Source organism: Pseudomonas sp. PLMAX (assembly GCF_046042685.1).
GTDB lineage: Bacteria > Pseudomonadota > Gammaproteobacteria > Pseudomonadales > Pseudomonadaceae > Aquipseudomonas > Aquipseudomonas putida_AE.
On the sequence record NZ_CP064949.1, the window covers coordinates 3,345,009 to 3,401,895 of the forward strand.

A 56,887-nucleotide genomic window follows, 5' to 3' on the forward strand; every position below is an offset into this window, starting at 1 on the left:
TCGCCGGTGTGCAGCTTGACCGGGATGCCCAGCTCGGCGCACTTCTCGAAGGCCGGACGCACCCAGTCCAGGGCGCGGTCGGGACGGTAGGCATGCATGTTGGCCTGCATCTGCACCATCTTGAAACCGTGTTCCTTGACGTAGCGCTCGATTGCCTCGACGCCGTTTTCCACGCCGCAGCGCGGGTTGTAGACGAAGCAGCCGATGAAGCGGTCCGGGTAGGTCTGGACCATCTTCAGGGTGTAGGCCATGTAGGCGTCGATGGACTCGCGGCCGCTAAGATCGCCGTCGGTCCAGGTGTAGATGGTGTTGCCCTGGGGCGGCTGGATGAAGGCTTTGTCGATGCGGCGAGGTTTGCCGTTGACCATGTACGGGCCATCCATCATCTGCAGCAGACGCTCGCCGGTGAACGGGTCACCGTCATGCCTCCAGGCGAGGTCCACGAGATCCGTGGGATAGCAACTGATATCGATGATCATTGAAGTCGATCTCCTGATAGCGGGAAGGGAACCTTGCGGTTCACAAGCAGCCACGTCCGGGCAATCGGCCATTTCTATGCGTGAAGACTCACGCATTCCCTCGCCTGGTCGCATCCGGCTCGGGACGCTGGCTGCTTGGGGGGAAGTATTGGAAGGGGGTGTGGGGTTCGTACAATATTAATTGGGCGGGGGTTTGATATGCGTTCGATATGGTTTTGTATTGGCTGGGCCGGCCTCATCGCCAGCAGGCTGGCGATGGCGACAGGATTGTGTACGCATAGCCGGCCCCTTCGCGAGCAAGCCCGCTCCCACATTCGAATGCATTCCACCTGTAGAAAAGCGGTCAACTGTGGGAGCGGGCTTGCTCGCGAAGGCGTCAGTAATGTGTACGCAAAGCCAACTGCCTGACCGCCTCAACCACCGGCGCCACCCGCTCGCCATGCCCCGGTGGCCATACGGCGTAGAGGTTGTAATGCGCCGCAATCTGCGCCTCGTTCAACACCACCAACCGCCCGCTGCGCAAGGCATCGGCGGCCAGCAAACCGCGCACCAGCCCGGCACCGACACCCGCTTCAGCTGCAGCAATCAAGTTGGCCGCATTGTCGAACACCACCCGTGCCGAAGGCTCGACCGCAGGCAAACCCGCCGCATCCAGCCACGGAATCCACGACCGTCGCGTATAGCCCAACAGCGGCAGTTCAAGGATCTGCTGCGCACTCAACGGCAGTTGCACACCCTGGCGTTCCAGCAGTGCCGGCGCAGCCACCGCCATCACCCGATCCCCGCAAATCTGCGTCATCTCGCAGTCTTCCCAGTCGCCATAACCGTAGCGCAAGGCCAGGTCCACGCGTTCGAACGCACTGCGATCCGAGCGTGGCATCGATAACAGCACCACCTCATGCTCGGGCAGCAGATCCAGCAACTGCGGCAGGCGCGGATTGAGCCAGCTCTGGGCCAACTCACTGTCGACATCCAGGGTCAGCCGCTGCGCCACGCTGCGGTTTTTCACCGAAGACAGCGCCCGGTCGATCTGCGCCAGGCCGTCGGACAGCACACTGGCGAACAGTTGCCCGGCGTCGGTCAGGTTGCTGCCGCCGCCTTCGCGCACGAACAGTGGCTGGCCGATGAAGTCTTCCAGGGCGCGGATCTGCTGGCTGATGGCGCTGTGGGTGAGGTCGAGCTTGCGCGCAGCGCTGGAGAAGCTGCCGCTGCGGGCTGCCTGGATGAAAGCACTCATGGACTGCACCGACGGGTATCGCTTGTACATGCTGTTAGTCCTACTTACACAGGATGGCAGAAATCGTCGCTGGCCCGATTTTCCCAAGGCTCCCAATAATCGAGCACCAGGCCTGCACAAAGACGGGCCGCTCTCTTGGAGCCTGAAAATGATCGAATTCACGGTAAACGGCGAACGACGCGAGCTGGTAGAGACTTCGCCCTCCACGCCCTTGTTATGGGTGTTGCGTGACCACTTGAAACTCACCGGCACCAAGTTCGGTTGCGGCATGGGCCTGTGCGGTGCCTGCACCGTGCACCTGGACGGTGTCGCGGTGCGTTCCTGCCAGTTGCCGGTCGCTGCCGTGGCGGGGCACAGCATCACCACCATCGAAGGCTTGTCGCCCACCGCACAGCATCCGCTGCAACTGGCCTGGGTTGCCGAAGATGTGCCGCAATGCGGCTACTGTCAATCCGGTCAGATCATGTCCGCCGCCGCGTTGCTCAACACCGGGGCGGCGGTCACCGATGATTCGATCCGCAATGCCATGTCCGGCAACCTGTGCCGCTGCGGGACCTACGGGCGGATCAACAAGGCGATCAAGCGAGCGGCGTCTGCGCCGAAGGAGGCGTGATGACGATCTCTCAAGTGAATCTCGCGCGTCGTGTGTTTCTCAAGCAATCGGCGACCGTTGCGTCTGGACTGGCCGTCGCGTTCTACCTGCCTTCGAGCATGGCTGCGACGGACCCTGAAGCCCCGGCGCCCGCCGGTGAGTTCGAACCCAACGCCTGGGTGCGCATCCTGCCTGACGGCACGGTGAAACTGGTGGTGCACAAGCACGACTCCGGTACCGGCACGCATACCGCGCTGGCCGCTTGCGTGGCCGAGGAACTGGACGTCAACCCGATGACCGTGCAGGTGATCTCGCCGGAGGATCCGTTTTTCGACACCTACATTCACCCGATCTGGAAAGTCTTTTCCACGGGCGGCAGCACCAGCGTATCGCTGGAGTACGACCGCCTGCGCATGGCCGGCGCGACGGCGCGTTCGCTGTTGATCACGGCGGCGGCCAGACAGTGGAAGGTCAGCCCCGACAGCTGCAGTACCGAAGAAGGCCGCGTCGTTCATGCGCCGAGCAAACGCAGCCTCGGCTACGGCGAACTGGTGGGCGTCGCCGCGTATTTGCCGGCGCCGGCCAAGGTCACGCTCAAGGACCCGGCGCAGTTCAAGTACATCGGCAAGCTGCGGCACAAGCGCGATGCCCAGGCCAAGGTCTGCGGGCGCTTCAAGTACAGCATCGACGTGGTGCTGCCGGGGATGTTGGTGGCGGTGATTCAACGGGCTCCCGTGGTGGGCGCGAATGTGGTGTCGGTGGACAGCGCGGCGGCGCTGCAAGTACCGGGTGTGCGCAAGGTGATCAAGGTGCCGGGACGACCCGATGTCCTGGGCGGTAACGTCGCGGGTGTGGCGGTGTTGGCGGACAACTACTGGGCCGCGCAACAGGGGCGCGAATTGCTCAAGGTGCAGTGGAGCGACTCGCCGCTGACCGGGTTCGACAGCGATGAACTGGTCAAGGCCCAGGCTGCGGCGTTGACTGACAAAGGCGCGCAACGGGTGTCCGCCATGGCCACCGGGGATGTGAGCGGCCAGTGGCCGAACGCCGCGAAGCTGCTCGAAGCCGATTACCGCATGCCCTACAAGGTGCAGAATCCACTGGAGCCGATCTGCATCACCGCACAGGTCAAGGACGGCGCCATCACTTACTGGGGTGGGGTGCAGGTGCCGTCGTCGGCGCTGGAAGCGGCGCAAGCGGTGTGCAGGATCGCCAAGGACAAGGTCACCATCAACGAGATGGTGTCCGGCGGCAGTTTCGGTGCGCGGGAGGCCAAATACTGGCTGTTCGAAGTGGCTTACCTGGCGCAGCAGTCCAGGGTGCCGGTGAAACTGATGAACAGCCGCGAAGACGAAATGCGTTCATTGTTCATGCACCCGGCCACGCTGCACCGGGCCAAAGGAGCGCTGAATGCTCAGGGCCGTCTGACCGCGTTGCAGCTGGAGGCGGTCTCGCCAGCCTCGCCGGAACAGTGGGAGCCAGGCTATTTCGAGCGTCCGGACAAGATGGACTACAGCACCACGGAAGCCATCACCGCCTGGGATTTCGCCTATCGCCCGGCCAACCTCGACCTGACCTGGGTCAGGCACGAGAGCCAGGTGCCCAGCGGCTGGTATCGCTCGGTGAGCTTCATCCCCAACGTGTTCGCCGTGGAAAGCTTCATGGATGAGCTGGCCCATGGCGCAGGGCAAGACCCTTTGGCCTTTCGCCTGGCCAACATGCAGGACCGGCCAAGGCATGTCGCCGTGTTGAAAAGCGCCGCCGAGCGTGCCGGTTGGGGGCAGCCGCTGCCCGATGGCACGGCGCTGGGGATCGCCACCAATCAGGGTTACACCAGTTTCATCGCCATCGTGGCGCGCGTGTCGAAACAGGACGGCGCCATCAAGGTCGAGAAGCTCACCTGCGTGGTCGATTGCGGTCTGGCGGTGTCGCCCGGCGGTGTCGAAGAACAGATCTACGGTGGCCTGATGTGGGGCCTCGGTCATGCCCTGTTCGATCGACTGGACATCAAGCAGGGCAGGGTGGTGCAGAGCAATTTCCATGACTATCGGGTGACGCGCATGTCGGACATGCCAGAGGTCGACATCCTGTTGGTCGAGGGCGATCCGGCCAAGCCCGGGGGTGTCGGTGAACTGGGCAGCCCATCGGTGGCGCCGGCCATCGCCAATGCCCTGTTCAGCCTGACCGGCGTACGTCAGCGCTCTACACCGCTGAACCTGGGATAACCGGCATGGACTTGCGACTGCTGCGTTACTTCATGGCGCTGGCCGAAGAGCTGCATTTCGGCCGGGCCGCCACCCGCCTGCACATCTGCCAGCCGCCACTGAGCCAGCAGATTCGGTTGCTGGAAGAGGAACTGGGCACGCCGCTGTTCGAGCGCAGCCACCACCGGGTCGAGCTGACCGCCGCCGGGCAGATGCTCAAGGAGCAGGCGCCGCTGGTGTTCGAGCAGCTCAACCGTGCCCTCGACCTGACGCGGCAAACCGGCCGCGGTCAGTTGGGCGAGCTGGAAATCGGCATGATCAGTTCGGTGATGGTCGGGGTGCTGCCACGGGCCCTGCACCTGTTTCGCGAACGCTACCCGCAGGTGAACTGGCGCCTGCATGAAATGACCCCCGCCGCACAGGTCAAGGCGCTCAAGGAAAAACGCATCGACGCCTGTGTGTTCCGCGTCGGCTATGACGATCCGCAACTGCGCAACGAGCTGCTGATCTACGAGCCGATCCGGGTGGTCATGCCGCTCGATCACCCCTTGGCCCGCCGCGACAGCCTGGCACCGGCGGACCTTGCCCAGGAGCCGTTCGTGGCGCTGGAACTGAAGCAGTCGCGGTTTGCCGACTTTCTTTACCAGTGCTGTATCCAGGCCGGCTTCACACCGCAGATCCGCCAACAGGTGATCGAAGTGCAAACCTTGCTCAGCCTGGTCAGGGCCGGCTTTGGCGTGGCACTGCTGCCGGCGTCCATCGAGCAGTTGGCACCCGTCGGGCTGGTGTTCCGGCGCCTGACCCCGGCGTTGCCGGAGGTGCCGTTATACGCCACCTACCGTGCGGATGATGATTCGCCGGTGCTCAAGCTGTTTCTCGATACGTTGCGTGAACTGGTCCTGCAAGACCGCGACAACCCGCCCCTGTAGGAGCTGCCGCAGGCTGCGATCTTTTGATCTTGATCTTAAAAAGAAAGATCAAAAGACCCTTTAAACGGCGGCCCCAGCCTTCGGACGATCTTTGCTTTCAGCGACGTTTCACTAGCAGTTCTGATAGTAGGCAAAAGCTGAAAAATATCCGACGCTGAATGTCCTGCCTTATAGACCTCGCACGGAGCTCCGTTGATGCCAACTTCCTACCGCGAAACCGTACTGTGTCGCTACCATTACGATGCCCTTGATCGACAGGTCACCTGCACGCCATACGGGCAGGCCAACATCCAGCGCTTTTACTGCAAAAGCCGCCTGGCCACCGAAATTCAGGACGCCGTGAAGCATTGTATTTTCCAGTACGAGGAACACCCGTTGGCGCAACAGCAATGTCAGGGCTCCAATTTCAACACCACCTTGGTGGCAACCGACCATCAAGGTTCGATATTGAACGCGCTCGACAGGACTCGCCCTAATCCCATCGCCTATACACCCTACGGCCATCGCCCGTTGGAAAATGGCTTGCTGAGCCTTCTCGGCTTCAATGGCGAGCGACCGGATCCGGTGACGGGCCACTATCATTTGGGCGAAGGCTACCGGCAGTTCAATACGGTGTTGAAGCGGTTCAACAGTCCGGACAGTTGGAGTCCGTTTGGGGAGGGAGGATTAAACGCATACGCGTATTGTGAGGGTGATCCTAGGAATCGGGTGGATCCTACGGGGCATGGTCCTGTACCCAAGATTGCTGCGATTGGCAACAAGGCGTTAGCGGGGGTCAGCAAGAAAGCCAAAACAATCTTACGGCCAGTAACAGTTGGCCATGGACTAACGGAAGGTGCCAGTTCGTCATCCCCAGTAATGACAAAACAGGAGTTGAAGAGACTGAGAAAAAATCAAACTCGCAGAGAAAAATACGCCGAAATGAAGAAACTTTCAGAGCTAATTACTGCCAATGAAGCCTCGCAGGCACCCCAGTTTCATTACAATGTTAGTTACGATCTTCGCGATTTAAAATCAAGTACAGAAGCGTATGAACTCGCAAAAAAAATGTATGTTTTTGATCCAGTCCCTGACCCGAACCAACGACATGATTGGATAGTCCCCCAAGGTAAGCCCCTGCTGGACGTCGCTCATTTCGACGCAACAATATCTCACTATAGAAATAAGGTGGATGCAAATGGTGGTAACACTAAAACGTTATTTCGGCTAAAAATACTGCGCGCGGAGTACATTAAAAATTTTACACCCATCGATTTGATGGCTATTCGAAGGTAAAACGTTTTCTTTGTAAGCAGGCCAACATCAGGACGCGGCCTGCACTATCCCAACCCCCTGCTGTCGACATCTTCACAGGCAGGCGCTTGTACGCGCCGTCGCACCTTTGGAGATCCAATGAGCCAGGACGTCCTGACCCGTGAAACCAACCGCCGCCAGTTGCAGCAGATCGTCGCCAACGGTTTTCTAGCAGTTCTGATAGTAGGCAAAAGCTGAAAAATATCCGACGCTGAATGTCCTGCCTTATAGACCTCGCACGGAGCTCCGTTGATGCCAACTTCCTACCGCGAAACCGTACTGTGTCGCTACCATTACGATGCCCTTGATCGACAGGTCACCTGCACGCCATACGGGCAGGCCAACATCCAGCGCTTTTACTGCAAAAGCCGCCTGGCCACCGAAATTCAGGACGCCGTGAAGCATTGTGTTTTCCAGTACGAGGAACACCCGTTGGCGCAACAGCAATATCAGGGCGCCAATTTCAACACCACCTTGCTGGCAATCGACCATCAAGGTTCGATATTGAACGCGCTCGACAGGACTCGCCCTAATCCCATCGCATATACACCCTACGGCCATCGCCCGTTGGAAAATGGCTTGCTGAGCCTTCTCGGCTTCAATGGCGAGCGACCGGATCCGGTGACGGGCCACTATCATTTGGGCGAAGGCTACCGGCAGTTCAATACGGTGTTGAAGCGGTTCAACAGTCCGGACAGTTGGAGTCCGTTTGGGGAGGGAGGATTAAACGCATACGCGTATTGCGAGGGTGATCCTCGGAATCGGGTGGATCCTACGGGGCATGGTCCTGTACCTAAGATTGCTGCGATTGCGAAAAAGGCGTTAGCGGGAGCGAGCAAGAAAGCCAAAACAATCTCACGGCCAGTAGCAGCCGGCAATAGACTAAAGAAAGGTGCAAGTTCGTCATCTCAGGCAATGGAAGCGTGGGATTTAAAAAAAATAAAAAGAAACCAATTAAATGCAAAGTATAGGGAGCGAACTAAGGGGTTGTCGGACACAATCCTAGCCAATGAAGCCTCGCAGCCCTCTCAAGGTCATTACAATGTTAGTGATCATCTAAATGATATTGGCGATAGTACGAAGGCATATGAATACGCGAAAAAAGATTATGATTTTGAGCAATTCCCTAACCCGAGTATAAAATATGAGTGGACTGACCCCAGTGGCAATCCTATTTTGGACGTTGCTCATTTCGACGCAACAATATCTCATGTTAAAAATATGGCGAAAAAAAGAGTTGGTGGTTGGACTTATAATCAAATTTGGCGGTTGACTATTGATCGCGCGCAGTACATTAAAAATTTTACACCCATCGATTTGATGGCTATTCGAAGGTAAAACGTTTTCTTTGTAAGCAGGCCAACATCAGGACGCGGCCTGCACTATCCCAACCCCCTGCTGTCGACATCTTCACAGGCAGGCGCTTGTACGCGCCGTCGCACCTTTGGAGATCCAATGAGCCAGGACGTCCTGACCCGTGAAACCAACCGCCGCCAGTTGCAGCAGATCATCGCCGGTCTGTCCGACGGGGTGATTCTGCTCGACCCCGACCAGAGCATCCTGTGGGCCAATGACGCGGCGCTGGCCATGCACGGAGTCGCGCAGGTCAGCGAACTCGGCGCCGATGCCAAGGCGTACGCCAAGCGTTTTGCCTTGCGCTATCGCAACCATCACCCGGTGCCGGCCGACAGCTACCCGATCAACCGGGTGGCGCGGGGCGAGACGTTCAGCGATGTACTGGTAGAAGTGAGGTCGGTTGCGGACGAAGAGCGCACCTGGGTCCATAGCGTACGCAGCATGGTGTTGGCCGACAGTGAGGACGAGCCGGAGTCGCTGGTGTTGATCATGGACGACGTCACGGACTGGGCCAGTGCCGAGCAACGCTTCGAGAAAACCTTCGCCGCCAACCCGGCACCGGCGGTGATCTGCCGCCTCAGTGATTTGCGCTATATCAAGGTCAACCCCGGTTTCCTCGAAATGACCGGTTACTCCCGCGACCAGGTGATCGGTACTTCGACCTATGAGCTGGATGTGCTGGAGCAGGCCGAAAACAAGGAATTGGCCAAGCAGCGCCTTCTGGAAGGCGCGACCATTCCGCAGATGCAGGCCGAGTTGCGCCTGCGCGACGGTGGCAGCAAGCAAGTGGTAGTGGCCGGCCAGCCGCTGGAGCTCAATGACGAAGCCTGCATGCTGCTTTCTTTTGTCGACATGGAGCCCCGGCACAAGGCCGAGGTCGCCCTGCGCCAGAGTGAGGAACGCTTTGCCAAGGCGTTTCGCCTGAGCCCGGTACCGATTCTGGTGTGCGGCGCCAGCGATCAGGTGGTGATGGATGTGAATGAGGCGTTCCTCGTTACCCTCGGCTACGCCAACGAGGAAGTGCTCGGCAAAACCATCGTCGAGATTGACTTCTTCCATGATAAAGGCACGCGGACACGGCTCTTTACCGCCCTGGAGAAAGCCGCAAGCCTGGACCGCGTTGACATACGCGTGCGCAGGAAAGACGAGGAACTGATCGATTGTGTCGTTTGTGCCGATACCGTGAACATCCAGGACAGCCCTTGCTACCTGCTGGTGCTGATGGACATAACCGAGCGCAAACGCACCGAGCTTGAGTTGCTGTCGGCCATTGAAGAGGTAATGAAAGACGCCTCGTGGTTCAGCCGTACGCTGATCGAGAAACTCGCTAACGTGAAGCACGTGAAATCGCCGCAGTTGCCCAGTGTGTCCTTTACCGACCTGACGGCCAGGGAGCGCGATGTGCTGGAATTGATCTGTGAAGGACTGGCGGACAAGGAGATCGCCGCGCGCCTGAAACTGGCGCCCAATACCGTGCGCAATCACGTCGCGACGGTGTATTCCAAGCTCGATGTGCACAGTCGCAGCGAGGCGATAGTCTGGGCGCGCGAGCGTGGGTTGTTTTCAAGTGCATGGGGGCCGAAGGGCCAGCGTTAAGGTGCAAATGCACTAGTGCGCGGGGTGCAAATTCAAGTTCTGGCAGGGCATGGGCAGGCCTTAGGCTAAAAGTGGGTGAATAACATTTCTCCCGCCCCTGAGCAGCTAAAGGAACAGCCATGCACGACCCCTGTGTTACCCACGTCGTTGATTGCCGCACCGGGCTACTGCCATGAATCACGTGTCCCAGTTGCGCACGCAAATCGAGCGGACCTTTTCGCCCCTGGCCTGTGAGTGCAACGTCAGCGGCGATCATTCGCTAACCATCAAGCTCTACCACCCGGTGTCCGGACAAGTCGACCTGGTGGTCAGCGGATTGAACGTGGCGAGGTTGCAGTCCCCCGAATCAGTGGCCGCGCTCCTCGAAGAACTGCGCTACGAGTTGCAAAGCAACAGCCTGCAACGACCAGACCCGGTAGTGTAGGAATTGTCAGGTTTGCCCTGCCCGGACGACTGATTACGCGATAAAAATGGACAGAAGTGATATTTCTGCGACCACCCGTGAACTTTACGGCGGTGTTCTGTTGTCACAGAAATGTGTCCATCCTATTCGCGGGTCATCCTATGAAAAGTCTTGGGAAACGCATTTTTGCACCACTGTCGCTCTGTGCAATCATTCTCGGCGGCTGCAGCAGTCCTCCACCGCCACCACCTGCCGCGCCACCGCCACCGCCTGAAAAGACCTGCCAGACCTCCGATAGCACCCAGGTAATGGGCGATGTGCGGGGCGGAAGGGGCAAGTGACGCGCGAAACCACCGTGACGCGATGTGTCACCCAATAACGAACGACGATGCCCCTTAGGAGCTGCCGCAGGCCTGCGATCTTTGATTTTGCTTTAAAAACAAGATCAAAAGATCGCAGCCTGCGGCAGCTCCTACAGTGTGGGTGATTCGGGAAGTCAGCGATCAGGACAGGAAGCCGCCATCCACGTTCAGCGAAACGCCAGTGGTGTAGCTCGATGCATCGCTCGCCAGGTACAGCACTGCGCCGGCCATCTCGCTCGGATCAGCCACGCGCTTGAGCGGGATCTGCTGCAGCGCGGTGTTGAGGATCGCCTCGTTCTTCACCAGCGCCGAAGCGAACTTGGTGTCGGTCAGGCCCGGCAGCAGGGCGTTGCAGCGGATGCCGAACTGCGCGCATTCCTTGGCGAAGACCTTGGTCATGTTGATCACCGCCGCCTTGGTCACCGAGTAGATGCCCTGGAAAATACCCGGCGACACGCCGTTGATCGAGGCCACGTTGATGATGCTGCCGCCGCCGTTTTCGCGCATCAGCTTGCCGGCTTCCACCGACATGAAGAAATAACCGCGGATATTGACCTCGACGGTTTTCTGGAAGGCGCTGAGGTCGGTGTCCAGCACGTTGCAGAACTGCGGGTTGGTCGCGGCGTTGTTGACCAGGATGTCCAGGCGCCCGAACTGTTCCTTGATGCCGGCGAAGACCTGGCTGATCTGTTCCATCTCGCCGATATGGCAGGCGATGGCAGTGGCCTTGCCACCGGCGGCGATGATCGCGTCGGCCACATGCTGGCAGCCTTCGAGCTTGCGGCTCGAGACGATCACGTGGGCGCCTTGCTGGGCCAGCAGTTTGGCGATGGCTTCACCGATGCCGCGGCTGGCGCCGGAGACGAAAGCGATCTTGCCGTCGAGGTCGAACAACTGAGTCTTGGACATGGTTTTTCCTTGTTATGGAGCCGAAATCGCTGTTCGTAGGAGCCCGGCTTGCCGGCGAAGGCGTACTTGAGGCCGCCTTCGCAGGCAAGCCTGGCCCCTACAAGTGCTGTGTTGTATCAGAGGCTGGATTTGTCGATGACCTGCAGGCTCATCTGCTCCAGCAGTTTGTTCATGTGAATGAACTGCGCGAAGCGTTTGTCCTGGGTCTGGCCATGGTAGAAGCGGTAGTAGATCTGCTGCACGATGCCGGCCAGGCGGAACAGGCCGTAGGTGTAGTAGAAGTCGAAATTGTCGATCTTGATGCCTGAACGCTCGGCGTAGTAATCGACGAATTCACGGCGGGTCAGCATGCCCGGTGCGTGGCTGGGCTGGCGGCGCATCAGCTGTACCGGCGCCGGGTCATCGGCTTCGATCCAGTAGGCGAGGGTGTTGCCCAGGTCCATCAGCGGGTCGCCCAGGGTGGTCAGTTCCCAGTCGAGCACGCCGATGATCTGCATCGGATTGTTCGGGTCGAGGATGACGTTGTCGAAGCGGTAGTCGTTGTGCACGATGCTGGAGGTCGGGTGATCGGCCGGCATCTTGTCGTTGAGCCAGGCTTTCACCGCTTCCCAGTGCGGCGCGTCGGGGGTCAGGGCTTTCTCGTAGCGCTCGCTCCAGCCTTTGATCTGCCGTGCCACGTAGCCTTGCGGCTTGCCCAGGTCGCCCAGGCCGTAGGCGTTGTAATCGACCCGGTGCAGCTCGACGAACTTGTCGATGAAGCTTTTGCACAGGGCTTGGGTTTTCGCCGAGTCCAGCCCCAGTTCCGGCGGTAGTTCGGAGCGCAGGATGATGCCGTTGACCCGCTCCATCACATAGAACTCGGCGCCGATCACCGCTTCGTCGGTGCAGTGCACGTAGGCCTTCGGGCAGTACGGAAAACCGTCGCGCAATTGATTGAGGATGCGGAATTCGCGGCCCATGTCATGGGCGGACTTGGCCTTGTGACCGAAGGGCGGCCGACGCAGGACGAATTCCTGTTCCGGGTATTCGAGCAAGTAGGTGAGGTTGGACGCACCGCCCGGGAACTGGCTGATCCGTGGCAGGCCGCTCAGCCCCGGAATGTGGGCCTTGAGGTAGGGGTCGATCAGGCTGGCATCGAGTTCTTCGCCGGTGCGGGTGCGGGTGGATTGGTCAGTAAGCGCCATGCTTATCCCTTCTGCTTATTCTGGTGGCCTGAAACTATTGGCTAATCTAATGCGCGCACCCGGCACCCACAACCTCCGCCCGCCCTTATAGGTGAGCGTGTTGCCGGGCAATCATTGCTTTTGATACACCTGTTTGAATTGTCCGGCTAGACGGCCTGGGTCACGCCCTTCGGCAGCTCGATGGGGGTCAGCACCGGCTGGCCGGAAAAAAACGCCACGAGGTTACGGCCCACCAGTTCCACGGTGCCCTGGGTGGCCTCGGGGGACAGTCCGGCTACGTGCGGGCTGAGGATGACGTTCGCCAGGGCCTTGAGGGCATCCGGCACCTTGGGCTCGGCATCGAAGACATCCAGGGCGGCGCCGGCGATGCGCCGTTGCTCGAGCGCGCTGATCAGGTCGGCGGTGACCACCACGCTGGCCCGGGCGATGTTGACGAAAAAACCGTTGGGGCCGAGGGCCTCGAGTACCTGCTTGTTGATCAGGTGCTTGGTGCCCAGCCCCCCCGGGGTGGCGACGATCAGGAAATCCGAGGCCCGGGCCAGTTCAGTGGGTGTCGAGCAGAACTTGTAGGGTACATCGCTGCGGTGCTGGCGGTTGTGGTAGCTCACGCTCATGTCGAAGCCCGCGCCGGCACGTTTGGCGATGGCCATGCCGACCGCGCCGAGGCCGAGAATGCCCAGGCGCTTGCCGGCGAGGGAAGGGCGCATGATTTTCGGCCATTCACCCCGGCGTACGGCGGCATCGCAGCGGGGGATGTCACGTACCAGCGCCAGCAGCAGCGACATGGCATGGTCCGCGACCGAGGAGGCGTTGACCCCGGCGCCATTGGTGACGGTGATGCCCCGGTCGGCGGCGGCTTGCAGGTCGACCTGTTCATAGCCCGCGCCAATCACGCAGATGATCTTGAGGTTGGGCAGGGCGGCGATTTCATCGCCGTACAGGCCGAGCGGGCCACGGGTCAGGACCGCATCGATCTGGCCACTGTGGCGGCTGATGGCCTCGGCGCGCTCGGCGGGCGTGGGCGCCAGGATCAGGTGAAAGCCTTGGCGTTCGAGAATGGGCAGGTAATCATTGATGGTTTCAACCAGTACCAGAACGGTTGCAGGCATGCTTTGCTCCTGTGGGCAACGAAACGTCGGGCTCGAAAGTCGGTTGAGAGTGCTGGCTGCGAGGCAGATTGGCAACAGCCATGCTCCTCAGTGTAGGAGCTGGCGCAGCCTGCGATCTTTTTTGATCGCACCGAAATTTCAAACCAGAGCAGGGGGCTCTTTCAGGAAGGTCTGTGCCGCCTCGAGGATTTCCTCCGACAGGGCGTCACCGCGGGTAGCCCGTGCCAGTGTCAGTGCGCCAACCATCAGCGAATATTGTACCAGCGCCTGCTGCCGGTTTTGCGTGGCATCGTCCGAGTCCATCAGGTTGCCGAAGGCCTCGAGCAGCCGGTTCAGGCCGGCCATGAAGGGTTCACGCAAGCTGCTGTCGGTGGGTTCGTGGCACATGTCGCCGGCAAAGGCCACCACCGGGCAGCTTTCACCGGGATTGTCGCGGCTTTCGATCGAAAGGTAAGGTTCGATCAAGGCTCGCCGCGCCTGCGCTTTGTCTTCGCCGGTGATCCGTTCGCGCCATTTCGCCCCCACCTCCTTGAATGCCCGCTCGCTGGCCTCTCTGGCCAGCGCTTCCCTGGATTCGAAGTGGCCATAAAAACCGCCATGGGTCAGGCCCGCCGCCGCCATCACGTCGACGACGCTGATCCCGTGCAGGCCGCGTTCGCGAAACAGCCGGGTGGCGGCCTCGACGATGATTTCGCGGTTGAGGTCGGCTTGTTTGCGGGAAACGCGGGGCATGGGCGGCTCACAGGTCTATGGGTTGGCTGTCAGAGGGCGTACTGGGCGATGCCGTTGCCGAACGACCAGTTCTCTTTCTTCACTTCCACCAGATTAATGAAAACATCTTCCAGGCGCACGGCCAGTTGCGTGTTGAGGTTTTCGACGATGGTTTTATACAGCAGCTTCTTCTGCTCCAGGGTTCGGCCTTCGCTGAGGGTGATCTGGATGACCACCAGGGCGTCGGTGCGCTGGATGCCCAGGTATTGGGGGTCGAAGATGAAATGCTGTTCGTCGTGTTCGGCGAGGATCTGGAAGTTATCGTTTTCCGGCACGCCAATCGCGCTGCGCAGGGCAGCGTAGATCTGTTGGCCGATACGTTTGGCGTAGGTGGGGTCCTGCTGTTTTTTGAGATCGACGCGAACCAGTGGCATGGGAAGACTCCGGGAGGTGGGCAGGTTCATTTAAAATACATGATGGATGACCTTTATCAAACCGATCATACGATCGCGCGATGAAACGCCATTTGTAGGAGCCGGCTTGCTGGCGATTGCGTCGGTGCGATCGACGCATGGCTTGAGGGCCAATCGCTGGCAAGCCAGCTCCTACAGGGGGAGAAAACGCCAATCTGGCACCACCGTTCCTCACCTAAGTCTTTGCTTCTGTTCATTAATCCTCCAGAATCGCGCCCCTGTTTCGGCCAGGGCGCTGCCTGTCGGGTATTCCGACGCGTTCTGGCCGGGTGGCAAGTGACCGGAATGTGGAGATCCCACCGGATGAATGATCAGGCCAATAGCGTTAACGAACGCTTTGTAGCAGCGACACCCGCAACGCTTTCGAGCTGGAATCGCCAGGACACCACCTGGATGCTGGGCCTGTTTGGCACGGCGATTGGTGCGGGCACCCTGTTTTTACCGATCAACGCGGGCCTGGGCGGTTTCTGGCCGCTGCTGGTGCTGGCGCTGCTGGCGTTCCCGATGACCTTCTACGCACACCGCGGCCTGACCCGCTTCGTGCTGTCCGGCCGTGAAGGCGCGGACATCACCGAAGTGGTGGAAGAGCATTTCGGTCTCAAGGCCGGCGCGTTGATCACCTTGCTGTACTTCTTCGCGATCTTCCCGATCCTGTTGATCTACAGCGTGGCCCTGACCAACACCGTGGGCAGCTTCCTCGAACACCAGTTGCACATCATGCCGCCACCGCGTGCGGTCCTGTCGTTGGTGCTGATCCTCGGCCTGCTGGCCGTGGTGCGCTGCGGTGAGCAGGTGATCGTCAAGGCCATGAGCCTGATGGTCTACCCGTTCATCGTCGCGCTGCTGTTCCTGGCGGTGTTCCTGATTCCGCACTGGAACGGCGGCATCCTCAGCACGGCCAGCACGCTGCCTGAGCCGTCGGCGTTGCTGCACACCCTGTGGCTGGCGATTCCGGTGATGGTGTTCTCGTTCAACCATTCGCCGATCATCTCGGCGTTCGCCGTGGACCAGAAGCGTCGTTACGGCGAGCACGCCGAAGAACGCAGCTCGCAGATCCTGTCCCGGGCCCACGCCTTGATGGTGGTGATGGTGCTGTTCTTCGTGTTCAGCTGCGTGCTGACCCTGTCGCCGGCACAACTGGCCGAGGCGAAAGCACAGAACCTGTCGATCCTGTCGTACCTGGCCAACCACTTCAGCAACCCGACCATCGCCTTCGCGGCGCCGTTGATTGCCTTCGTGGCCATCTCCAAGTCGTTCCTGGGCCACTACATAGGCGCCAGTGAAGGTCTCAAGGGCCTGATCGTCAAGAGCGGCAAGCGTCCGGCGGCCAAGACCCTGGACCGCATCGTGGCGGCATTCATGCTGGTGGTGTGCTGGATCGTCGCCACACTGAACCCGAGCATCCTCGGCATGATCGAAACCCTGGGTGGCCCGGTGATCGCGGCGATCCTGTTCCTGATGCCGATGTATGCGATCCGCAAGGTGCCGGCGATGGCGCGTTATCGTGGCCAGGCTTCCAATGTGTTTGTAGTTGCAGTGGGTCTGGTGGCGATTTCGGCGTTGATCTACTCATTGAGCGCGTAATGTAAAGATCAAGAGATCGCAGCCTGCGGCAGCTCCTACAGGGCTCACTTGTCCCTGCAGGAGCTGCCGCAGGCCGCGATCTTTTTGATTCAAGGTATAAAAAAACGCCGCCCCTCTCACGAGGGGCGGCGTTTTTCATTGCGTTGCAGCGTTAGGCTTGAACGACCGGGATGTTGGCGTTCGCAGCAGCTTCACGGAACTCGGCAATCTGGTCGAAGGACAGATAGCGGTAGACATCGGCCGCCATGCTGTCGATCTTGCCAGCGTACTCCATGTACTCCTCGACGGTCGGCAGGCGACCCAGGATGGAAGCCACGGACGCCAGCTCAGCCGAAGCCAGGTAGACGTTCGCGCCGTCACCCAGACGGTTCGGGAAGTTACGGGTCGAAGTCGACACAACAGTCGAGTTCGGCTCTACACGTGCCTGGTTACCCATGCACAGCGAGCAGCCCGGCATTTCCATGCGCGCGCCAGCCTTGCCGTAGATGCCGTAGTAGCCTTCTTCGGTCAGCTGGTGAGCGTCCATCTTGGTCGGCGGCGACAGCCACAGACGGGTTGGCAGCTGACCCTTGACCTGTTCCAGCAACTTGCCGGCAGCGCGGAAGTGGCCGATGTTGGTCATGCAGGAACCGATGAACACTTCGTCGATCTTCTCGCCAGCAACGCTGGAGAGCAGGCGAGCGTCGTCCGGGTCGTTCGGAGCGCAGAGTACTGGCTCCTTGATGTCGGCCAGGTCGATCTCGATGATTTCGGCGTACTCGGCGTCCTTGTCCGCTTCCATCAGTTCAGGGTTGGCCAGCCAGGCTTCCATCGCCTGGGCACGACGCTCCAGGGTACGGGCATCGCCGTAGCCTTCGCCGATCATCCAGCGCAGCAGGGTGATGTTGGACTGCAGGTATTCAGCGATCGACTCTTTCGACAGCTGGATGGTGCAACCGGCAGCCGAACGTTCAGCCGAGGCGTCGGACAGTTCGAACGCTTGCTCGACGGTCAGCTTAGGCAGGCCTTCGATCTCCAGGATGCGACCGGAGAAGGCGTTTTTCTTGCCTTTCTTCTCTACGGTCAACAGGCCAGCCTGGATCGCGTAGTAAGGAATGGCGTGAACCAGGTCACGCAGGGTGACGCCTGGCTGCAGTTCGCCCTTGAAGCGAACCAGCACCGACTCAGGCATGTCCAGCGGCATGACGCCAGTGGCGGCGGCGAACGCCACCAGGCCGGAACCGGCCGGGAACGAGATGCCGATCGGGAAACGGGTGTGGGAGTCACCACCGGTACCGACGGTGTCTGGCAGCAGCATGCGGTTCAGCCACGAGTGGATGATGCCGTCGCCCGGACGCAGGGAAACGCCGCCGCGGGTCATGATGAAGTCAGGCAGGGTGTGGTGGGTGGTCACGTCGATCGGCTTTGGATATGCCGCGGTGTGGCAGAAGGACTGCATCACCAGGTCGGTCGAGAAGCCCAGGCACGCCAGGTCTTTCAGTTCGTCACGGGTCATTGGACCGGTGGTGTCCTGGGAACCCACGGTGGTCATCTTCGGTTCGCAGTAGGTGCCCGGACGAACGCCGGTCACGCCGCAAGCCTTGCCGACCATTTTCTGCGCCAGGGTGAAACCCTTGGTGCTTTCAGCCGGAGCTTCTGGCTTCTTGAACAGGGTCGAAGGTGGCAGGCCCAGCTCGGTACGAGCCTTCTCGGTCAGGCCACGGCCGATGATCAGCGGGATACGGCCGCCAGCACGGACTTCGTCCAACAGCACCGGGGTCTTCATTTCGAAGGTGGTCAGGACTTCGTCGGTGCCGTGCTTGCAGACTTTGCCAGCATGAGGGTACAGGTCGATCACGTCGCCCATGTTCATGTTGGAAACGTCAAATTCGATTGGCAGTGCGCCGGCATCTTCCATGGTGTTGTAGAAGATCGGAGCGATCTTGTTGCCGAAGCAGAAACCGCCGGCACGCTTGTTCGGCACGTAAGGAACGTCGTCGCCGAAGAACCACAGCACCGAGTTGGTCGCCGATTTACGCGAAGAACCGGTACCGACCACGTCGCCCACGTAGGCGATCGGGAAGCCGGCGTTGCGCATTTCTTCGATCTGCTTCATCGGACCGGTGACGCCTTGTGCGTCCGGCACGATGCCGTCGCGCGCCATTTTCAGCATGGCCAGGGCGTGCAACGGGATGTCCGGACGGGACCAGGCATCCGGAGCAGGGGACAGGTCGTCGGTGTTGGTTTCGCCGGAGACCTTGAACACGCGCAGGCTGATCTTGTCGGCCAGCACCGGGCGTTTCACGAACCACTCGCCGTCAGCCCAGGATTGCAGCACGCCTTTGGCGTGTACATTGCCGTTCTTGGCTTTTTCAGCGACGTCGTGGAAGGCATCGAACATCAGCAGGGTGTGCTTGAGTTCTTCGGCGGCCACTGGCGCCAGTTCGGCGTCGTCCAGCAGGTTCACCAGGGTCACGATGTTGTAGCCGCCCTGCATGGTGCCGAGCAGTTCAACAGCGCGCTTCTTGTCGATCAGGGGGGAGGTGGCTTCGCCTTTGGCGATGGCGGACAGGAAGCCGGCCTTGACATAGGCTGCTTCGTCCACTCCAGGCGGAACGCGATTGGTGATCAGGTCAACGAGGAATGCTTCTTCGCCAGCCGGGGGATTCTTCAGCAGCTCGACCAGGCCTGCAGTTTGTTCGGCGTTTAGCGGCTGGGGAACGATACCCAGTGCTGCGCGCTCTTCGATATGTTTGCGGTAGGCTTCAAGCACAGTTATTACCCTCATCAGTGGTCCCAAATGGGTGTCCGGGACGCTCATCCCGAAATTGCCGTACTCATGCGCTGCATGGCGTTGTGAGCCACTTAGCCAGAATTACCGACAATTCCTTACAGAAGCTGCTTTCAAAGTTTTACGCCTGCAGAACGGGAGCTGATGAGGGTTGGCGCTGGGCTTTTCCCCGCTGGAAAAACCCTTCGCCAACACCGCTCTGAAGGAACGACTGTGCTCGTGACGCTTTGAAAACAGCTTCTAACGGACATTGGCGCCTAAAAAGGCAGGCTGATTCTACGGCAAAAAAAAATTAAAGGTAAGTTGGCTCATGAAACTTTGAGGGGTGATCAATGTTAGACAAAGGGCTAACATGCCATCCTGTTTTGCTTTTCGCGTTCTGCCTACCTATGCCCAATCAGACCATCAAGACCCCCTGCGTCGGCCTTTGCTCCACTGTTTACGGTGATCTGGTGTGCCGTGGCTGCAAGCGTTTCCACCACGAAGTGATCCGCTGGAACGGCTACAACGAGGAAGAAAAACGCGCCGTATGGCTGCGTCTTGAGCAGTTGTTGTCCCAGGTGATGGCCGCCAAGGTGGAAATTTTCGACCCGGCGCTGCTCAGGACGCAGCTGGAACAGCGCAAGATCCGCTTCGTGCCGCATCAGTCCGAGTATTGCTGGGCCTACCAGCTGATCGCCCGGGGCGCCCGGGTGATCAACAATCTGGAAGCCTACGGGATGGTGCTGTTGCCGGAATTTCGCGACTGGAACCTGCCGGAATTGCGCGATGCCATTGATCGGGAATTCTTCCTGCTCTCCGAGGCGCACTATCAGCGCTACATTGCGCCAGGGTTCCTCAAAGACGCCTTTGGCGCCTGAAAGATCGCAGCCTGCGGCAGCTCCTACAGGGAAATGCGTTCACCTTGTAGGAGCTGCCGAAGGCTGCGATCTTTTGATCTTCAAATCAATGTTTCACCGCCAACTCCTCCAGGTGGTCCTCAACCTCCTGCGGCTTGAGCACCAGCACATCGCTCTCCACCGCATCGAGCACCACTTCCGCGGTATTGCCGATCAAGGTCCCTGACAACCCGGTGCGCGCCACTGTGCCGATCACCGTCACGGCCGCCTGCAGTTTGTGCACCATGAACGGAATCAATACATCCGCCGGGCCTTCGGCGATGTGCAGGTGTTCGTTGTCGATGTCGAATTCCGCCTGGAACGCCCGGCACTGTTCGCGATAGCGCGCCTCGATGGTTTCGCTGAGCTGCAACGTCGGGTCGGCCGCTGACAGCATGGGCGATGGATGAGCACTGATCACATGCAGATGCGCCTTGGCCAGGCTGGCGATGTCATAGCCGTAATCGATGATGGTGTCGTGCAAATGGCGGTGCTCACTTTCCATATTGCCAACGTCGACGGCCGCCAGGATTACTTTGTCCTTCCAGGAACCGGAGGTTTTCACCAGCAGTACCGGGGTAGGGCAGGCGCGCAGCAGTTTCCAGTCCACCGGCGTCAGCAGGGCCTTTTTCAGCGAACTGTCGGGGAAGTGCTGCTTGATCACCAGCCCGCAGCCTTCCGCCTGCTGCACGTCGACGATGGTTTCGTGCAGGCTCTGGTTCCAGGCCTGCTCGGTGGTGACGTTGTAACCGTCTTCCAGCAACGCCGCCTTGAGCACGCTGAGCATGGCGCTGTGATCGTGCTTGGGATCACAGACCAGCAGGTGCAGGTGTGCCTGGGTCACGCCAGCAATCAGTTTGGCGCGTTTGAGTGCCAGGCTTTCCGAATGCTCGGGGTCGATGACCACCAGGATGCTGCGAATGGCTTGCATGATCGGGATCTCCTGAAAATGAAAAAGCATGGCGTTGCACAACTATAGTTGCTGCGCGACATTCGGTGACTTGATGCATATCAACGGTAGTGGCTGGTGGTCTGCGGGCAGGCCGGTATAATCGGCGCCCTTCGATTTATACCTATTTTTCCGTGAGCCCCATGATCCTTCCCGAAATTCACGAGTTCCTCGGCTGCCGCACCCCTGACGGCTGGGTTCAAGCCGCGCTGGCCGATCAGGAAACCCTGCTGATCGACCACAAGAACTGCGAATTCAAGGCCGCCAGCACGGCGTTGAGCCTGATTGCCAAGTATCACTCCCATGTCGAATTGATCAACATGATGTCGCGCCTGGCCCGGGAAGAGCTGGTGCACCATGAGCAGGTCATGCGCCTGATGAAAAAACGCAAGATCGAGTTGCGTCAGCTGTCCGCCGGGCGTTACGCCTCGGGGCTGCGCAAGGTGGTGCGCAGTCACGAGCCGGTGAAACTGGTTGATACCCTGGTGGTTGGCGCATTCATCGAGGCCCGCAGTTGTGAGCGTTTTGAGGCACTGGTGCCGCATCTGGACGACGAACTGGGCAAGTTCTACTTCGGCCTGCTCAAGAGCGAGGCCCGGCATTTCCAGGGGTACCTGAAGCTGGCCTATCAGTACGGGGACGCCAAGGACATCGCCCAGGTGATCGACAAGGTCCGCGCCGCAGAGCAGGACTTGATCGAGTCGCCGGATGTGGAATTTCGTTTCCACAGTGGTGTGCCCGCACTATCAGCGGCTTAAACCCAGACGTTCATGCCACTCGGCGATGGACTCCTCGGGATAAACATCAAACTGTTTATCCCCCGGCCGCACCTCGGCTTCCACCCAGGGCGCACTGGAACTGAGCATCAAGTGCGTATGCTCCGGCGGCACCGGCAGCGGTGTATCGATGGCCGACGCAAACGGATGGATCAACTCGGGCCACTCTGGGCTGAACAGCCACAATCCCGAACCGCAGACCGAGCAAAAATGCCGCTCAGCGCTGCTGCGATGAGCGCGTTTCTCGCCTTCGCCCTTGAGCAGGGCATGGTAGATCGCGATGTTCTTGCGCCCACGTACTTTGAGGCTGTTGGCGTCACCGGCGATGTTGATCGCATAACCGCCACCGCCCTGGGTCTTGCGGCAAATCGAGCAATAGCAGCGCTGGTACGGGTAGGGGTGGGCGCTGGTGAGGCTGAACGACACCGCGCCGCAATGGCAGGAACCTTCGAGTTGCATGAGAACCTCCGGCTGTCTTGAGCGAGCTCAAGACAGCCTAGACCCTCAGCGCGCCTCGACCGGCACCGAGCATCGCGAATCCCTCCGATTGAGGATTGACCATGCACCTCAACTCCGGGGGCGTCATCGACCATTAGCTGGGGTGATGGGCAGTTGGGTGAGCGGTGAATGGGCTGAAGTCTTCGCGAGCAAGCCCGCTCCCACAGGGAACACCGCAGATCAACTGTGGGAGCGGGCTTGCTCGCGAAAAACGATAACGCGGTCCTACTGGACGCCCACGATCCACCGGGTCAGCATGAGCGCCTCGAACCCCGGACCCGACCCGATGCGACGATTACCCTCCCTGGCCGCCCTGCGAACCTTCGAATGCGCCGCCCGCCACGCCCATTTCGGCCGGGCGGCGGCGGAGCTGTGCGTCACCGACAGCGCCGTCAGCCACCAGATCCGCCAGCTGGAAGAACAGCTTGGTGTGTCGTTGTTCGTCCGTGAAGGCCGGCAGATTCGCCCGACCATGGCCGCTGGCCGGCTGATGCAAAGCCTGCAACAAGCCTTCGAGCTGATCGGCGATGCCTGCGACGAGCTTCGCGATCCATCGTCCCTGGCGGTCTTGCGCCTGGCGGTCACCGCTGAACTCGCGCAGAAATGGTTGATGAGTCGTCTCACTGATTTTTACGCGCGTTATCCGCACATCACCTTGCACCTTTACGAGCAACCGATCGACGCCACGGCGCCGGGCGAGGACATCGACCTGGCGATCACCTATGGCACCGGTCCCGTGGACAGCAGTGCCTATTTCGTCCGGCCCTTGCCGGCGTTGCAGTTTTTCCCGGTGTGCAGTCCCGGGCTGTTCAACCAGGGCACCCTGAAAAACCCCAGGGACCTGGCGCGCCACTGCCTGCTGCACGACGATCAGGACGGCAAGACCTGGACCGCGTGGCTCACCAGCCATGCCGGTGATCAGCGCCCCGAACGGCAACTGTACTTCGCCCACGCCGGCTTGGCTCTGGAAGCCGCGGCCCAAGGGCAGGGCGTGGCCATGGGCGATAACCTGACGGCCCAGGAAGATCTGCTCAGCGGTCGCCTGGTCCGTCCTTTCACCTCAAGCATGACCGCCCTGGGTCAATACGCGCTGGTGTGTGAGCGCGTGCGCCTGGAGCGGCCAGCGGTCACGCAGATGCTGGAATGGTTCAACGATCAACTGATCGATTGATGAATTTAATTCAAGTATTCCGAAATAATCATCGTTGGCGAGCAGAGGGCCGGCCACCTTAGCCTGTGGTCATTCCAATGCCCACTGATGAGGTTTGCCCATGGCTCGTTTGCTCGATTCCACGCCTAAATCCGACGGCTTCCGTTTGCCCGGAGAATTCGAAGCCAAGTCCGGCTGCTGGCTCGGCTGGCCGGAGCGCACCGATGTCTGGCGCAATGGTGCCAAGCCGGCACAGAAAGTCTGGGTGCAGATCGTCAGCGCCATCGCCCAGAGTGAACCGGTCACCGTCTGCGCCTCGGCCGCGCAATTCGCCACCGCCCGCCGACAATTGCCGCCGCAGGTACGGGTGGTGGAAATGACCTGCAACGACACCTGGTTTCGCGACAGCGGGCCGTGCTTTGTGGTCAATGACCAGAGCGGCGAAGTGCGCGGCGTCGACTTCGAGTTCAACGCCTACGGCGGCCTCGACGGCGGCTTGTACTACCCCTGGGACAAGGACGACCAGATCGCCAGCAAAATCCTCGAAATCGAACGCTTCGATCGCTATCGCGCGCCGTTGATTGCCGAACTCGGCGGCATCCAGAGCAACGGCCAGGGCAGCATCCTCACCACCGAGCAATGCCTGCTCAACCGTAATCGCAACCAGCACCTGGGCAAGGACGAAGTCACTCGCCGCTTGACCGATTACCTCGGCGCCGAACAGGTCATCTGGCTGCCACGGGGGTGCAAGTTCGACGAAACCGACGGCCACGTCGACGATCTGGCGTGCTTCGTACGTCCCGGTGAAGTGGTGTTGCAATGGACCGACAATCGCGACGACCCGCAGTGGGAAATCTACCAGGAGGCCTACGACATCCTGCGCAGTACCCGCGACAGTCGTGGTCGCGAGTTGATCGTGCACAAGCTGCCACAACCGGACGTGCTGGAGTGGACCCTGGAGGAGGCCGAGGGCCTGGATCAGCAGGACAGCACCCATACACGTCAGGCGGGTACGAAAATCTGCGCCTCCTATATCAATTACTACGCCGGTAACACCTCGATCGTGGTACCGCTGTTTGGCGACCGCAATGATCAGGTCGCGCTGGCGACCCTGGCCGAACTGTTCCCCCGGCACAAGATCGTCGGCATCGAAAACTCCCGGGAAATTCTCCTGGGCGGCGGCAACGTAGCCTGCATCACCATGCCGCAGTACGCCGGCAAAGGAGTTTAAAAAATGGGCCTGCACAAACTGACCCAAGCGTTAATGCTGGTGCTTGCACCCCTGTGTGTGCAGGCCGCCGACACCCCCAAACCGGTGGTGAACCTGTACATCTGGGGCGAGTACCTGGCCCCGGACACGCTGACCAACTTCGAGAAAAAAACCGGTATCCGTGTCGTCGCCGATCACTTCGACTCCCTGGAAACCGTCGAGACCAAACTGCTCACCGGTCGTAGCGGTTATGACCTGGTGTTGACGGCGGGACAGCATCTGTCCCGGGCGATCCAGAGCGGTGCCATCCAGACCCTGGACAGGCAGCAAATACCGCACTTCGCCGGAGTCGGCGAAGAGTTCCGCCAGCACATGGCGGTGTTCGATCCGGGGAACCGTTATGCCGGGATCTACGCCTGGGGCACCACTGGGGTGGGATATCAGGAAGAGGCGGTGAAGCAGCGCCTGGCCGATGCGCCAACCGACAGCTGGGCCATGCTGTTCGACCCGGCGGTGGTGGCGAAATTCGCCGATTGCGGGGTCAGCCTGCTCAACGATCCCAATGAAGTGTTCGCTGCCGTGATGAAGTACATGGGCCTGGACATCAACCGCCAGAGCCTCGATGACCTGAAACTGGCCGAGCAGCAACTGGCGAAGATCCGTCCGTACATTCGCTACTTCGACAATGACCTGAACATCAGCGACCTGGCCAACGGCAATACCTGCGTGGCGATGTCGTGGAATGGCAACGTGGCCATTGCGGCGGGGCAGGCGCAAGCGGCTAGCAAACCGTTTTCGTTGCAGTACCGGATACCCAGGGAGGGTACGCTGATCTGGTTCGATGCCATGGTCATCCCCAAGGACGCCCCGCATCCCGAGGCAGGGCTGGCCTTGATGGATTACCTGATGACACCTGAAGTGATCGCGCCGATCACCGACACCATCCACTACGCCAATGCGATCACGGCGGCGGATACCTTGATCGACCCGGCGATCCGCAATGATCCGGGGACCTATCCGGCGCAGGCGGTGCGGGCTTCGTTGTACAGCAAGAATGACAATGGCAAGGCGTTCAACAAGGCGTTGATCCGGGCGTTTACACGGTTGAAATCAGGGTTGTGATTGCTGACGTCTTCGCGAGCAAGCCCGCTCCCACATTTATCCGAGTTTCATCAGAAGAACGCGGTCAAATGTGGGAGCGGGCTTGCTCGCGAAGAACGATAACGCGATCTACCTGTTAGGCACCCGCCACAAATACCAGGCAGCCACAGTCCGATACGGACTCCACGCCAACCCGATCTCTATCATCTGCTTGCGCGTCGGCTGCACCTCAAGCCCCTTGAGCCGTCGATAGCCCTCGCGCACGCCAAAGTCATCGGCCGGCAAAATGTCCGGCCGCTCCAGGCTATAGATCAGCAGCATTTCCACGGTCCAGCGACCCACGCCGCGCAGGGTGACCAGGCGCTCGATCAGCGCTTCATCGTCCATCGCCAGCGCTGTGGCGTAATCCGGTACTACGCCATCGAGCGCCGCCTGGGCGATGCCCTGGATGGTCGCAATCTTGCTGGCGGAAAAGCCGCAACTGCGCAGTCGATCAAAATCTGTCGCCACGATCTGCTCAGGCCGCGGAAACGCCACCGAGGGGTACAGCGCCAGCAATCGACCGACAATCGCATCCCCGGCCCTGGCGTGCAGTTGCTGGTAGGCAATCGCCCGCACCAGCGACTCATAGGGATCGCGGGCGGCGTGGGGTTGATGCAGGCACGGGCCGACAGCGTCGATGTGCCGACGCCAGTCGTCATCCAGATTTGCCAGCCATTGGCTGGCCAGGCGGTAGGGGTCAGGCATGAAGGATCCTTGGCGGGGCTGGGCGAACGCAGCCTGTGATCAGAAGGCCAATTGCTCGGTGATCTGCACCGCCGCCTTTTCCAGCCTGAGCAGGAACGCCTTGCGCGGCTGGCCTCCAGCGTAGCCGGTCAGCGAGCCATCGGCGCCGATCACCCGATGGCAGGGTACGATGATCGAAAGGCGGTTGTGACCGTTGGCCAGGCCGACGGCGCGGCTGGCGCCGGGTTTGCCCAGGGTGGCGGCAATCGCGCCGTAGGTGGTGGTGTGGCCGTAGGGGATGTGGGCCAGCTCGGCCCAGACCTGGCGGGAGAACTCGCTGCCGGGCATGTGCAGGGGGACGCTGAATTCAGTACGCTCGCCGGCGAAATACTCGGTCAGTTGCTCTTCGACTTGCTGCAAATGCCCGTTGTGTCCCGGCGCCACGGCATAACCATGGCGACTTTGCAGGCTTTGCACTTCGCGGGTCAGCGAAGGCTGGTCGAGAAATTCCAGGAGCACCAGCCCACGGCGCTCGGCCATGGCGATCATCGGCCCCAGCGGCGTCGTCAACCGGGTGAACAGCAGCGGCTCACTGTTGGCGGCGCGTCCCGGGGTGATGTGGAAGGACTTTTGAAACGCATCGCGAAAGCCGCTCAGGGATTCGTAGCCTGAGTCGAACGCGGCGCTGTCGATCGAGTCCCCCTGTTTGATGCCGCCCAATGCCATGCCCAAGCGGCGGGTGCGCAGCCAGGCGTGGAAAGTCATGCCGAAATGCTGCTTGAACCAGCGCCGCAGTTTCAGCGGTTCGATGCCTTCGGCCTGCAATTGGGCGTCGGTCCAGCGAATGTCCGGATCAAGGTCTACCGATTTAAGCAGCTTCTGCACCCAGTCCGGCGCAATCGCGGCGGCGTCCATGGGTTTGCATCGCAGGCAGGCTCGGTAGCCCGCCGCCAGGCACTCGTCGGCGTGAGCGAAGAACTCGACGTTCTCCGGTTTCGGGCTGCGTGCGGTGCAACCGGGGCGGCAGAAGATCCCGGTGGTCTTGACCGCAGTAAAAAACACCCCTTCGTAGGTGGTGTCTCGTTCGAGCATGGCGCGGACCATCTCGGCGTGGGGCGGAAGCAGTGTGTGTGGTAGGTTCATGGGCGAAGCATAGAACGGGGCAGGGACAGTCTCCACCGGAAAATGAACAGAGAATTCCGGTTTTGCAATGACCTGTAGGAGCTGCCGAAGGCTGCGATCTTTTGATCTTGATCTTGAAAAAAAAGATCAAAAGATCGCAGCCTTCGGCAGCTCCTACAAGGGTAACCTTTTCAGTTTCAGGGCTCGCGATCCGCCAGTTCTTCCAGCAGATCCGCCGAGGGCGTGAAAAACAAGCCACCAGTGACAGCGGTGCTGAAATCCAGCAAGCGGTCGTAATTACCCGCAGGCTTGCCGACAAACATGTTCTCGAGCATCTGTTCCAGCGGATCGGGCGAGCGCGCATAGCCGATGAAATAGGTGCCGAATTCTCCCGCACCGGGCCGCCCGAACGGCATGTTGTCGCGCAGGATCTTCACTTCTTCCCCATCTTTGGTGATGGTCGTCAGGGCACTGTGGGAATTGTCCGGTTTGACCGAGTCGTCGAGTTCGATATCCGACAGTTTGGTGCGCCCGATAATGCGCTCCTGCGCCTCGACGGATAACGCGTTCCAGGCATTCATTTTGTGCAGGTACTTCTGCACCAGCACATAGCTGCCTCCGCTGAATCCAGGGTCTTCATCGCCGACAATCGTGAAGCCGACAGCCTTGCGCCCGACGGGGTTTTCGGTGCCATCGACAAAGCCGATGATGCTGCGCATGTCGAAATAGCGGAACCCCTGGACTTCATCGACGACCGCAACCGCACCGTCAAGCGCCGAGAGCAGTTGCGTCGCCAGTTCGAAGCACAAGTCCATATGTTCAGCGCGGATGTGCAGCAGGAGGTCGCCAGGGGTGGAAATGGCGCGACGTTCCTCCGATCCGAATTCGCGGAAGCCGTGCAGCGCGGCGGGGCGCGGGTGGCCAAACAAGGTGTCCCAAGCGGTGGAGCCGAAGCCACAGATGCACGACAGGTTCCCGGCGGGAACGCGTTTGCCCACCGAGCGCGTGAGAGCTGCGACGTCTGCACACCAGCCCCGCACTTTGCTCGCGGCTTCACTGCCGGGAACCAGGGTTGCCACGATGAAGATCGCGCTGCGGGTGATGGGGCTGCAGATGGCCTGAGCGTCCGGCGTAGATTGATCCATTGGCATGCGCCCCATGAGCGGTAGTTGATTCAGGCCCGACGCGCCATCAGCAACACTGAAGCCGCCGCCGACAACAAACCCGCGCAGAAGCGATTGAACAGCCGCTTGCCCGACGGTTTGGCAAACCAGCGGCGCATGTGCAGGCCCATGTAAGCGTAGGCGCCGATGGCGATCCATTCCAGGATCAGAAACAGTGCTCCCAGCAGGGCGAATTGTGGCGTGATCGCGAGGGTCGGATCGACAAATTGCGGCAGGAACGCGGTGAAGATCAGGATCGCCTTAGGGTTGCCGGCCGCCACCAGAAACTCCTGCCGGGCCAACGCCAGCATGCCCGCCGGCGGGGTGGTTACGGCGGTTTCTGCGCCGGGGTTGGCCCGCCACAATTGCCAGGCAAGATAAAACAAGTACGCCGCACCGAGAATCTTGATCCCGTAGAACAGCAATTCCGAGGTTTGCAGCACCACCGCCAGACCGGCCGAGGCGAGGGCGATCATTGCGGCGAACGCCAGCAAACGACCGATGCCGGCCAGGCATGCGGTGCGGTAGCCATAGCGGGTCGAGTTGCTGACCGACAGCAGGTTGTTCGGGCCTGGCGCCATGTTCAGGGCGAAGCAGGCCGGGAGAAAGAGGGAGAGGGTGGCGAGGTCCATTATCGGCTCCAGTAGCGAGGGCGATATTTTTACCACAGGTGCCGTGCGGCTTGACCCGTACAGTCGTGAACCGCAGGCACCGTACAATCAAGGGGGGCGGTAACTATTTGCCGCCAGGCGCTCCCGATTATTCCAAACGGGTCTAGCTACCTGACAGTTGTGACAGTTAAAAGCATTTCGGCGATGCGTTAAAAAGGAGTCATTACTCAATGGCCAAGTGACCGACATGACTTCGAATACTGCAACTGTAAAAACTTTTGCCGCAGTGACAATCCCGGCGCCGATCAAGACGCTTTTTGACGATATTGCATTTGCACACGTGGCGGCCGAGCATATCTCGGCAGCCACGAACACGCCGGTGACGATCGAAGACACGGTGACGCAGGACATGCTGGATAAAGTGACGGTGTTACGGGTGTTGAGCGGGCAGCCGAGAAGAATCACCAGCCTGCAAGGCATTGGACATCTGCGCAATTTGCAGGACCTGATGATAGAAAATCAATTGATCACTCGCCTTCCTGAAGAATTTGGGACGTTAGCAAAGTTGACGTCGGCGCATTTCGTCAACAACTCAATCAAATCAATTCCGGAGTGGATCGGCAATCTCAACAACCTGACCAGCCTGAATCTGAGTTCTCAGTCACCGCGGGGCATTCTCAGAGGCGGTATTCCGGAGTCGATCGGTAACCTGATCAAACTGGAACGCTTTGACGTGGGTAATAACAATAACCTCTGCGGAAAACTACCCGATTCCCTTTCCAGGCTGATCGCCCTCAAATTCATGTTGGTGCAAAGCAACGGGTTTGAAGACATGACCGTCTTGAATGTCATGCCTTCGACCACCAGCATCAATGCCCGCAATCAAGCCTTGGGCGTTTTTGAGCTGGGCAATGTGAGGCAAAACAGTTCGATGTCCATCAGGCTGCAGAAAATATTTGAGCAGGCCCTGACGCCAGGTGACTACCTGTATGAACCGGGCGGTGTTGAAATCATTGGCAGTCCAGGTGCGTATCTCGATCAAAACCTGCGCTATGTACATTTGCCGACCAACACCCTTGGCACCTCGGAGGCGACGCTGGCTTTTCATGGGCGGCTGACCAGTGTGGGTTATCGCTACACGGTGACCGCGTAACGGCCCACGCTTTTCCAGCCTGTTAAACAAGCGGGTTAAGCGGGGGAATTTGTTGCGAACCGATAATCTACTTCGCGAATTTCTTCGCACCCGCCACACAAAGAATCACCGCCACAGTGACCGCCAGCATGCCAATGCTGACCTTTTCATGCAGCAATGTCGTCGCCAGCGCCAAGCCAAAAAACGGCTGCAGCAGTTGCAGTTGCCCCACGGCCGCAATTCCGCCCTGCGCCAGCCCGCGATACCAGAACACAAACCCGATCAGCATGCTGAAAAGGGACACGTAGGCCAGGCTGACCCAGGCTGGTGTACTGATGCTGGCAAAGGTTGCGGGCAGCCGCCACAAGGTCAATGCGGCCATGACCGGCAGTGCCAGTACCAGCGCCCAGCAAATCACTTGCCAGCCGCCCAGTGTGCGGGACAACTTCGCGCCTTCGGCATAACCGAGCCCGCAGGCCAGGATCGCCAGCAGCATCAGGATGTCACCCTGGGGTGACGCCGTCAGGCCCTGGGCGACGGCGAATCCGACCACCAGCAGGCTGCCCAGCACCGAGAAACACCAGAACACCGGCCGTGGGCGCTCGCCACCGCGCAGGACACCGAACACCGCGGTCGCCAGTGGCAGCAGGCCGACGAAGACGATGGAATGCGCGGAAGTAACGTATTGCAGCGCCAGCGCGGTCAACAGCGGAAACCCCACCACCACGCCGAGTGCCACGATCAACAAGGGCACAAGCTGATTGCGCGCGGGGCGTTTTTCCTTGAACAGCAACAGCAGGCACAGGGCCAGGATGGCTGCAAGGGTGGCGCGGGCCACCGTCAGGAACACCGGGTCGAATTCCAGCACCGCCACCCGCGTCGCAGGCAGCGAGCCACTGAAAATCACCACGCCGATCAGGCCATTGATCCATCCGCGGGCACTGCTTTCCAGCGCCGGGTTTTGCACGTTTGAAGTCCGTTCCATTTGGCTCACTCATTGTTGGGTTGCACGAAAGCCATCGTATGATTGACTATCGGTACAATCAAAAAATTGTCATGGATACATCTCGACATGCCTCGTTCCCGCTACAAAACACTGGTGGATGCATATGCCGCCGAGATCCGCGCCGGACGTTTGCCGCCCGGTACGCGTCTGCCGACTCACCGCCAATTGGCTGCTGAGCACGGCTTGGCCTTGGTCACGGCCAGCCGGGTCTATGCCGAGCTCGAGAGCATGGGCCTGGTCAGCGGCGAAACCGGGCGCGGGACCTTTATCCGGGAGACCTCATTGCCGCCGGGGCAGGGCATTTCCCAGTCGGTGGTGGCGGCAGGGATGATCGACCTCAACTTCAACTACCCGTCATTGCCCGGTCAGGCCGATCTGTTGCGTAACGCGTTGCGTCAACTCGCGCTGTCCGGTGACCTGGAGGCCCTGCTGCGCTATCAGCCCCACGCCGGGCGCCTGCATGAGCGGGCGGCATTCGCCCGTCATCTGCTCGAACGCGGCCTGAACGTACCGGCCGAACAGGTGCTGATCGTCAGTGGCGCCCAGCATGGCCTGACGGTGGCGATGATGACCCTGCTCAAGCCCGGCGATGTGATTGCCGCGGACGCCTTGACCTATCCGGGCTTCAAGACGCTGGCCGAAACCCTGCATCTTGAAGTCCTGCCCATTCCCGTCACGGACAAGGGGCCTGATTTGCCTGTCCTGGACAAACTGTGCCGGCTTCGCCCGGTGCGGGCCGTCTACTCGATGCCGACCTTGCACAATCCGTTGGGCTGGGTGCTGGACGCCGATCAGCGCGAGCATCTGGTGGCGATCGCACGCCGGCATGACCTGACGATCATCGAGGACGCGGCCTACGCTTTCCTCGCCGAAGACGTCCCGCCACCCCTGGCTGCAATGGCGCCGGAAAGAACGGTGTACGTCAGCGGTTTATCGAAGAATGTCGCCACCGGGTTGCGCGTCGGTTTTGTCGCCGCGCCGGCGCCATGGATTGCCGGATTTGAACGCACCATCATGGCGACCACCTGGAACACCCCCGGGGTGATGACGGCCATTGCCTCGGCCTGGCTCGACGACGGCACTGTCAGCAAACTCGAGGGGCAAAAGCGTGTGGACGCACAAGCCCGGCAAGCCTTGGCCCGTGAGGTGCTGGCGGGACTCAGGACCATCAGCCATCCGTCTTCGTATTTCATCTGGCTGCCCTTGGCCGAGGACGCCCGGGCCGACCAGATCGCCATGGCGTTGATGCGCGAGCAGGTGTCGGTGTCGCCCGCCGAACCCTTTGCGATTAGCCCCCATGTCCCCCACGCGATACGTCTGGCGCTGGGCTCGGTGGACATGGTCGCGCTGCGCCAGGCGTTGGTGAAGGTGAAGAAGGTGGTCGACTATTACTCATAGCCCAGGGCAGTTTTCTTCAATACGCGCAGCACAGGGCTCCTTACATTGACGCCTGGTTCAACTGACTGAGCAGGTGTGCAAATGAGTTTGATCATGTCCATGGCGGCGTTTGCGTTGGCCGCTTCCATCACGCCGGGGCCCGTGAATATCGTGGCCCTGGGTTCGGGGGCGCGCTTCGGCTTTCGCGCCAGTCAGCGCCATGTGGCCGGGGCGACGCTGGGCTTCGTGTTGCTGCTGGTGCTGATGGGGCTGGGGTTGCATGAACTGTTGCTGCTGTGGCCGGCAATGACCCAGGTCGTGCAGTGGGCCGGGGTGGCGTTCCTGTTGTACATGGCGTTCAAGCTGGCCGCCGACGACGGGCAACTGCAGGCAAAGGATTCGAGCCGCGCGCCGTCGATGCTGTACGGCGCGGTCATGCAATGGCTCAACCCGAAAGCCTGGCTGGCCTGCGTGGCCGGCATGGGCGCCTTCGTCGCCGATGGCGAGGCCCGCCTGGTGTGGCAGTTCGCGGCGGTGTACCTGGTGATTTGCTACCTGTCGGTCGGTTGCTGGGCCTACGCCGGGACGTTTTTGCGTGGCTACCTGAACAATCCGGCGGGCATGCGCTTGTTCAATCGGGGCATGGCGTTGTTGTTGGCGGTGAGTGCGGTGTATCTGTTGGTGCCTTAATCAACCGCGATACTGCCCTGGCGTTGCCGCCAGATGCTGCTTGAACGCCCGTTGGAAATGCGCCTGATCGGCAAATCCTGCTTCCAGCGCCACGTCGGCGATCAGCTTGCCATTGCGCAGTTGATCCCGGGCGAACTGGATGCGGCGGTTGACCAGGAAGGCGTGGGGTGTCATGCCGTAATGCTGCTTGAAGGCGCGGATCAGGTAGGACGGCGACAATTGCGCCGCCTGGCAGATGTCTTCGAGCTTGAGCATCTGCGTGCAGTGCTCGCGAATGAAGTCGGCGGCGCGCTCAAGCTTGAAGTTGGGCTCGCGCAGCGGTTGTTCGGTCGGGTTCAGGCGTAGCTGCACTTCGGTGAAAAACTCCACCGCAGCGCTGTGTTTACACATCACGTCTTGCTGCTCGTCGACCAGCACCTGATACAAAGCCTGCAAACCCATGAAGAGGCCAGGGTCTGCGGTATGGGTGACCGCGAACCGGCGAAACGCCAGATCGTTGCTCAAGCCCAGCTGATGCTGCAAGTCGGTGAGCCATGGGCTGTCGACATACAGCATCAGGTACGACCAGGGCTGATCGTCGATCGGATTGCAGGCATGCACATCACCGGGGTTCATCAGCACCACGGTGCCGGCACAAACCTCGGAGTTCGATTGCTCATGGACATAGGTACTGCGCCCGGCGGTGATCGCACCGATGGAAAAGTGCTCGTGGGCATGCCGGGTGTAACAGACCTCACGCCCGTCGGCGATGGAGCGGGCTTCGATGAAGGGCAGGGCATCATCGCGCCAGAAGCGCGGGGCCTTGTCGGTGTCCCTGGGTGTCGCGGGCTTCATGGTCAATCCTTGGCAGATCAGCGCCACAGTGTATTAGTTCTCGCCGTTGAAGGCTCGTTGCAGCTCGGCGATATCGAGTTTTTTCATGTGCATCATCGCCAGCATGGCGCGTTGGGATTTTACCGTGTCGGGGTCCTTGATCATCTCCATCATCGCCACCGGGACGATCTGCCAGGACACGCCGAATTTGTCCTTGAGCCAGCCGCATTGCTGTGCCTCGACAGGCCCGCCGGCGGACAGGCGTCCCCAGAAGTGGTCGACTTCCTCCTGGGTCTGGCAGTTGACCTGGAACGAGATCGCTTCGTTGAAGATGAAGTTCGGGCCACCGTTGAGGCCGGTGAACGTCTGCCCGTCGAGTTCGAAACTGACCGTCATGACCGAGCCGACTTCCCGGCCATGGAATTCCTTTCCGGCCTCGCCGTAGTGAGTGATGGCGGTGATTTTCGAGTGATCGAAGATCGCACAGTAGAACTTCGCGGCCTCTTCGGCCTGACCATCGAACCACAGGCAGGGTGTGAGTTTTTGCACGTGTAGCATGGCGGGTCTCCTTGGCAGGTTTTTGCATGCTGGACTATCAGCGTAGCTAGCCTGCGGCGGTCTGGCCGAGCCGTAGATCGCCGGGAGTGTAAGGATTTTCTACAAAGTGGAGTCTTAATGACCAAGCCTTGTGTCATATCGACTATTTTTAGCGCGAGTCGTTATGACACGTACGAGCTCAGATACCTGATTTGTAAGGGCTAAATATCTGGCACGAGACTTGATGGATGAAACGTACAACTGAACTGCTTCAGGAGTACGGAAAATGTTCCATTTCTTCAGCAATGCTCAGAACGTCCTGCACCTTTCCAGCCGAGTGCTCGGCGTCGGCCTGGCCATGTTGCTGGCAGGCATCTACGGCGCTTACCTGTATGCCGGTCACCTGTCGATCGTGGCGCTGGTGGCGTTGCACGCCATGACCATCATCGGACCGACCCTGCTGAAAATCGGCTACGTCATGCGCCTGCTGGCCCAGCACTGGTTGAGCAAACCTCAGCGCGTGGCGCTGGCCTGATGCGCAAACTGGCCGCTACTCCCGTCTTCAGTCTTGGATTTCGCCCGTTCTTTCTGGCAGGTGCCGCGTTCGCCGCACTGGCAGTGGCAATCTGGGCCCTGTGGTTGTACGGCCGCTTGCCCGGCGCACAACCGCTGGGCGGTATGCTCGCCTGGCATCGGCACGAGATGCCGTTCGGGTTCGCCGTGGCCATCATCGCCGGATTCCTGCTGACGGCGGTACCGAACTGGACCGGTCGCCCGGGACTCAAGGGCTGGTCGTTGATCGGGCTGCTGCTGGTCTGGCTGGCTGCACGAACGGCTTGGTTGCTGCCGATTGCTCCCGCAGGGTTGCTGCTTGTGCAAATGCCCTTTTTGCCGTTGCTGGCCTGGGTGTTGGGGCGCGACCTGGTGGCCGCGGGCAAGCGCGACAACTATCCGATATTGCTGATGATCACTTTGCTGGCCGGCTGCCAGGCCATGACGTTGTGGGGCTCTGGGCCGATGATACGGGTTTGCAGCGGCGGGGCGTACTGGCGGCCTTGTGGCTGGTCGGCGCGCTGATGAGCGTGATTGGCGGGCGGGTGATTCCGTTCTTCATTCAGCGCGGCTTGAATCGTCCAGCACCGCCTGCGGCCAATCCATTACCCACCAGGGTACTGCTGGTGAGCGGGTTGCTGGCCGCGCTGACATTTGCCCTCGGTTTGAATGACCTGCCCAGACTCTGGCTGGCGGCGTTGTTTGTTTTGATCGGCGGTCTGCATCTGCTGCGCCTGTGGCGCTGGCATGACCGCGGTATCTGGCGCGTGCCCCTGCTGTGGTCGCTGTATCTGTCGTATGCCTGGCTGGTGGTGGCGGTGTTTGCCATGGCGCTGTGGCACGCCGGCCTGATGCCGCAACAGAGCCTGGCCACCCATGCGCTGGCGGTGGGTGGCATTGGCGGGTTGATTCTGGCGATGATCGCCCGGGTCAGCCTGGGGCACACCGGGCGGGCGCTGCGGCCTTCGAAAGCCATCGTTGCGGGGTTTGTCCTGGTGTTGATCGCAGGGGTGGTGCGGGTGTTGCTTGTGCCGTTATCCGGGTTGGGGTTGGGGGTTTCGGCGTTGTTTTGGTGTGTTGCGTTTGGGTTGTTTCTGGTGGGCTACACCTCAATTTTGCTAAGGCACAGGGTGTAGGAGCCCGCGGCGGGCTCCTGCAGAGGAACACGTACTACCCAACAACGAGGTCGAGCGTTAGCTCGCCTTGCTCTGGCTTTTGCTCTGGCTTTTGCTCTGCTTTTGATCTTGATCTTCTTGCCCCGTCGAGAGGCCGAGTGGAGGTTCTGCGCAGTGGGTAAACCGGCATGGATGCCGGTTTAGCCGCGCTGGGCCAAGGATGGCCCATCGCGGCGGGCCCACGGAGCAGGACCGGAGCGAGGGCATGCCGAGCCTTAGCGAGGCACCGAACGTCAGGGGCAAGAGCCCTTGGTTACTTGGGGCTTTTCCAAGTGACTCGCCGTAAGGGCGAAACCATAAGTGGCCGTTACCGCAGGAATGGATATGTACTCGGTCAACAAATAATAGGTCGGCTGTCAGGCCGCCATCGCCAGCAGGCTGGCTCCCACAGTAGATCGGGTACGGCCGTGAGATACGGGGCGGTTGTGAGGACGCCATCGCTGGCAAGCCAGCTCCTACAGTGGATCCGGGGTGGCCGCGAGAGATGGACGGCTTTATCGGCAATTCGGGCGGGTTTTGTGACCGGTGGTCGATACACCCCGGCCTGCCCGGCAATTTGCGCTTAGCTGAAGGGATAACCCAAAGGCGCGCGTAGGTCGTTGATCGCCAAAGCGGCGCCACCTTCAGAACACCGTGAGTCTGAGGACCTGCGCAATGCTGACCCTGAATATCAATGGCAAGGATCAGGAGCTGGACGTCCCCGCGGACATGCCGCTGCTCTGGGTCCTGCGCGACGTCGCGCACCTGACCGGCACCAAGTTCGGCTGCGGCATGGCCCAGTGCGGCGCCTGCACCGTGCACATCGACGGCACGCCTTTGCGCTCTTGCATCACACCCGCCACGGCCGTGGCCCATGGACAGAAAATACTCACCATCGAAGGCCTGTCCACCGACGGTTCGCACCCGGTGCAACAGGCCTGGGCCGAACTCGATGTGGTGCAGTGCGGTTACTGCCAGTCCGGGCAGATCATGTCGGCCGCGGCCTTGCTGGCAAAGATCCCGCAACCGACCGACAGCGATATCGACCAGGCGCTGTCGGGCAACATCTGTCGTTGCGGCACCTATCCAAGAATCCGCGCCGCGGTCAAGCGCGCGGCGCAACTGGCTTGATGGCCATGAACAGCATCGATCCGCTGTCGCGTCGTGGCTTTCTCAAGGGCAGTGCCGTGCTGGGCGGCGGGCTGGTGGTAGCTTTTGTCATCCCCGGCGCCCATCGCTTTGCCCTGGGCGCGGAAAACCAGGGCAATGTGTTCGCCCCCAATGCCTTCCTGCGCATCGGCAATGACAATAGCGTCACCGTGTTGCTCGGTCATTCGGAAATGGGCCAGGGCATATGGACCGGGCTGACCATGTTGATTGCCGAAGAACTGGACGCCGATTGGTCGAAAATCCGCGTCGAACACTCACCGGCTTCAGCCGCCGACTATGGACTTGCCGGGTTCGGCGGCATGCAGATCACCGGCGGCTCGACCTCGACCTGGATGGAGTTCGACCGTTATCGCCAGGCCGGTGCGGCGGCGCGGTTGCTGCTGGTCGAGGCCGCGGCCAAGCGTTTCAACGTCGCACCCTCGGCGATACGCACCGAGTCGGGCGTGGTGTTTGCCGGCGACCAGCAGGCCACCTATGGCGAACTGGCCGATGACGCCGGCAAGTTGCCGGTGCCGGACCCGGCGTCGATCAAGCTCAAGGAGGCCAAGGACTGGAAGATCATTGGCAAACCTACCAAGCGCCTGGATACCCCGGAGAAAATCACCGGCCGCGCCAAGTTCGGCATGGACGTGCAGTTCGACGGCCTTATGACCGCGATGGTCGCTCGTTCGCCAGTGTTCGGTGGCAGCGTCAAATCCTTTGAAGGCGCCGAGGCGCTGGCGATACCCGGTGTGCACAAAGTGGTGCAGGTGCCGACCGGCGTGGCGGTGATCGCCGATCACTATTGGGCGGCGAAACTGGGGCGCGATGCGCTGCACGTCGAGTGGGACCTGGGGCCGAACAGCGGGCTCGACAGTGAGCAATTGCTCGAGGAGTTTCGCAAGCTCGCCGCCACCCCCGGGCTGCCCGCCAGTCAGGCGGGCGATGCCCAGGCCGCACTGGCCAAGGCGACCAAGACAATCGATGCCGAGTACAGCGTGCCCTACCTGGCCCATGCGCCGATGGAGCCGCTCAACTGCACGGTGAGCATCACCCAGGACAAATGCGAGATCTGGACCGGTACGCAGTTCCAGACCCTGGACCAGATGATCGCCGGCAAGATCACCGGGCTCAAACCCGAGCAGGTGCAAATCCACACCGAGTTCCTCGGCGGCGGTTTCGGCCGGCGAGCCAACCCGACTTCGGACTTTGTCGCCGAAGCGGTGCAGGTCGCCAAGGCCGTGGGCGGGCCGGTGAAAACCGTGTGGGCGCGAGAGGATGACATCCGTGGCGGCTATTACCGCTCGGCGTTCCTGCACCAGGCGCGGGTCGGCCTCGGTGCCGATGGCCTGCCGGTGGCGTGGCAGCATGTGCTGGTCGGGCAATCGATCATGGCCGGCACCTCGCTCGAAGCCGCCATGGTCAAGAACGGTATCGACAAGACGTCCGTGGAGGGCGTGGCGGACAGTCCCTATCTGCAAGGGTTGGCCAATCATCAGGTGGAGCTGCATTCGCCCAAGACCGGCATCAGCGTGTTGTGGCTGCGTTCGGTGGGACATACCCATACCGCCTTCGTCATGGAATCGCTGATTGACGAGCTGGCCGCAGCGGCCGGCAAGGACCCGGTGGAATATCGACGCACGTTGCTCAAGGCGCATCCGCGGCATCTGGGCGTATTGAACCTGGCGGTGGAGAAGGCCAACTGGAAGGCGCCGCTGCCCGATGGCCATGCCCTGGGCGTGGCGGTGCATGAGTCATTTGGCAGTTACGTGGCGCAGGTCGCCGAAGTGTCGCAGGACAACCTGGCGATCCGTGTGCACCGGGTGGTGTGCGCGGTGGATTGCGGGATCGCGGTCAATCCGCAAAGCATCGCGGCGCAAATGGAGTCGTGCATCGCCTTCGGCCTGGGCTTCACCTTACACAGCAAACTGACGATCAAGGACGGCAGGGTGGTGCAGTCCAACTACCACGATTACCAGGTGCTGCGGCTCAACGAGATGCCGGTGGTCGAAGTGCATATCCTGCCCAGCAGCGAGAAACCCGGTGGCATCGGCGAGACGGGTGTACCACCCACGGCGCCGGCGGTGGCCAACGCGGTGTACGCCCTGACCGGGCAACGCCTGCGTGAACTGCCGCTGCAGTTGTCGGGGGTGTGAAATGAAAAGTGATATGAAGCGACATCATTGGTTGCTCGGTTCGGTGCTTCTGGTTTGCCTGTTTATCTATGCGACAGAGTTGTTCGCCGAAGACCGGGAAGCCTTGAAGGCGTTCGATACCGTGCAGCAAGTCTTCCAGAGCCCGCGTTGCCAGAATTGCCACATCCCCGGCGATTCGCCGTTGCAGTTCGACGCCGGCCTACCCCACGCGATGAACGTCGTGCGTGGCATGGACGGCAAAGGCGCGGCGGGTCTGCCTTGCGCCAGTTGCCATGCGCAAGACAATCCGCCGGCCAGTTACGGCGCCCATGCACCACCGGGTGCGCCGCATTGGAGCCTGCCACCGGCGGCCCACAAGATGGCCTGGATCGGCCTGCCCCCGGACATGTTGTGCAGCATGATCAAGGACCGTGCGAGCAATGGCGACCGCGATTTCGCCGCGCTGATCAAGCATGTCAGCGAGGACAAGCTGGTGCTGTGGGGCTGGAATCCGGGTGGTAATCGCGCACCGGTGCCGGTTCCCCACGACATTTTTGTCACTCAATTCAAGCGCTGGGCGGACGCCGGTGGGCCGTGCCCGGTAACGGGAAGCTGACCAACGGCCCGCAGACAGGGAGTCAAACCCGGAATCGAGGACTCTAAACAACATACCCACCCATGGAGTATGTGATGCTGATCTCAGGCAAACCGCACAAACCCGGTGTACGTGCAGGGACGCCACAACAGGAGCGCGAGCTGCTGCGCGATCTGGCCCGCAAAGCCGAACAGGAGTTGATCGGCGTGCAGATGGCGAGCATGGATGAGCTGACACTGCTGCCCAACCGGCACGGTTTCATTGCCCTGGCTCAGTTGGGCCTGGAGGCCTGCCAGCAACTGGAGCGGCCGGCGACGCTGTTGTTCTTCAACCTTGATGAGTTCAAACGCATCAACTATCTGTTCGGCCGCACCGAGGGCGACAACGCGCTGAAGACCTTTGCCGACGTGCTGCGTATCGGCTTTCGGGAGAGCGATGTGGTCGGGCGGCTGGAGGGTTCCTCCTTCGTCGCCTTGCTCCTGGGATCCTCCTCGGTAGACGTCAGCGCAATCAGGGCGCGGCTTGAAGAAATGCTCGATGAGCGTAATGCCATGACGCATCGCGGGTATGACATTCGTTTCAGTATTGGGCAGATTGAGTTTGACCCGGCACTGCATGGTTCGGTCGAGGAGCTGTTGGAAGAGGCTGAAGAGGCGCTGGCTCGCTAGAGTTATGGTGTCTTTGCGGGCCTCTTCGCGAGCAAGCCCGCTCCCACAATTAATCGCATTTCAACTGGTTGAGCTCGGTCAAATGTGGGAGCGGGCTTGCTCGCGAAGGCGGTCGTGCAGACAACACTAATTGGCAAAAAGCTGCCCAATATCATTGAACGCCTTGAACTCCAGGGCATTGCTGCAGGGATCGAACAGAAACATCGTCGCCTGTTCGCCCACCAGCCCCTTGAGTCGTATCCCCGGCTCAATCACGAAACGAGTCCCCTGCGATTGCAACCGTTCGGCCAGCGCCTACTACTCCGACATTCCCAGTACCTACAGGTGTACATGATTCCATCGAGTAGGAGGCGGATTCACATCCGCCGTCCTCTCACACCACCGTACGTACGGTTCCGTATACGGCGGTTCAGGTTACACGGCTAAGCCGGTTTATCGTATCCAGTATCGAAACCAAACCGAGGCGATCCCACAGCTTCTTCGGCAGCGCCTGATTCATATGCGACGCTCCCGAGTTCCACCAAGGGCCCTGCCCATTGGACGCCGATCTACGAGCGCGTCCTTCGTCGATCCCCAGACGCATCAGGTTACGCGCCCTGGTTGAGGGCTGCTTCCATTGGCGCCAGAGGATGCAGCGCAGTTTGTGACGCACCCAACCGTCCAACTCCTCAAGGGGTCGCTTGCTTTGACTGAGCTTGAAGTAACCCGCCCAGCCGCGCAGTACAGGGTTAATCCGCTCGATGACGCTCGCCATCTTGCAGCCCTGCGCTCCGCGCAGCAGGTCTCTAAGCCGGTCGCGCAAGCGGCCCAGGCTCATCACAGCTACTCTCAGTCTCGGCTGCTGATGCCAGCTCATCCCGTAACCCAGGTAATCGCACCTCCAGGATCCGGCTACCCGGCTCTTGTCCCGATTCAGCGTCAATTTAAGGCGCTGGTTCAGGAACCGCTCCACGCCGGCCATCACTCGCTCGCCAGCACGGCGACTGCGCACATAAATGTTCGCATCGTCGGCATAGCGCACGAAGCGGTGACCCCGTCGTTCCAATTCGCGATCGAGTTCGTTGAGCAGGATGTTCGACAGCAACGGCGAGAGCGGGCCGCCTTGCGGCGTCCCTTCCTGCCGTCGGCTGGCAAGACCACCTGACATCGTCCCCGCTTCGAGGTAGCGACGGATCAGCGTGAGCACACGTTTGTCTTCGATTTGACGCTCGATGTAGGCCATCAATACATCGTGGTTGACCCGATCAAAGAACTTCTCCAGATCCAGTTCCACGCACCAGCGGTGACCCGCTGCCACGTGGGCACGGGCTGTTTCGATGGCTTGATGAGCGCTTCTGCCCGGACGAAAACCGTAGCTGTAGTCCGAGAACAACGGATCGAAGATCGGCGTGAGCTGTTGCAGCAGGGCCTGTTGGATCAGACGATCCACGACGCAGGGGATTCCCAGCTGTCTTGTTCCGCCTTTGGGTTTGGGGATGTCGACGGCGCGCACACCTTGCGGGTGATACTCGCCGGCCAGCAACCGAGTCTTGAGGATCGGCCAATACTGTTTCACGTAGCCCGCCAATTCGTCGACCGTCATGCCATCGGCACCCGGCGCGCCCTTGTTGCTGACTACGCGTTGATACGCACGTCTGAGGTTGGCCGGTGCAAGCACCCGCGCCATCAGCGTGTCCGGCTCCGCGTTCGTCCACGTCACAGACGCCGTCGATGCTTGCGCCCTGTCAGCCGTCATCCTCGGATACCGTCCGGGACCTGGGGTAACAGTTTCCTCTTGGAGAATATTCTGCGTTTCAGCATTCGACGAGACTCTGACGCCTACTGGCGGCATAACCTGTTCGGCCCTTGGTGGCATGGTTATTTGCCACTTACTACGGCCTCGGCTGACTTCTGCAGGTTCATCCCGTCGCCTCTCGACGCTCGGTAGCACAGTGGCAAACCTACAGATCTCCCAGGGTAATTCGCGCGACCTTCCTGCTTATGCCTGTCGGATATACGTCGCAGCGTTCCGTGCAAGTATTGGGCTTTGGCAATTATGGCTACCTTACCCCGCTGCACCGCCTCATCCGCTTCCTGTTCGTCAGGCCAGCATTTTGCCTCGGGCTTCCTTCAGATTCGCAGTCGCCCGCGACACCCTTGCCTCTGGCTAACACTTCCCCTTGCCGGGTGTGTAGAGGACTTTCACCTCCAAGTCACCAGCGAGGCCACCACAGCCAAGCTGGTTGCGCTTGCGCGCAACGCGCCATGCCTGGCGCACCATAAAAAAACCCGCCTGAAAAGGCGGGTTTTTTTGGCTAACCGAAGATCACTCTTCGAGGTTGCCCATGGCCGTGGTGTTGAAGCCACCGTCCACGTACATGATTTCGCCGCTGATGCCGGACGCCAGGTCCGAGCACAGGAAGGCGCCGGCGTTGCCGACTTCTTCGATGGTGACGTTGCGACGCAGCGGGGTTTGCGCTTCGTTGGCGGCCAGCATCTTGCGGAAGTTCTTGATGCCGGAAGCGGCGAGGGTGCGGATCGGGCCGGCCGATACGCAGTTCACGCGGGTGCCGTCCGGGCCCAGGGAGCCGGCCAGGTAACGTACGCCAGCTTCCAGGGAAGCCTTGGCCATGCCCATCACGTTGTAGTTCGGCATGGTACGCTCGGCGCCCAGGTACGACAGGGTCAGCAGGCTGCCGTTGCGGCCTTTCATCATTTCGCGGCCGGCCTTGGCCAGGGCCACGAAGCTGTAGGCGCTGATGTCGTGAGCGATGCGGAAACCTTCACGGGTGGTGGCTTCGGTGAAGTCGCCGTCCAGTTGGTCGCCCGGGGCGAAGCCCACGGAGTGCACGATGCAGTCCAGGCCGTCCCACTTCTTGCTCAGTGCTTCGAAGACCTTGGCGATTTCTTCATCGCTGGCCACGTCGCACGGGAAGCACAGCTCAGGGCTCGAACCCCAGCCCTGTGCGAATTCTTCGACACGACCCTTGAGTTTGTCGTTCTGATAAGTGAAGGCAAGCTCAGCGCCCTCGCGATGCATGGCGGCAGCGATGCCGGATGCGATGGACAGCTTGCTGGCGACACCGACGATCAGTACGCGCTTACCGGCGAGAAAACCCATGTGTTGCTCCTCTTTTCAGGTTATTGCGCAGTGGCTGGTGCCAAAAAGGCGGCTTCCAGCAACTGCTGTGTATACGGATGACGGGGGGCGGCAAAAATGCTTTGCGCGTCTCCCTGTTCGACCACTTGGCCATGCTTGACCACCATCAGCTGGTGGCTCAGCGCCTTGACGACAGCCAGGTCATGGCTGATAAACAGATACGTCAGGTTGTACTTGCTTTGCAGTGATCTTAAAAGTTCGACCACTTGGCGTTGCACGGTGCGGTCGAGGGCCGAAGTCGGCTCGTCCAGCAGTATCAACGCCGGTTTTAGCACCAGTGCCCGGGCAATGGCGATTCTCTGCCGTTGCCCGCCGGAAAATTCGTGGGGGTAGCGGTTCCGGGTTTCCGGGTCCAGGCCTACCTCCTTCAATGCTGCAATAATCGCCGCTTCCTGTTCCTCAGCGGTGCCCATCTTGTGAATCCGCAGGCCTTCGCCGACGATCTGGCTCACGCACATCCGTGGGCTCAAGCTGCCGAAGGGGTCCTGGAACACCACCTGCATCTCCCGCCGCAGCGGCCTGACCTGTTGCTGCGTCAGGCAGTCTAGCTGCTTGCCTTCAAAACGGATGCCGCCGGTACTGCCAATCAAGCGCAATATCGCCAGGCCCAGCGTCGACTTGCCGGAACCGCTTTCTCCCACAATCCCCAGGGTCTGGCCCTGGGGCAGGCTGAAATTGATGCCGTCGACCGCCTTGACGTAGTCCACGGTCTTTTTCAGCAGGCCTTTCTTGATCGGGAACCAGACTTTCAGGTCCTCGACCGCAAGCAACGGCGGGCCGACGACATTGGTTGCAGGCTTGCCGCTGGGCTCCGCTGCCAGCAGTTCCCGAGTGTACGGGTGCTGCGGCGCGCGGAACAATTCTTCGCACGATGCCTGTTCGACGATGCAACCGCGTTGCATGACACATACGCGATGCGCAATTCTTTTGACCAGGTTCAAATCGTGGCTGATCAGCAGCAGAGCCATGCCCAGGCGGGCCTGCAATTCCTTGAGCAATTCGAGGATTTTCAGCTGGACGGTCACGTCCAGCGCAGTGGTTGGCTCGTCGGCAATCAACAGTTCCGGCTCGTTGGCCAAGGCCATGGCGATCATCACCCGCTGGCGCTGGCCGCCGGACAATTCGTGGGGCAGGGCCTTGAGACGCTTTTCCGGCTCGGGAATGCCGACCATTTCCAGCAGCTCCAGGGTGCGCTTGGTCGCGACCTTGCCGACAAGGCCCTTGTGAATGCCGAGCACCTCGTTGATCTGCTTCTCGATCGAGTGCAGCGGATTGAGCGAGGTCATCGGCTCCTGGAAGATCATCGCGATCCGGTTGCCGCGGATATGGCGGATGGTTTTCTCTTTCAGCTCCAGCAGGTTCTGCCCGGCATATTCGATGGTCCCTGACGGGTGCCTGGCGAGCGGGTAGGGCAGCAGGCGCAGGATCGAATGCGCCGTCACCGATTTGCCGGAGCCGCTTTCACCCACCAGCGCCAGGGTTTCGCCACGCTTGATGTCGAAGCTGACCCCTTCGACCACCCGCTGGCAGCGCTCGCCAACGACAAACTCGACGGCCAGGTCGCGCACTTCGATCAGATTGTCCTGATTCATTTCACTTCCTCGGGTCGAAGGCATCGCGAGCGGACTCGCCGATGAACACCAGCAAACTCAACATCAACGCCAGCACGGCAAAGGCGCTCATGCCCAGCCAGGGCGCCTGCAGGTTGGACTTGCCCTGGGCGACCAGTTCACCCAATGAAGGGCTGCCGGCCGGCAAGCCGAAGCCGAGGAAATCCAGGGCGGTCAGGGTACCAATGGCGCCAGTCAAGATGAACGGCATGAAGGTCATGGTCGAGACCATGGCGTTGGGCAGGATGTGGCGGAACATGATCGCACCATTCTGCATGCCCAGCGCCCGCGCCGCACGCACGTATTCGAGGTTGCGCCCGCGCAGGAACTCGGCACGCACCACGTCCACCAGGCTCATCCAGGAAAACAGCAGCATGATCCCCAGCAGCCACCAGAAGTTCGGCTGGACGAAGCTGGCGAGAATGATCAGCAGATACAGCACCGGCAAGCCCGACCAGATCTCGAGGAAGCGCTGCCCGGCCAGGTCCACCCAGCCGCCGTAGAAACCCTGCAGCGCCCCGGCAATCACGCCAATCAGCGAGCTGAGCAGGGTCAGCGTCAGGGCGAACAACACGGAAATCCGGAAGCCGTAGATCACCCGGGCCAGCACATCGCGGCCCTGGTCATCGGTGCCCAGCAGGTTGTCGGTCGAGGGGGGCGCGGGGGCCGGGACTTTCAGGTCGTAGTTGATGCTCTGGTAGCTGTAGGGAATCGGCGCCCACAGCACCCAGGCGTCCTTGGCCTTGAGCAGTTCACGGATGTACGGGCTCTTGTAGTTGGCCTCCAGCGGGAACTCGCCGCCGAAGGTGGTTTCCGGGTAGCGCTTGAGCGCCGGGAAGTACCAGCCGTTGTCGTAGTGCACCACCAGCGGTTTGTCGTTGGCGATCAACTCGGCGCCGAGGCTGGCGCCGAACAGGATCAGGAACAGCCACAGTGACCACCAGCCGCGTTTGTTGGCCTTGAACAGCTCGAAGCGCCGGCGATTGAGAGGGGACAGGTTCATCTCAATGCTCCCGGCTTTCGAAGTCGATGCGCGGATCGACAAAGGTGTAGGTGAGGTCGCCGATCAGCTTCACCACCAGCCCCAGCAGGGTGAAGATGAACAGCGTGCCGAAGACCACCGGGTAATCGCGGTTGATCGCCGCTTCGAAACTCATCAGGCCGAGGCCGTCGAGGGAGAAGATCACTTCCACCAGCAAGGAGCCTGTGAAGAAGATGCCGATGAACGCCGAGGGGAAACCGGCGATCACCAGCAGCATGGCGTTGCGAAACACATGGCCATAGAGCACGCGGTGATTGGTCAGGCCCTTGGCCTTGGCGGTGACCACGTACTGCTTGTTGATTTCATCGAGGAAGCTGTTCTTGGTCAGCAGGGTCATGGTCGCGAAGTTGCCGATCACCAGGGCGGTCACGGGCAGTGCCAGGTGCCAGAAGTAATCGAGGATCTTGCCGCCCATGCTCAGTTCGTCAAAGTTGTTTGAGGTCAGCCCGCGCAACGGGAACCAGTCCAGATAACTGCCACCGGCAAACACCACGATCAGCAGGATGGCGAACAGGAACGCCGGGATCGCGTAGCCGACGATGATCGCCGAGCTGGTCCAGACGTCGAAGTGACTGCCGTGCCGCGTGGCCTTGGCGATCCCCAGCGGGATCGACACCAGGTACATGATCAGGGTGCTCCACAGCCCGAGTGAAATCGACACCGGCATCTTTTCCTTGATCAGGTCGATGACCTTGGCATCGCGGAAGAAGCTGTCGCCGAAATCCAGCGACGCGTAGTTCTTGACCATGATCCACAAGCGTTCCGGCGCCGATTTGTCGAAGCCGTACATGTGCTCGATTTCCTTGATCAGCGCCGGGTCCAGGCCTTGCGCGCCACGATAGGTCGAACCTGCGACCGACACTTCGGCACCACCGCCGGCAATGCGGCTGGTGGCGCCTTCGAAGCCTTCGAGCTTGGCGATCATCTGTTCCACCGGCCCACCGGGGGCGGCCTGGATGATCACGAAGTTGATCAGCAAAATGCCGAACAGGGTCGGGATGATCAGCAGCAGTCGCCGAAAAATATACGCCAGCATCTGATTACTCCGTGCCCGCAGGGTCGGCTTGCAATTTGGTTTCGATCTCTATGGCCGGTTTCGCATCGGGCTTGATCCACCAGGTGTTGATGCCGATGTCATATTTAGGCGAGACCTTGGGGTGGCCGATGTGGTTCCAGTAGGCCACGCGCCAGGTCTTGATGTGCCAGTTGGGTATCACGTAATAGCCCCATTGCAGCACGCGGTCCAGTGCGCGGGCGTGGGCCACCAGGCTGCGGCGCGAGTCGGCGTTGATCAATTGCTCGACCAGCTGGTCCACCACCGGGTCCTTGAGGCCCATGGAGTTGCGGCTGCCGGGCTTGTCGGCGGCCGCGGTCATCCAGAACTCGCGCTGTTCGTTGCCCGGTGAGTTGGACTGCGGGAAGCTGCCGACGATCATGTCGAAGTCCCGCGAGCGCACGCGGTTGACGTACTGCGAAACGTCGACCCGGCGGATCACCAGCTCGATGCCCAGGTCGCTCAGGTTACGCTTGAACGGTAGCAGCACCCGTTCGAATTCGGTCTGGGCCAGGAGGAATTCGATGCTCACCGGTTTGCCGTTGGCATCGACCATCTTGTCGTCGACGATGCGCCAGCCGGCCTCCTGCAGCAACTGGTAGGCCTTGCGTTGCTGGGTGCGGATCATGCCGCTGGCGTCGGTCACCGGGTTGGCGAACGCCTCGCTGAACACCTGCTCGGGAATCTTGCCGCGAAAGGGGTCCAAAATCGCCAGCTGATCGGCGTCCGGCAGCCCGGTGGCGGCCATTTCCGAGTTCTCGAAATAGCTGCGGGTGCGTGCGTAGGCACTGTTGAACAACTGCTTGTTGGTCCATTCGAAGTCCAGCAGCAGGGTCAGGGCCTGGCGCACCCGCACGTCCTGGAACACAGGGCGGCGCAGGTTGAAGACGAAACCCTGCATGCCGGTGGGATTGCCGTTGGGGATCTGTTCCTTGATCAGCCGGCCTTCGGTCACCGCCGGGATGTTGTAGGCATTGGCCCAGTTCTTCGCGGTCATCTCCAGCCAGTAATCGAACTGCCCGGCCTTCAGGGCTTCCAGGGCCACGGTGTTGTCGCGGTAGTAGTCGGTGGTCATCACGTCGAAGTTGTAGAAGCCGCGGTTGATCGGCAGGTCCTTGCCCCAGTAGTCCTTGACCCGCTCATAGCGCACCGAGCGCCCGGCCTTCACTTCGGTGACCTTGTACGGGCCGCTGCCCAGCGGCACTTCCAGGTTGCCCTTGTTGAAGTCGCGGCTGGCCCACCAATGCTTGGGCAGCACCGGCAACTGGCCGAGGATCAGCGGCAGTTCGCGGTTGTTGCTGTGCTTGAACTTGAACAGCACGGTCAGCGGATCTTCGGCGACCACGTCGGCGACGTCGCTGTAGTAGCCGCGGTACATCGGCGCGCCGTCCTTGACCAGGGTCTGGAAGCTGAACACCACGTCTTCGGCGCGCACCGGATGGCCGTCATGGAAACGTGCTTCGGGCCGCAGGTAGAAACGCACCCAGTCGTTGTCCGGGGCTTTTTCGATCTTGCCGGCGATCAGGCCATATTCAGTGAAGGGTTCATCCAGGCTCTGCCTGGCCAGGGTGTCGTAGATCAGGTCGATGTCGTTGGCTGACACGCCCTTGCTGATGAACGGGTTGAGGCTGTCGAAACCGCCGAACCCGGCCTGGCGGAATTTCCCGCCCTTGGGTGCGTCCGGGTCGACGTAATCGAAGTGTTTGAAGTCGGCCGGGTATTTCGGCGGCTCGTTGTACAGGGTCAGGGCATGTTGCGGGGCGGCGAAGGCCCACCCTGCGAACAACAGGGCGCTGGCCTGCACGAGCAGGGCGCTTGCGAATTTCATCGATCTTTCTCCGAAGATTTCAGCCACCACGCGCTCAGGCCCAGGGTGTAGGGCGGCGTCGTGACGAAGGCCAACCGGTTGCGGTAGGCCAGGCGGTGATAATTGAGGTACCAGTTGGGAATGATGTAGTGCTGCCACAGCAATACCCGGTCGAGGGCTTTGCCGGCGGCGACCTGTTCGTCACGGTTCTTGGCCGCGAGCAGTTGATCGAGCAGATGATCGACCACCGGATTGGCGATGCCCGCGTAGTTCTTGCTGCCCTTGACCCCGACCTGGCTGGAGTGAAAATACTGCCATTGCTCGAGGCCCGGGCTGAGGGTCTGGTTGAGGGTCATCAGGATCATGTCGAAATCGAACTGGTCGAGGCGCTGTTTGTACTGGGCGCGATCGACCGTGCGCAACCTGGCGTCGATGCCGATGCTGGTGAGGTTCTCGACGTAGGGCTGGAGGATGCGTTCCAGGTTCGGGTTGACCAGCAGGATCTCCAGGCGCAAGGGTTGCCCGGCCGCGTTCTGCAAGCGCTGGCCATTGAGCTTCCAGCCGGCCTCGGCCAGCAGGCTCAGGGCCTTGCGCATGGTTTCCCGGGGGATGCCCCGGCCCTGGGTCTGCGGCAGGCTGAAAGGCTCGGTGAACAGCCTGGCCGGCAGTTGCTCGCGATACGGTTTGAGCAACAGCCATTCATGGCCGACCGGCAGCCCGCTGGCGGAGAACTCGCTGTTGGGGTAGTAGCTCATGGCGCGTTTGTAGGCGCCACTGAACAGGGTGCGGTTGGTCCACTCGAAGTCGAACATCAGGCCGAGTGCTTCGCGAACCCGGGGCTCGGCGAAGGTCGGGCGGCGGCTGTTGATGAACAGGCCCTGGGTCTGGGTCGGGATCTGGTGCGGGATCTGCGCCTTGATCACCTCGCCTCGACGGATCGCCGGAAAACCGTAGCCGGTGGCCCAGTTTTTCGCCTGGTGTTCGATGTAGATATCGAACTCGCCAGCCTTGAACGCTTCGAACGCGACGTCGCTGTCACGGTAGAACTCGACTTCCATGCGATCGACATTGTACTTGCCGCGGTTGACCGGCAGGTCCTTGCCCCAGTAGTCCTTAACCCGCTCGAACACGATCTGGCGCCCAGGGTTGACCGCGGTGATGCGATACGGCCCGCTGCCCAGCGGCGGTTCGAAGGTGGTCGCCTTGAAGTCGCGACCTTTCCAGTAATGCTGCGGCAACACCGGCAACTCCCCCAGGCGCAGGATCAGCAAGGGATTGCCGGCACGCTTGAAAACGAAACGAATGCGCTGCGGATTGAGGATGTCGACCCGCAACACCTCCTGCAGGTTGGTGCGGTATTGCGGATGACCTTCCTTGAGCAGCAGGCGGTAGGAGAATGCCACGTCATAGGCGGTGATCGGCGTGCCGTCGTGGAAGCGTGCCTCGGGGCGCAGGTTGAAGACCACCCAGCTGCGATCCTCGCTGTATTCCACCGACTGGGCGATCAGGCCGTAACTGGAGGTCGGCTCGTCCCCGGACGGCGCGTATTGGCCGGTGCCGACCATCAGCGGCTCGTTCAACTCGTTGATGCCGTATTGCAGGAAATTCGGCGTGGTCACCGGGCTGGTGCCCTTGAAGGTGTAGGGGTTGAGCGTATCGAAGGTGCCAAATGCCATGACCCGCAACGTACCGCCCTTGGGCGCTTGCGGGTTGACCCAGTCGAAGTGGGTAAATCTGGCCGGGTACTTGAGCGTGCCGAACTGCGCATAACCATGGCTTTCGCTGATCGTCGCGCTTGCGGTGGAGCTCAAGGCCAGGCTGATCAGGAGCGGGAGGAGGGGACGCTTCAAATAAGGAATCCGATCCGGGCGGCTTGGGCATTGTGGATCGTACAGTAACAGCTTGTATGGACAGGAAAAAGACGGCGGCCTCACAGCCGCCCCAGTCTCTCGCGACTGTACCCCGATCTACTGTAGGAGCCGGCTTGCCGGCGATGGTCGTTAACGATTACGCCTATTTACAGGTTAACCGCGTTGATCGTTGGTTTTTCGCTGGCAAGCCAGCTCCTACAGAGGTTTGCTGAAACATGCGGACAAAAAAAGCCCCTGAATTCAGGGGCTCATTTTTAGTGCGGGTTGGAAACCGTCAGCATCTGCCCAGGCTTCAACGCCTGGCCAACACGAGGATTCCAGCGCTTGAGGTGCTGCATTTCAACGTTGAAGCGCTTGGCCACCATGTACAGCGAGTCGCCTTGCTGAACCTTGTACTGGGACTGCGGCTTCTCGGTCCTGGATTTTGACTTGGCCGCGACCACGGTGTTGATGCGTCCGGAGTTACGCTTGCCGGTGTCTTGCATGACCAGCGTCTGGCCCGGCTTGAGATTCTTGCCGCTCAGCTTGTTCCAGCGTTGCAGGTCCTTGACGTTGACATTGTTGGCCTTGGCAATGGAGCCCAGGTTGTCGCCGCGCTTGACCCGGTAGCTGCGCTTGGCGCTCGCCAGTTGCGTATTGTCCGAGCCTTCGAAAACCGGTTTGAGCTGCTTCTTGCTGATCAACTCGTCAGGGCGCATGGTCTGCAGGCTGGTGGTCAGCAGCTGTGCCTTGGAAGTCGGTACCAGCAAGTGCTGCGGGCCGTCGATGGTGGTGCGCTGCTTGAAGGCCGGGTTGAGCTGGAACAGCTCGTCTTCGTCGATGTTGGCCACCGCGGCGACCTTGGACAGGTCCATGCGCTGGTTGATTTCGACGACCTGGAAATACGGTTCGTTGGCGATCGGGTTGAGGTTCACGCCGTAGGCATCCGGCGCCATGACCACCTGCGACAGTGCCAGCAACTTCGGCACGTAGGCCTGGGTTTCGGCGGGCAGCGGCAGGTTCCAGTAGTCGGTTGGCAGGCCGAGTCGCTCGTTGCGTTCGATGGCACGGCTGACCGTGCCTTCGCCGGCGTTGTAGGCGGCCAGGGCCAGCAGCCAGTCGCCATTGAACATGTCGTGCAGGCGGGTCAGGTAGTCCATGGCCGCCGTGGTCGAGGCGGTGATGTCGCGTCGGCCATCGTAAAAACGGGTCTGGCGCAGGTTGAAGTAACGCCCGGTGGAGGGAATGAACTGCCACAGGCCGACCGCATTGGCCCGGGAATAGGCCATCGGGTTGTAGGCGCTTTCGATCACTGGCAGCAGCGCCAGCTCCAGGGGCATGTTGCGCTCTTCAAGGCGTTCGACGATGTAATGGATGTACAGGCTGCCGCGGTCGCCGGCGTTTTCGAGGAACGATGGATTGCTGGCGAACCACAGGCGCTGTTGCTCGATGCGCGGGTTGACGCCCAGGCCGTCCTGCAGCTGGAAGCCCTGGCGCATGCGCTCCCAGACATCCTGCGGGATTTGCGGGGTCGGCTTTTCGGTGAGGAAGACGGGCTTCTGCTTGGCGCGCGCGGCAATGTTCGGCGTGTGCGCCGCATCGGTCTGCGGCGCATGGCTGGAACAGCCTGCCAATGTCGCGGACACAGCCACCGCTATGGCTTGCGCCAGGCGGGTGAGGGTGTCCGAATTGATGGCTTTGCGTATAGATGACGACATTGGCTGGAAGTAAGTTCCGGGCAAAAATGTCGGGCGATTCTAGAAAGCGCACCCTCTGCGGTCAACCTTTCAGAGTTTTTGGACTATCGTGCAAACAGCTCAGAATGTATCTTTCCAGGCTCTTAGCGCAGCAAAAACCATATCGGGCGCGGAGTTATCGGTGCCGGTCCGTTCATCCGCTTTTTCTTTAACGGATGTTTCACCGGTGCGTAAAAACGGATTTGTACGTTTTTCCAGGGCCACCGTGGACGGCAATGTCATGACCCCCGCTTCCCGCTGGCGGGTCACGCTGGCCAGGCGTTCGAGGGTGTCGGCGTTGCCGGGTTCGACAGCGGCAGCGAAGCGCAGATTGCTCAGGGTGTACTCATGGGTGCAGTAGACCTTCGTTTCCCCGGGCAGGGCGGCGAGGCGCGACAGCGAGCTGTACATCTGCTTGGGCGTGCCTTCGAACAGACGCCCGCACCCGGCGGCGAAGAGGGTGTCGCCACAAAACAGCAGGCCGGGGTAATAATAGGCAATGTGCCCCAGGGTATGGCCCGGAACGGCGATGATATCGAAATCAAGGCCCAGTACGCTGATGCGATCGTTGTCCTTGAGCGCAACATTGCGCGCCGGGATGTTTTCGCTGGCCGGACCGTAGACCGTTGCGTCCGTCGCTTTCTTCAGCGCTTCGACTCCGCCGACATGGTCATGGTGGTGGTGAGTGATCAGAATATCGCTCAGGACCCATTGCGGATTGTCCTTGAGCCAGGCCTGTACTGGCGCGGCATCGCCCGGATCGACCACCGCACAGCGGTGGGTGCGAGGGTCTTGTAACAACCAGATGTAGTTGTCGGTGAAGGCGGGCAGGGCAGTGATCTGTATCATCGTCGGATTCGCCAAGCTGGAAACAATGGCGCATCTTAGAACTTCCTGGCGCGTTGGAGAATGCAATGACCGATAAAGCGTTCGCTCAGGCTGATCCTGACTGGCTGGCGTTGATCAGCGCAGCCCGTGAGTGGCTGTCCGGCCCCCTCGGCCAATTCCTGCTGGATGAAGAACGGCGCATGCTCGAAGACGAGCTGGGGCGCTTCTTCGGTGGCTACCTGGTGCATTACGGGCCATCGGCCCAGACGCCGCCCTCGGCGCCGCAGGTGCAGCGCAACGTGCGCCTGGGTGCGCCGTTGCCCGGGGTCGAGATCGTCTGCGAGGAACAGGCCTGGCCGCTGAGCGAGCATGCCGCCGATGTGGTGGTGCTGCAGCATGGGCTGGATTTCTGCCTCTCGCCCCATGGTTTGCTGCGCGAGGCAGCGAGCAGCGTGCGGCCCGGCGGGCATTTGCTGATCGTCGGCATCAACCCCTGGAGTACGTGGGGGCTGCGCCATGTGTTTGCCCATGATGGCTTGCGCAAAGCCCGCTGCATTTCCCCCTCGCGGGTGGCTGACTGGCTCAACCTGCTGGGCTTCGCGCTGGAGAAACGCCGCTTCGGGTGCTATCGTCCGCCGCTGGCTTCGCCCACCTGGCAGACCCGTCTGGCCGGTTGGGAACGCAAGGCCGGTGACTGGCAACTGGGCGGTGGTGGCTTCTATTTATTGGTGGCGCGCAAGATCGTGGTCGGCCTGCGGCCGGTCCGCCAGGAGCGCCGCGAGCCGATGGGCAAGCTGATCCCGTTGCCGATGGCCAAGGTCAACCGGCGCAACATCGAACCGTGATACTTCCTTTTTTCCGGCCGGGGGTGACCCCGGTCCTGGGCGTCGTCGATCATCGATTGGCGGGCCACTGCATTTTCTGGATAGATTGGCATGAGCGATAGCGTAGAACTCTTCACCGACGGCGCCTGCAAGGGCAACCCTGGCCCTGGCGGCTGGGGCGCATTGCTGGTGTGCAAGGGGGTCGAGAAGGAACTGTGGGGCGGCGAAGCCAACACCACCAATAACCGCATGGAACTGATGGGCGCGATTCGCGGCCTGGAAGAGCTCAAGCGTTCCTGCGACGTGTTGCTGGTGACCGACTCCCAGTACGTGATGAAAGGCATCAACGAGTGGATGGCCAACTGGAAAAAACGCGGCTGGAAAACCGCAGCGAAAGAGCCGGTCAAGAACGCCGACCTGTGGAAGCTGCTCGACGAGCAGGTCAATCGCCATAACGTCACCTGGAAATGGGTGCGCGGACACATTGGCCATCACGGCAACGAACGGGCCGACCAACTGGCCAACCGTGGCGTGGATGAAGTGCGCGGGTTCAAGCAAGCCTGACTGCAATCCCCTGTAGGAGCTGCCGCAGGCTGCGATCTTTTGATCTTGATTTTTTGGATCGCAGAAAATCAAGAGCCAGATCAAAGATCGCAGCCTGCGGCAGCTCCCCTACATTGACCGTATTCACGGCGCAAACCTTGAGCGTGGTAGTATCCGCGCTTTTGCACGATTGACCGATTGAGAGCTGAGCACCCGATGGCCACCAGATCCGTTGTACTCGATACCGAAACCACCGGCATGCCGGTGACCGACGGCCACCGGATTATCGAAATCGGTTGTGTCGAGTTGATCGGCCGGCGCCTGACCGGCCGGCATTTTCACGTGTACCTGCAACCGGATCGCGAAAGTGACGAAGGCGCCATCGGCGTCCACGGCATCACCAACGAGTTCCTGGTGGGCAAGCCGCGTTTCGCCGAGGTGGCCGAAGAGTTCTTCGAGTTCATCAAGGGTGCGCAGCTGATCATCCATAACGCGGCGTTCGACGTTGGCTTCATCAACAACGAATTTGCCCTGATGGGCCAGCACGATCGTGCGGACATCACCCAGCACTGCTCGATCCTCGATACCCTGATGATGGCCCGGGAACGTCACCCGGGGCAGCGCAACAGCCTCGATGCCTTGTGCAAGCGCTATGGCGTCGACAACTCCGGCCGTGAGCTGCACGGCGCCTTGCTCGACTCCGAGATCCTGGCTGACGTCTACCTGACCATGACCGGCGGCCAGACCAGCCTGTCCCTGGCGGGCAATGCCTCGGATGGCAATGGCTCCGGCGAGGGTGCGGACAACTCCGCCACGGAAATCCGCCGCCTGCCGGCCAGCCGCCAGCCGACGCGGATCATTCGCGCCAGCGAAGAAGATTTGGCCCAGCATATGGCGCGGCTGGAAATCATCAGTAAATCTGCTGGTGGGCCGGCGCTTTGGTTGCAGTTGGCTGAGGCTGAGACCGAGGCTTCGGTGTAGGTCTGTTTAAAGATCGCAGCCTCGTTTCACTCGACAGCTCCTACAGGTGAAATGAGGCTGTGATCTTTTGATCTTAAACAAGATCTGACGACCCATTTCAGTGCATCGCACTCGCCACATCCGCTCCAACCCTCTACCCTGAGGTGATTGGCAGTCTCTGGCCTGCCGCCTCAGGACACTGAGCACCATGTATAAAGATCTGAAATTCCCGGTCCTGATCGTCCATCGCGACATCAAGGCCGACACCGTCGCTGGCGATCGCGTGCGGGGGATCGCCCGGGAACTGGAGC

Annotated in this window: 52 protein-coding genes and 2 pseudogenes (2 of these 54 only partly in view); 26 read left to right on the top strand and 28 right to left on the bottom strand. The window is 60.7% G+C overall.

Annotated elements, in window-relative coordinates; genetic code table 11:
- Positions 1–479, bottom strand: the 5' portion of a protein-coding gene (locus DKB71_RS15515) for an amidohydrolase family protein (protein ID WP_323606005.1). The gene continues 451 nt to the left of window position 1, outside the view; the window shows 479 of its 930 coding nt (coding positions 1–479); the start codon lies at positions 477–479; its stop codon lies beyond the left edge, outside the window.
- A 376-nt stretch (positions 480–855) separates the two neighbouring features.
- Positions 856–1,746 carry a LysR substrate-binding domain-containing protein gene (locus tag DKB71_RS15520; RefSeq protein ID WP_408600953.1) on the bottom strand — a complete coding sequence of 297 codons (891 nt, stop codon included), beginning with the start codon at positions 1,744–1,746 and terminating at the stop codon, positions 856–858.
- Between the two features lie 118 nt (positions 1,747–1,864).
- Between DKB71_RS15520 and DKB71_RS15525 the strand changes: the two genes are divergently transcribed.
- From DKB71_RS15525 to DKB71_RS15555, 7 genes are all read left to right on the top strand, one after another.
- On the top strand, positions 1,865–2,329 hold the full coding sequence (locus DKB71_RS15525; protein WP_323606003.1) for a (2Fe-2S)-binding protein: 465 nt from the start codon (positions 1,865–1,867) through the stop codon (positions 2,327–2,329).
- A complete protein-coding gene (locus DKB71_RS15530; RefSeq protein WP_408600954.1) occupies positions 2,329–4,533 on the top strand; it encodes a molybdopterin cofactor-binding domain-containing protein in 2,205 nt (734 codons plus the stop codon). The genes DKB71_RS15525 and DKB71_RS15530 overlap by 1 nt, the downstream gene beginning before the upstream one ends.
- Positions 4,534–4,538: 5 nt before the next feature.
- A complete protein-coding gene (locus tag DKB71_RS15535) occupies positions 4,539–5,441 on the top strand; it encodes a LysR substrate-binding domain-containing protein (protein ID WP_408600955.1) in 903 nt (300 codons plus the stop codon).
- A 195-nt stretch (positions 5,442–5,636) separates the two neighbouring features.
- On the top strand, positions 5,637–6,716 hold the full coding sequence (locus DKB71_RS15540) for an RHS repeat-associated core domain-containing protein (protein WP_408600956.1): 1,080 nt from the start codon (positions 5,637–5,639) through the stop codon (positions 6,714–6,716).
- A 270-nt stretch (positions 6,717–6,986) separates the two neighbouring features.
- On the top strand, positions 6,987–8,072 hold the full coding sequence (locus DKB71_RS15545; protein ID WP_408600957.1) for an RHS repeat-associated core domain-containing protein: 1,086 nt from the start codon (positions 6,987–6,989) through the stop codon (positions 8,070–8,072).
- Positions 8,073–8,189: 117 nt separating this feature from the next.
- The gene (locus DKB71_RS15550) at positions 8,190–9,686 is read left to right on the top strand and encodes a helix-turn-helix transcriptional regulator (protein WP_408600958.1); all 1,497 of its coding nucleotides are present in this window, start codon (positions 8,190–8,192) and stop codon (positions 9,684–9,686) included.
- 172 nt (positions 9,687–9,858) lie between these two features.
- On the top strand, positions 9,859–10,110 hold the full coding sequence (locus DKB71_RS15555; protein WP_408600959.1) for a DUF1652 domain-containing protein: 252 nt from the start codon (positions 9,859–9,861) through the stop codon (positions 10,108–10,110).
- Between the two features lie 482 nt (positions 10,111–10,592).
- On the opposite strand, the gene DKB71_RS15560 is transcribed toward DKB71_RS15555, so the two are convergent.
- From DKB71_RS15560 to DKB71_RS15580, 5 genes are all read right to left on the bottom strand, one after another.
- Positions 10,593–11,360, bottom strand: coding sequence for an SDR family oxidoreductase (locus DKB71_RS15560; RefSeq protein WP_408600960.1), 768 nt, complete (start codon positions 11,358–11,360; stop codon positions 10,593–10,595).
- Between the two features lie 116 nt (positions 11,361–11,476).
- Positions 11,477–12,544 carry a phosphotransferase family protein gene (locus tag DKB71_RS15565; protein ID WP_408600961.1) on the bottom strand — a complete coding sequence of 356 codons (1,068 nt, stop codon included), beginning with the start codon at positions 12,542–12,544 and terminating at the stop codon, positions 11,477–11,479.
- 146 nt (positions 12,545–12,690) lie between these two features.
- A complete protein-coding gene (locus DKB71_RS15570; protein ID WP_323605991.1) occupies positions 12,691–13,653 on the bottom strand; it encodes a 2-hydroxyacid dehydrogenase in 963 nt (320 codons plus the stop codon).
- A 138-nt stretch (positions 13,654–13,791) separates the two neighbouring features.
- On the bottom strand, positions 13,792–14,385 hold the full coding sequence (locus DKB71_RS15575) for a TetR/AcrR family transcriptional regulator (RefSeq protein ID WP_408600962.1): 594 nt from the start codon (positions 14,383–14,385) through the stop codon (positions 13,792–13,794).
- 29 nt (positions 14,386–14,414) lie between these two features.
- The gene (locus DKB71_RS15580; protein ID WP_323627145.1) at positions 14,415–14,798 is read right to left on the bottom strand and encodes a tautomerase family protein; all 384 of its coding nucleotides are present in this window, start codon (positions 14,796–14,798) and stop codon (positions 14,415–14,417) included.
- 342 nt (positions 14,799–15,140) lie between these two features.
- On the opposite strand from DKB71_RS15580, the gene DKB71_RS15585 reads away from it, so the two are divergent.
- Positions 15,141–16,421 carry a serine/threonine transporter gene (locus DKB71_RS15585; RefSeq protein WP_323605985.1) on the top strand — a complete coding sequence of 427 codons (1,281 nt, stop codon included), beginning with the start codon at positions 15,141–15,143 and terminating at the stop codon, positions 16,419–16,421.
- Positions 16,422–16,572: 151 nt separating this feature from the next.
- Here DKB71_RS15585 and acnB read toward each other — a convergent pair whose 3' ends face one another.
- A complete protein-coding gene (acnB, locus tag DKB71_RS15590; protein WP_274076361.1) occupies positions 16,573–19,173 on the bottom strand; it encodes a bifunctional aconitate hydratase 2/2-methylisocitrate dehydratase in 2,601 nt (866 codons plus the stop codon).
- Between the two features lie 407 nt (positions 19,174–19,580).
- On the opposite strand from acnB, the gene DKB71_RS15595 reads away from it, so the two are divergent.
- Positions 19,581–20,051 (top strand): DUF1289 domain-containing protein, encoded by a 471-nt coding sequence (locus DKB71_RS15595; RefSeq protein WP_408600963.1) that lies wholly within the window; start codon positions 19,581–19,583, stop codon positions 20,049–20,051.
- A gap of 85 nt (positions 20,052–20,136) precedes the next feature.
- Here the strand turns inward: DKB71_RS15595 and DKB71_RS15600 are convergent, their stop codons facing one another.
- Positions 20,137–21,000 (bottom strand): universal stress protein, encoded by an 864-nt coding sequence (locus DKB71_RS15600; protein ID WP_274076338.1) that lies wholly within the window; start codon positions 20,998–21,000, stop codon positions 20,137–20,139.
- A gap of 161 nt (positions 21,001–21,161) precedes the next feature.
- On the opposite strand from DKB71_RS15600, the gene DKB71_RS15605 reads away from it, so the two are divergent.
- The gene (locus DKB71_RS15605) at positions 21,162–21,776 is read left to right on the top strand and encodes a tRNA-(ms[2]io[6]A)-hydroxylase (RefSeq protein WP_408600964.1); all 615 of its coding nucleotides are present in this window, start codon (positions 21,162–21,164) and stop codon (positions 21,774–21,776) included.
- Here the strand turns inward: DKB71_RS15605 and DKB71_RS15610 are convergent.
- Positions 21,765–22,253: a GFA family protein gene (locus tag DKB71_RS15610; RefSeq protein WP_408600965.1), complete on the bottom strand. Its 489-nt coding sequence runs from the start codon at positions 22,251–22,253 to the stop codon at positions 21,765–21,767. The two genes, DKB71_RS15605 and DKB71_RS15610, sit on opposite strands and share 12 nt — an antisense overlap.
- A gap of 325 nt (positions 22,254–22,578) precedes the next feature.
- Between DKB71_RS15610 and DKB71_RS15615 the strand changes: the two genes are divergently transcribed.
- From DKB71_RS15615 to DKB71_RS15625, 3 genes are all read left to right on the top strand, one after another.
- Positions 22,579–23,463: a LysR substrate-binding domain-containing protein gene (locus DKB71_RS15615; protein ID WP_408600966.1), complete on the top strand. Its 885-nt coding sequence runs from the start codon at positions 22,579–22,581 to the stop codon at positions 23,461–23,463.
- Between the two features lie 100 nt (positions 23,464–23,563).
- Entirely contained in the window at positions 23,564–24,673 is a 1,110-nt protein-coding gene (aguA, locus tag DKB71_RS15620) for an agmatine deiminase (protein WP_408600967.1), read from the top strand.
- Positions 24,674–24,676: 3 nt separating this feature from the next.
- On the top strand, positions 24,677–25,774 hold the full coding sequence (locus tag DKB71_RS15625) for an extracellular solute-binding protein (RefSeq protein ID WP_408600968.1): 1,098 nt from the start codon (positions 24,677–24,679) through the stop codon (positions 25,772–25,774).
- A gap of 108 nt (positions 25,775–25,882) precedes the next feature.
- Here DKB71_RS15625 and DKB71_RS15630 read toward each other — a convergent pair whose 3' ends face one another.
- From DKB71_RS15630 to DKB71_RS15645, 4 genes are all read right to left on the bottom strand, one after another.
- Positions 25,883–26,500 (bottom strand): DNA-3-methyladenine glycosylase, encoded by a 618-nt coding sequence (locus DKB71_RS15630; protein ID WP_274076345.1) that lies wholly within the window; start codon positions 26,498–26,500, stop codon positions 25,883–25,885.
- 39 nt (positions 26,501–26,539) lie between these two features.
- Positions 26,540–27,622: a methylated-DNA--[protein]-cysteine S-methyltransferase gene (locus DKB71_RS15635; protein WP_323627151.1), complete on the bottom strand. Its 1,083-nt coding sequence runs from the start codon at positions 27,620–27,622 to the stop codon at positions 26,540–26,542.
- A gap of 176 nt (positions 27,623–27,798) precedes the next feature.
- Positions 27,799–28,746: a Dyp-type peroxidase gene (locus DKB71_RS15640; RefSeq protein WP_408600969.1), complete on the bottom strand. Its 948-nt coding sequence runs from the start codon at positions 28,744–28,746 to the stop codon at positions 27,799–27,801.
- A 29-nt stretch (positions 28,747–28,775) separates the two neighbouring features.
- Positions 28,776–29,396, bottom strand: coding sequence for a LysE family translocator (locus DKB71_RS15645; protein WP_408600970.1), 621 nt, complete (start codon positions 29,394–29,396; stop codon positions 28,776–28,778).
- Between the two features lie 226 nt (positions 29,397–29,622).
- Here DKB71_RS15645 and DKB71_RS15650 point away from each other — a divergent pair, with 226 nt between their 5' ends.
- Positions 29,623–30,528: a hypothetical protein gene (locus DKB71_RS15650; protein WP_408600971.1), complete on the top strand. Its 906-nt coding sequence runs from the start codon at positions 29,623–29,625 to the stop codon at positions 30,526–30,528.
- A 67-nt stretch (positions 30,529–30,595) separates the two neighbouring features.
- On the opposite strand, the gene DKB71_RS15655 is transcribed toward DKB71_RS15650, so the two are convergent.
- Positions 30,596–31,492, bottom strand: a complete 897-nt coding sequence (locus DKB71_RS15655; RefSeq protein ID WP_408600972.1) for a DMT family transporter — start codon at positions 31,490–31,492, stop codon at positions 30,596–30,598.
- A gap of 87 nt (positions 31,493–31,579) precedes the next feature.
- Between DKB71_RS15655 and DKB71_RS15660 the strand changes: the two genes are divergently transcribed.
- Positions 31,580–32,911: a PLP-dependent aminotransferase family protein gene (locus DKB71_RS15660; protein WP_408600973.1), complete on the top strand. Its 1,332-nt coding sequence runs from the start codon at positions 31,580–31,582 to the stop codon at positions 32,909–32,911.
- A gap of 81 nt (positions 32,912–32,992) precedes the next feature.
- Positions 32,993–33,580 (top strand): LysE family translocator, encoded by a 588-nt coding sequence (locus tag DKB71_RS15665; RefSeq protein WP_408600974.1) that lies wholly within the window; start codon positions 32,993–32,995, stop codon positions 33,578–33,580.
- Here DKB71_RS15665 and DKB71_RS15670 read toward each other — a convergent pair whose 3' ends face one another.
- Both DKB71_RS15670 and DKB71_RS15675 read right to left on the bottom strand, forming a co-directional pair.
- Positions 33,581–34,414: an AraC family transcriptional regulator gene (locus DKB71_RS15670; protein WP_408600975.1), complete on the bottom strand. Its 834-nt coding sequence runs from the start codon at positions 34,412–34,414 to the stop codon at positions 33,581–33,583. It abuts the gene before it with no gap.
- A 33-nt stretch (positions 34,415–34,447) separates the two neighbouring features.
- A complete protein-coding gene (locus DKB71_RS15675; protein WP_406592191.1) occupies positions 34,448–34,951 on the bottom strand; it encodes a VOC family protein in 504 nt (167 codons plus the stop codon).
- A gap of 265 nt (positions 34,952–35,216) precedes the next feature.
- Here DKB71_RS15675 and DKB71_RS15680 point away from each other — a divergent pair, with 265 nt between their 5' ends.
- The 6 genes and pseudogenes from DKB71_RS15680 to DKB71_RS15705 all read left to right on the top strand — a co-directional run bounded on the left by DKB71_RS15680 (position 35,217) and on the right by DKB71_RS15705 (position 41,183).
- Positions 35,217–35,465, top strand: coding sequence for a transmembrane sensor/regulator PpyR (locus DKB71_RS15680; RefSeq protein WP_323627159.1), 249 nt, complete (start codon positions 35,217–35,219; stop codon positions 35,463–35,465).
- A pseudogene (locus DKB71_RS15685) lies at positions 35,465–36,618 on the top strand (NnrS family protein). The gene DKB71_RS15680 and the pseudogene DKB71_RS15685 overlap by 1 nt, the downstream one beginning before the upstream one ends.
- 693 nt (positions 36,619–37,311) lie before the next feature.
- Positions 37,312–37,767 carry a (2Fe-2S)-binding protein gene (locus tag DKB71_RS15690; RefSeq protein WP_323626558.1) on the top strand — a complete coding sequence of 152 codons (456 nt, stop codon included), beginning with the start codon at positions 37,312–37,314 and terminating at the stop codon, positions 37,765–37,767.
- 5 nt (positions 37,768–37,772) lie between these two features.
- Positions 37,773–39,941, top strand: coding sequence for a xanthine dehydrogenase family protein molybdopterin-binding subunit (locus tag DKB71_RS15695; RefSeq protein WP_323605958.1), 2,169 nt, complete (start codon positions 37,773–37,775; stop codon positions 39,939–39,941).
- Positions 39,942–39,954: 13 nt separating this feature from the next.
- Positions 39,955–40,536 (top strand): hypothetical protein, encoded by a 582-nt coding sequence (locus tag DKB71_RS15700; RefSeq protein ID WP_323626560.1) that lies wholly within the window; start codon positions 39,955–39,957, stop codon positions 40,534–40,536.
- Positions 40,537–40,610: 74 nt separating this feature from the next.
- Positions 40,611–41,183: a GGDEF domain-containing protein gene (locus tag DKB71_RS15705; protein ID WP_408600976.1), complete on the top strand. Its 573-nt coding sequence runs from the start codon at positions 40,611–40,613 to the stop codon at positions 41,181–41,183.
- A 126-nt stretch (positions 41,184–41,309) separates the two neighbouring features.
- On the opposite strand, the pseudogene DKB71_RS15710 reads toward DKB71_RS15705, so the two are convergent.
- The 10 genes and pseudogenes from DKB71_RS15710 to gloB all read right to left on the bottom strand — a co-directional run.
- Positions 41,310–41,477 (bottom strand): annotated as a pseudogene (locus DKB71_RS15710) (glyoxalase); the annotation flags it as partial.
- 115 nt (positions 41,478–41,592) lie between these two features.
- Positions 41,593–43,014, bottom strand: coding sequence for a group II intron reverse transcriptase/maturase (gene ltrA / locus DKB71_RS15715; protein ID WP_408598746.1), 1,422 nt, complete (start codon positions 43,012–43,014; stop codon positions 41,593–41,595).
- A gap of 474 nt (positions 43,015–43,488) precedes the next feature.
- A complete protein-coding gene (gene fabI / locus DKB71_RS15720; RefSeq protein ID WP_025213267.1) occupies positions 43,489–44,283 on the bottom strand; it encodes an enoyl-ACP reductase FabI in 795 nt (264 codons plus the stop codon).
- A 20-nt stretch (positions 44,284–44,303) separates the two neighbouring features.
- A complete protein-coding gene (locus DKB71_RS15725) occupies positions 44,304–45,914 on the bottom strand; it encodes an ABC transporter ATP-binding protein (protein WP_323626562.1) in 1,611 nt (536 codons plus the stop codon).
- Between the two features lies 1 nt (position 45,915).
- A complete protein-coding gene (locus tag DKB71_RS15730) occupies positions 45,916–46,935 on the bottom strand; it encodes an ABC transporter permease (RefSeq protein WP_274077016.1) in 1,020 nt (339 codons plus the stop codon).
- A 1-nt stretch (position 46,936) separates the two neighbouring features.
- Positions 46,937–48,010 carry a microcin C ABC transporter permease YejB gene (locus DKB71_RS15735; RefSeq protein ID WP_323605954.1) on the bottom strand — a complete coding sequence of 358 codons (1,074 nt, stop codon included), beginning with the start codon at positions 48,008–48,010 and terminating at the stop codon, positions 46,937–46,939.
- A gap of 4 nt (positions 48,011–48,014) precedes the next feature.
- Positions 48,015–49,856 (bottom strand): extracellular solute-binding protein, encoded by a 1,842-nt coding sequence (locus tag DKB71_RS15740; RefSeq protein WP_408600977.1) that lies wholly within the window; start codon positions 49,854–49,856, stop codon positions 48,015–48,017.
- Positions 49,853–51,661: an extracellular solute-binding protein gene (locus DKB71_RS15745; protein ID WP_408601107.1), complete on the bottom strand. Its 1,809-nt coding sequence runs from the start codon at positions 51,659–51,661 to the stop codon at positions 49,853–49,855. The genes DKB71_RS15740 and DKB71_RS15745 overlap by 4 nt, the downstream gene beginning before the upstream one ends.
- 299 nt (positions 51,662–51,960) lie before the next feature.
- Entirely contained in the window at positions 51,961–53,403 is a 1,443-nt protein-coding gene (locus DKB71_RS15750; RefSeq protein WP_274077013.1) for a LysM peptidoglycan-binding domain-containing protein, read from the bottom strand.
- A 99-nt stretch (positions 53,404–53,502) separates the two neighbouring features.
- The gene (gene gloB, locus DKB71_RS15755) at positions 53,503–54,270 is read right to left on the bottom strand and encodes a hydroxyacylglutathione hydrolase (protein WP_323626564.1); all 768 of its coding nucleotides are present in this window, start codon (positions 54,268–54,270) and stop codon (positions 53,503–53,505) included.
- A 65-nt stretch (positions 54,271–54,335) separates the two neighbouring features.
- Between gloB and DKB71_RS15760 the strand changes: the two genes are divergently transcribed.
- Together DKB71_RS15760 and rnhA are read left to right on the top strand one after the other, a co-directional pair.
- Complete coding sequence (locus tag DKB71_RS15760) at positions 54,336–55,094, top strand: class I SAM-dependent methyltransferase (protein ID WP_274077011.1); 759 nt, start codon at positions 54,336–54,338, stop codon at positions 55,092–55,094.
- A 90-nt stretch (positions 55,095–55,184) separates the two neighbouring features.
- A complete protein-coding gene (gene rnhA, locus DKB71_RS15765; RefSeq protein WP_008062270.1) occupies positions 55,185–55,637 on the top strand; it encodes a ribonuclease HI in 453 nt (150 codons plus the stop codon).
- Here rnhA and DKB71_RS15770 read toward each other — a convergent pair.
- On the bottom strand, positions 55,624–55,764 hold the full coding sequence (locus DKB71_RS15770) for a hypothetical protein (protein WP_408600979.1): 141 nt from the start codon (positions 55,762–55,764) through the stop codon (positions 55,624–55,626). The genes rnhA and DKB71_RS15770 overlap by 14 nt on opposite strands.
- A gap of 68 nt (positions 55,765–55,832) precedes the next feature.
- Between DKB71_RS15770 and dnaQ the strand changes: the two genes are divergently transcribed.
- A complete protein-coding gene (gene dnaQ, locus DKB71_RS15775; protein WP_408600980.1) occupies positions 55,833–56,597 on the top strand; it encodes a DNA polymerase III subunit epsilon in 765 nt (254 codons plus the stop codon).
- Positions 56,598–56,784: 187 nt separating this feature from the next.
- A protein-coding gene (locus tag DKB71_RS15780) for an Orn/Lys/Arg decarboxylase N-terminal domain-containing protein (RefSeq protein ID WP_323605852.1) crosses the window boundary here: on the top strand, positions 56,785–56,887 show its beginning. It continues 2,153 nt past the right edge of the window; 103 of the gene's 2,256 nt are visible here — the first part of the coding sequence; the start codon lies at positions 56,785–56,787; its stop codon lies off the right edge, out of view.

Bases quoted from the DNA above. Each gene is read 5' to 3' on its own strand.
- DKB71_RS15695 (WP_323605958.1), top strand. From the start codon at position 37,773: ATGAACAGCATCGATCCGCTGTCGCGTCGTGGCTTTCTCAAGGGCAGT.
- DKB71_RS15540 (WP_408600956.1), top strand. From the start codon at position 5,637: ATGCCAACTTCCTACCGCGAAACCGTACTGTGTCGCTACCATTACGAT.
- DKB71_RS15680 (WP_323627159.1), top strand. From the start codon at position 35,217: ATGTTCCATTTCTTCAGCAATGCTCAGAACGTCCTGCACCTTTCCAGC.
- DKB71_RS15630 (WP_274076345.1), bottom strand. From the start codon at position 26,500: ATGCCTGACCCCTACCGCCTGGCCAGCCAATGGCTGGCAAATCTGGAT.
- DKB71_RS15750 (WP_274077013.1), bottom strand. From the start codon at position 53,403: ATGTCGTCATCTATACGCAAAGCCATCAATTCGGACACCCTCACCCGC.
- DKB71_RS15555 (WP_408600959.1), top strand. From the start codon at position 9,859: ATGAATCACGTGTCCCAGTTGCGCACGCAAATCGAGCGGACCTTTTCG.
- DKB71_RS15570 (WP_323605991.1), bottom strand. From the start codon at position 13,653: ATGCCTGCAACCGTTCTGGTACTGGTTGAAACCATCAATGATTACCTG.
- DKB71_RS15735 (WP_323605954.1), bottom strand. From the start codon at position 48,010: ATGCTGGCGTATATTTTTCGGCGACTGCTGCTGATCATCCCGACCCTG.
- DKB71_RS15595 (WP_408600963.1), top strand. From the start codon at position 19,581: ATGCCCAATCAGACCATCAAGACCCCCTGCGTCGGCCTTTGCTCCACT.
- DKB71_RS15530 (WP_408600954.1), top strand. From the start codon at position 2,329: ATGACGATCTCTCAAGTGAATCTCGCGCGTCGTGTGTTTCTCAAGCAA.
- DKB71_RS15575 (WP_408600962.1), bottom strand. From the start codon at position 14,385: ATGCCCCGCGTTTCCCGCAAACAAGCCGACCTCAACCGCGAAATCATC.
- DKB71_RS15665 (WP_408600974.1), top strand. From the start codon at position 32,993: ATGAGTTTGATCATGTCCATGGCGGCGTTTGCGTTGGCCGCTTCCATC.
- DKB71_RS15580 (WP_323627145.1), bottom strand. From the start codon at position 14,798: ATGCCACTGGTTCGCGTCGATCTCAAAAAACAGCAGGACCCCACCTAC.
- DKB71_RS15700 (WP_323626560.1), top strand. From the start codon at position 39,955: ATGAAGCGACATCATTGGTTGCTCGGTTCGGTGCTTCTGGTTTGCCTG.
- DKB71_RS15605 (WP_408600964.1), top strand. From the start codon at position 21,162: ATGATCCTTCCCGAAATTCACGAGTTCCTCGGCTGCCGCACCCCTGAC.
- aguA (WP_408600967.1), top strand. From the start codon at position 23,564: ATGGCTCGTTTGCTCGATTCCACGCCTAAATCCGACGGCTTCCGTTTG.
- DKB71_RS15670 (WP_408600975.1), bottom strand. From the start codon at position 34,414: ATGAAGCCCGCGACACCCAGGGACACCGACAAGGCCCCGCGCTTCTGG.
- DKB71_RS15565 (WP_408600961.1), bottom strand. From the start codon at position 12,544: ATGGCGCTTACTGACCAATCCACCCGCACCCGCACCGGCGAAGAACTC.
- DKB71_RS15610 (WP_408600965.1), bottom strand. From the start codon at position 22,253: ATGCAACTCGAAGGTTCCTGCCATTGCGGCGCGGTGTCGTTCAGCCTC.
- DKB71_RS15650 (WP_408600971.1), top strand. From the start codon at position 29,623: ATGACTTCGAATACTGCAACTGTAAAAACTTTTGCCGCAGTGACAATC.
- DKB71_RS15550 (WP_408600958.1), top strand. From the start codon at position 8,190: ATGAGCCAGGACGTCCTGACCCGTGAAACCAACCGCCGCCAGTTGCAG.
- DKB71_RS15740 (WP_408600977.1), bottom strand. From the start codon at position 49,856: ATGAAATTCGCAAGCGCCCTGCTCGTGCAGGCCAGCGCCCTGTTGTTC.
- DKB71_RS15560 (WP_408600960.1), bottom strand. From the start codon at position 11,360: ATGTCCAAGACTCAGTTGTTCGACCTCGACGGCAAGATCGCTTTCGTC.
- DKB71_RS15760 (WP_274077011.1), top strand. From the start codon at position 54,336: ATGACCGATAAAGCGTTCGCTCAGGCTGATCCTGACTGGCTGGCGTTG.
- DKB71_RS15660 (WP_408600973.1), top strand. From the start codon at position 31,580: ATGCCTCGTTCCCGCTACAAAACACTGGTGGATGCATATGCCGCCGAG.
- DKB71_RS15520 (WP_408600953.1), bottom strand. From the start codon at position 1,746: ATGTACAAGCGATACCCGTCGGTGCAGTCCATGAGTGCTTTCATCCAG.
- DKB71_RS15545 (WP_408600957.1), top strand. From the start codon at position 6,987: ATGCCAACTTCCTACCGCGAAACCGTACTGTGTCGCTACCATTACGAT.
- gloB (WP_323626564.1), bottom strand. From the start codon at position 54,270: ATGATACAGATCACTGCCCTGCCCGCCTTCACCGACAACTACATCTGG.
- DKB71_RS15635 (WP_323627151.1), bottom strand. From the start codon at position 27,622: ATGAACCTACCACACACACTGCTTCCGCCCCACGCCGAGATGGTCCGC.
- DKB71_RS15705 (WP_408600976.1), top strand. From the start codon at position 40,611: ATGCTGATCTCAGGCAAACCGCACAAACCCGGTGTACGTGCAGGGACG.
- DKB71_RS15640 (WP_408600969.1), bottom strand. From the start codon at position 28,746: ATGGATCAATCTACGCCGGACGCTCAGGCCATCTGCAGCCCCATCACC.
- DKB71_RS15655 (WP_408600972.1), bottom strand. From the start codon at position 31,492: ATGGAACGGACTTCAAACGTGCAAAACCCGGCGCTGGAAAGCAGTGCC.
- DKB71_RS15690 (WP_323626558.1), top strand. From the start codon at position 37,312: ATGCTGACCCTGAATATCAATGGCAAGGATCAGGAGCTGGACGTCCCC.
- DKB71_RS15535 (WP_408600955.1), top strand. From the start codon at position 4,539: ATGGACTTGCGACTGCTGCGTTACTTCATGGCGCTGGCCGAAGAGCTG.
- dnaQ (WP_408600980.1), top strand. From the start codon at position 55,833: ATGGCCACCAGATCCGTTGTACTCGATACCGAAACCACCGGCATGCCG.
- DKB71_RS15615 (WP_408600966.1), top strand. From the start codon at position 22,579: ATGCGACGATTACCCTCCCTGGCCGCCCTGCGAACCTTCGAATGCGCC.
- rnhA (WP_008062270.1), top strand. From the start codon at position 55,185: ATGAGCGATAGCGTAGAACTCTTCACCGACGGCGCCTGCAAGGGCAAC.
- DKB71_RS15645 (WP_408600970.1), bottom strand. From the start codon at position 29,396: ATGGACCTCGCCACCCTCTCCCTCTTTCTCCCGGCCTGCTTCGCCCTG.
- DKB71_RS15730 (WP_274077016.1), bottom strand. From the start codon at position 46,935: ATGAACCTGTCCCCTCTCAATCGCCGGCGCTTCGAGCTGTTCAAGGCC.
- DKB71_RS15525 (WP_323606003.1), top strand. From the start codon at position 1,865: ATGATCGAATTCACGGTAAACGGCGAACGACGCGAGCTGGTAGAGACT.
- DKB71_RS15675 (WP_406592191.1), bottom strand. From the start codon at position 34,951: ATGCTACACGTGCAAAAACTCACACCCTGCCTGTGGTTCGATGGTCAG.
- fabI (WP_025213267.1), bottom strand. From the start codon at position 44,283: ATGGGTTTTCTCGCCGGTAAGCGCGTACTGATCGTCGGTGTCGCCAGC.
- DKB71_RS15600 (WP_274076338.1), bottom strand. From the start codon at position 21,000: ATGCAAGCCATTCGCAGCATCCTGGTGGTCATCGACCCCGAGCATTCG.
- ltrA (WP_408598746.1), bottom strand. From the start codon at position 43,014: ATGCCGCCAGTAGGCGTCAGAGTCTCGTCGAATGCTGAAACGCAGAAT.
- DKB71_RS15585 (WP_323605985.1), top strand. From the start codon at position 15,141: ATGAATGATCAGGCCAATAGCGTTAACGAACGCTTTGTAGCAGCGACA.
- DKB71_RS15625 (WP_408600968.1), top strand. From the start codon at position 24,677: ATGGGCCTGCACAAACTGACCCAAGCGTTAATGCTGGTGCTTGCACCC.
- DKB71_RS15725 (WP_323626562.1), bottom strand. From the start codon at position 45,914: ATGAATCAGGACAATCTGATCGAAGTGCGCGACCTGGCCGTCGAGTTT.